The sequence below is a fragment of the Pseudoalteromonas sp. NEC-BIFX-2020_002 genome, assembly GCF_013002825.1.
Lineage (GTDB): Bacteria > Pseudomonadota > Gammaproteobacteria > Enterobacterales > Alteromonadaceae > Pseudoalteromonas > Pseudoalteromonas neustonica.
On sequence record NZ_JABEPJ010000001.1, the window covers coordinates 461,371 to 519,041 of the forward strand.

General features: G+C 39.4%; 49 protein-coding genes (2 of these 49 only partly in view). 32 read left to right on the plus strand and 17 right to left on the minus strand.

From position 1 onward, the window contains the following. The 4 genes in view from HJP15_RS01870 to HJP15_RS01885 are tightly spaced (each overlapping or abutting the next) and all read left to right on the plus strand, a layout consistent with a single transcriptional unit that may run on beyond the window. Nucleotides 1–156: the final stretch of a DNA cytosine methyltransferase gene (locus tag HJP15_RS01870; protein ID WP_170172936.1), read on the plus strand. It extends 1,101 nt beyond the left edge of the window; 156 of the gene's 1,257 nt are visible here — the last part of the coding sequence; its start codon lies off the left edge, out of view; the stop codon is at nt 154–156. Then, on the plus strand, nt 153–2,552 hold the full coding sequence (locus HJP15_RS01875; RefSeq protein WP_170172937.1) for a sensor histidine kinase: 2,400 nt from the start codon (nt 153–155) through the stop codon (nt 2,550–2,552). Before HJP15_RS01870 ends, HJP15_RS01875 begins: the two co-directional genes overlap by 4 nt. After that, nucleotides 2,549–3,241 carry a response regulator gene (locus HJP15_RS01880; protein ID WP_170172938.1) on the plus strand — a complete coding sequence of 231 codons (693 nt, stop codon included), beginning with the start codon at nt 2,549–2,551 and terminating at the stop codon, nt 3,239–3,241. The genes HJP15_RS01875 and HJP15_RS01880 overlap by 4 nt, the downstream gene beginning before the upstream one ends. Further along, nucleotides 3,241–3,879, plus strand: coding sequence for a hypothetical protein (locus HJP15_RS01885; protein WP_170172939.1), 639 nt, complete (start codon nt 3,241–3,243; stop codon nt 3,877–3,879). Before HJP15_RS01880 ends, HJP15_RS01885 begins: the two co-directional genes overlap by 1 nt. A 67-nt stretch (nt 3,880–3,946) precedes the next feature. Here HJP15_RS01885 and HJP15_RS01890 read toward each other — a convergent pair whose 3' ends face one another. The 3 genes from HJP15_RS01890 to HJP15_RS01900 form a co-directional block, all read right to left on the minus strand. After that, nucleotides 3,947–4,108 (minus strand): hypothetical protein, encoded by a 162-nt coding sequence (locus tag HJP15_RS01890; protein ID WP_170172773.1) that lies wholly within the window; start codon nt 4,106–4,108, stop codon nt 3,947–3,949. Nucleotides 4,109–4,776: 668 nt separating this feature from the next. Next, the gene (locus tag HJP15_RS01895; protein ID WP_170172940.1) at nt 4,777–5,787 is read right to left on the minus strand and encodes a nuclease-related domain-containing protein; all 1,011 of its coding nucleotides are present in this window, start codon (nt 5,785–5,787) and stop codon (nt 4,777–4,779) included. Nucleotides 5,788–6,526: 739 nt separating this feature from the next. Continuing rightward, on the minus strand, nt 6,527–7,666 hold the full coding sequence (locus HJP15_RS01900; RefSeq protein ID WP_349304604.1) for an acyltransferase family protein: 1,140 nt from the start codon (nt 7,664–7,666) through the stop codon (nt 6,527–6,529). 159 nt (nt 7,667–7,825) lie between these two features. Between HJP15_RS01900 and HJP15_RS01905 the strand changes: the two genes are divergently transcribed. The 3 genes from HJP15_RS01905 to HJP15_RS01915 all read left to right on the plus strand — a co-directional run bounded on the left by HJP15_RS01905 (nt 7,826) and on the right by HJP15_RS01915 (nt 11,093). Continuing rightward, entirely contained in the window at nt 7,826–8,950 is a 1,125-nt protein-coding gene (locus HJP15_RS01905) for a sensor histidine kinase (protein WP_054204019.1), read from the plus strand. Next, nucleotides 8,950–9,564, plus strand: coding sequence for a response regulator (locus tag HJP15_RS01910; protein ID WP_054204020.1), 615 nt, complete (start codon nt 8,950–8,952; stop codon nt 9,562–9,564). Before HJP15_RS01905 ends, HJP15_RS01910 begins: the two co-directional genes overlap by 1 nt. A gap of 437 nt (nt 9,565–10,001) precedes the next feature. Continuing rightward, complete coding sequence (locus HJP15_RS01915) at nt 10,002–11,093, plus strand: hypothetical protein (protein WP_170172942.1); 1,092 nt, start codon at nt 10,002–10,004, stop codon at nt 11,091–11,093. Nucleotides 11,094–11,110: 17 nt separating this feature from the next. On the opposite strand, the gene HJP15_RS01920 is transcribed toward HJP15_RS01915, so the two are convergent. Further along, nucleotides 11,111–11,941 carry a substrate-binding periplasmic protein gene (locus HJP15_RS01920; RefSeq protein ID WP_170172943.1) on the minus strand — a complete coding sequence of 277 codons (831 nt, stop codon included), beginning with the start codon at nt 11,939–11,941 and terminating at the stop codon, nt 11,111–11,113. Nucleotides 11,942–12,131: 190 nt separating this feature from the next. Here HJP15_RS01920 and HJP15_RS01925 point away from each other — a divergent pair, with 190 nt between their 5' ends. Then, nucleotides 12,132–13,265, plus strand: coding sequence for a DUF1570 domain-containing protein (locus HJP15_RS01925; protein ID WP_170172944.1), 1,134 nt, complete (start codon nt 12,132–12,134; stop codon nt 13,263–13,265). A 35-nt stretch (nt 13,266–13,300) separates the two neighbouring features. Here the strand turns inward: HJP15_RS01925 and HJP15_RS01930 are convergent, their stop codons facing one another. The 3 genes from HJP15_RS01930 to HJP15_RS01940 all read right to left on the minus strand — a co-directional run bounded on the left by HJP15_RS01930 (nt 13,301) and on the right by HJP15_RS01940 (nt 14,805). Beyond that, on the minus strand, nt 13,301–13,669 hold the full coding sequence (locus tag HJP15_RS01930) for a response regulator (protein ID WP_054204024.1): 369 nt from the start codon (nt 13,667–13,669) through the stop codon (nt 13,301–13,303). A 150-nt stretch (nt 13,670–13,819) separates the two neighbouring features. After that, the gene (locus tag HJP15_RS01935; RefSeq protein ID WP_054204025.1) at nt 13,820–14,356 is read right to left on the minus strand and encodes a DUF6942 family protein; all 537 of its coding nucleotides are present in this window, start codon (nt 14,354–14,356) and stop codon (nt 13,820–13,822) included. Beyond that, nucleotides 14,356–14,805 carry a YaiI/YqxD family protein gene (locus HJP15_RS01940; protein ID WP_054204026.1) on the minus strand — a complete coding sequence of 150 codons (450 nt, stop codon included), beginning with the start codon at nt 14,803–14,805 and terminating at the stop codon, nt 14,356–14,358. The genes HJP15_RS01935 and HJP15_RS01940 overlap by 1 nt, the downstream gene beginning before the upstream one ends. Nucleotides 14,806–14,924: 119 nt before the next feature. Here HJP15_RS01940 and HJP15_RS01945 point away from each other — a divergent pair, with 119 nt between their 5' ends. Continuing rightward, complete coding sequence (locus HJP15_RS01945) at nt 14,925–15,458, plus strand: lipocalin family protein (protein WP_170172945.1); 534 nt, start codon at nt 14,925–14,927, stop codon at nt 15,456–15,458. A gap of 64 nt (nt 15,459–15,522) precedes the next feature. Here the strand turns inward: HJP15_RS01945 and HJP15_RS01950 are convergent, their stop codons facing one another. After that, complete coding sequence (locus HJP15_RS01950; protein WP_054204028.1) at nt 15,523–16,221, minus strand: NUDIX hydrolase; 699 nt, start codon at nt 16,219–16,221, stop codon at nt 15,523–15,525. Between the two features lie 249 nt (nt 16,222–16,470). Between HJP15_RS01950 and prs the strand changes: the two genes are divergently transcribed. The 4 genes from prs (at nt 16,471) to HJP15_RS01970 (ending at nt 22,719) form a co-directional block, all read left to right on the plus strand. Next, on the plus strand, nt 16,471–17,325 hold the full coding sequence (prs, locus tag HJP15_RS01955; protein ID WP_170172946.1) for a ribose-phosphate diphosphokinase: 855 nt from the start codon (nt 16,471–16,473) through the stop codon (nt 17,323–17,325). A gap of 10 nt (nt 17,326–17,335) precedes the next feature. After that, nucleotides 17,336–18,931 carry a nicotinate phosphoribosyltransferase gene (locus HJP15_RS01960; protein WP_169327519.1) on the plus strand — a complete coding sequence of 532 codons (1,596 nt, stop codon included), beginning with the start codon at nt 17,336–17,338 and terminating at the stop codon, nt 18,929–18,931. Nucleotides 18,932–19,133: 202 nt separating this feature from the next. Continuing rightward, nucleotides 19,134–21,008 (plus strand): alkaline phosphatase PhoX, encoded by a 1,875-nt coding sequence (locus HJP15_RS01965; RefSeq protein ID WP_054204031.1) that lies wholly within the window; start codon nt 19,134–19,136, stop codon nt 21,006–21,008. Nucleotides 21,009–21,066: 58 nt separating this feature from the next. Continuing rightward, nucleotides 21,067–22,719, plus strand: coding sequence for an Aq_1262 family (lipo)protein (locus HJP15_RS01970; protein WP_054452393.1), 1,653 nt, complete (start codon nt 21,067–21,069; stop codon nt 22,717–22,719). Nucleotides 22,720–22,793: 74 nt separating this feature from the next. Here the strand turns inward: HJP15_RS01970 and HJP15_RS01975 are convergent, their stop codons facing one another. The 3 genes from HJP15_RS01975 to HJP15_RS01985 are packed head-to-tail and all read right to left on the minus strand — an operon-like array spanning nt 22,794 to nt 25,077. Next, the gene (locus tag HJP15_RS01975; RefSeq protein WP_054204033.1) at nt 22,794–23,129 is read right to left on the minus strand and encodes a DUF3325 domain-containing protein; all 336 of its coding nucleotides are present in this window, start codon (nt 23,127–23,129) and stop codon (nt 22,794–22,796) included. Next, entirely contained in the window at nt 23,126–24,736 is a 1,611-nt protein-coding gene (locus HJP15_RS01980; protein ID WP_170172947.1) for a PepSY-associated TM helix domain-containing protein, read from the minus strand. The genes HJP15_RS01975 and HJP15_RS01980 overlap by 4 nt, the downstream gene beginning before the upstream one ends. Beyond that, nucleotides 24,733–25,077 carry a hypothetical protein gene (locus tag HJP15_RS01985; protein ID WP_054204035.1) on the minus strand — a complete coding sequence of 115 codons (345 nt, stop codon included), beginning with the start codon at nt 25,075–25,077 and terminating at the stop codon, nt 24,733–24,735. The genes HJP15_RS01980 and HJP15_RS01985 overlap by 4 nt, the downstream gene beginning before the upstream one ends. 377 nt (nt 25,078–25,454) lie before the next feature. Between HJP15_RS01985 and HJP15_RS01990 the strand changes: the two genes are divergently transcribed. The 4 genes from HJP15_RS01990 (at nt 25,455) to HJP15_RS02005 (ending at nt 27,726) form a co-directional block, all read left to right on the plus strand. Beyond that, nucleotides 25,455–25,811, plus strand: a complete 357-nt coding sequence (locus HJP15_RS01990; RefSeq protein WP_054204036.1) for a VOC family protein — start codon at nt 25,455–25,457, stop codon at nt 25,809–25,811. 201 nt (nt 25,812–26,012) lie between these two features. After that, complete coding sequence (locus HJP15_RS01995; RefSeq protein ID WP_054204037.1) at nt 26,013–26,387, plus strand: VOC family protein; 375 nt, start codon at nt 26,013–26,015, stop codon at nt 26,385–26,387. Continuing rightward, the gene (locus tag HJP15_RS02000; protein WP_170172948.1) at nt 26,377–26,967 is read left to right on the plus strand and encodes a uracil-DNA glycosylase family protein; all 591 of its coding nucleotides are present in this window, start codon (nt 26,377–26,379) and stop codon (nt 26,965–26,967) included. The genes HJP15_RS01995 and HJP15_RS02000 overlap by 11 nt, the downstream gene beginning before the upstream one ends. A 3-nt stretch (nt 26,968–26,970) precedes the next feature. Continuing rightward, nucleotides 26,971–27,726: a phytanoyl-CoA dioxygenase family protein gene (locus tag HJP15_RS02005; protein ID WP_082355577.1), complete on the plus strand. Its 756-nt coding sequence runs from the start codon at nt 26,971–26,973 to the stop codon at nt 27,724–27,726. An 8-nt stretch (nt 27,727–27,734) separates the two neighbouring features. On the opposite strand, the gene HJP15_RS02010 is transcribed toward HJP15_RS02005, so the two are convergent. Further along, the gene (locus HJP15_RS02010; RefSeq protein ID WP_170172949.1) at nt 27,735–31,796 is read right to left on the minus strand and encodes an SNF2-related protein; all 4,062 of its coding nucleotides are present in this window, start codon (nt 31,794–31,796) and stop codon (nt 27,735–27,737) included. 105 nt (nt 31,797–31,901) lie between these two features. Continuing rightward, nucleotides 31,902–32,468 (minus strand): hypothetical protein, encoded by a 567-nt coding sequence (locus HJP15_RS02015; protein WP_054204041.1) that lies wholly within the window; start codon nt 32,466–32,468, stop codon nt 31,902–31,904. Between the two features lie 113 nt (nt 32,469–32,581). Between HJP15_RS02015 and arfB the strand changes: the two genes are divergently transcribed. Further along, on the plus strand, nt 32,582–32,995 hold the full coding sequence (gene arfB / locus HJP15_RS02020; RefSeq protein WP_054204042.1) for an alternative ribosome rescue aminoacyl-tRNA hydrolase ArfB: 414 nt from the start codon (nt 32,582–32,584) through the stop codon (nt 32,993–32,995). Here the strand turns inward: arfB and hemH are convergent. Together hemH and nosR are read right to left on the minus strand one after the other, a co-directional pair. Next, entirely contained in the window at nt 32,990–34,009 is a 1,020-nt protein-coding gene (gene hemH / locus HJP15_RS02025; RefSeq protein WP_170172950.1) for a ferrochelatase, read from the minus strand. The genes arfB and hemH overlap by 6 nt on opposite strands. Nucleotides 34,010–34,096: 87 nt before the next feature. Continuing rightward, nucleotides 34,097–35,419 (minus strand): response regulator c-di-GMP phosphodiesterase, NosR family, encoded by a 1,323-nt coding sequence (gene nosR / locus HJP15_RS02030; RefSeq protein ID WP_054452383.1) that lies wholly within the window; start codon nt 35,417–35,419, stop codon nt 34,097–34,099. A 123-nt stretch (nt 35,420–35,542) separates the two neighbouring features. On the opposite strand from nosR, the gene HJP15_RS02035 reads away from it, so the two are divergent. The 11 genes from HJP15_RS02035 (at nt 35,543) to HJP15_RS02085 (ending at nt 51,829) form a co-directional block, all read left to right on the plus strand. Beyond that, nucleotides 35,543–36,652, plus strand: a complete 1,110-nt coding sequence (locus HJP15_RS02035) for an HDOD domain-containing protein (RefSeq protein WP_349304605.1) — start codon at nt 35,543–35,545, stop codon at nt 36,650–36,652. After that, nucleotides 36,649–37,197 (plus strand): heme NO-binding domain-containing protein, encoded by a 549-nt coding sequence (locus HJP15_RS02040; protein ID WP_054204046.1) that lies wholly within the window; start codon nt 36,649–36,651, stop codon nt 37,195–37,197. Before HJP15_RS02035 ends, HJP15_RS02040 begins: the two co-directional genes overlap by 4 nt. Next, nucleotides 37,198–38,154, plus strand: coding sequence for a sensor histidine kinase (locus HJP15_RS02045; RefSeq protein ID WP_054204047.1), 957 nt, complete (start codon nt 37,198–37,200; stop codon nt 38,152–38,154). Between the two features lie 58 nt (nt 38,155–38,212). Beyond that, nucleotides 38,213–38,863, plus strand: a complete 651-nt coding sequence (locus tag HJP15_RS02050; protein ID WP_170172951.1) for a UPF0149 family protein — start codon at nt 38,213–38,215, stop codon at nt 38,861–38,863. Nucleotides 38,864–39,165: 302 nt separating this feature from the next. Then, nucleotides 39,166–41,703: a TonB-dependent receptor plug domain-containing protein gene (locus HJP15_RS02055; RefSeq protein ID WP_170172952.1), complete on the plus strand. Its 2,538-nt coding sequence runs from the start codon at nt 39,166–39,168 to the stop codon at nt 41,701–41,703. A 165-nt stretch (nt 41,704–41,868) separates the two neighbouring features. Continuing rightward, entirely contained in the window at nt 41,869–42,309 is a 441-nt protein-coding gene (gene azu / locus HJP15_RS02060; protein WP_054452374.1) for an azurin, read from the plus strand. A gap of 390 nt (nt 42,310–42,699) precedes the next feature. Continuing rightward, nucleotides 42,700–42,900 (plus strand): alternative ribosome rescue factor ArfA, encoded by a 201-nt coding sequence (gene arfA, locus HJP15_RS02065; RefSeq protein ID WP_054204051.1) that lies wholly within the window; start codon nt 42,700–42,702, stop codon nt 42,898–42,900. A 448-nt stretch (nt 42,901–43,348) separates the two neighbouring features. Next, nucleotides 43,349–46,528: a glycosyl hydrolase family 18 protein gene (locus HJP15_RS02070; protein ID WP_170172953.1), complete on the plus strand. Its 3,180-nt coding sequence runs from the start codon at nt 43,349–43,351 to the stop codon at nt 46,526–46,528. 68 nt (nt 46,529–46,596) lie between these two features. Further along, complete coding sequence (locus tag HJP15_RS02075; protein WP_170172954.1) at nt 46,597–48,210, plus strand: lytic polysaccharide monooxygenase; 1,614 nt, start codon at nt 46,597–46,599, stop codon at nt 48,208–48,210. A 66-nt stretch (nt 48,211–48,276) separates the two neighbouring features. Continuing rightward, nucleotides 48,277–50,916: a glycosyl hydrolase family 18 protein gene (locus HJP15_RS02080; protein ID WP_054204053.1), complete on the plus strand. Its 2,640-nt coding sequence runs from the start codon at nt 48,277–48,279 to the stop codon at nt 50,914–50,916. Nucleotides 50,917–51,046: 130 nt separating this feature from the next. Then, nucleotides 51,047–51,829, plus strand: coding sequence for a substrate-binding periplasmic protein (locus tag HJP15_RS02085; RefSeq protein WP_054204054.1), 783 nt, complete (start codon nt 51,047–51,049; stop codon nt 51,827–51,829). Here the strand turns inward: HJP15_RS02085 and HJP15_RS02090 are convergent. Then, nucleotides 51,821–53,326, minus strand: a complete 1,506-nt coding sequence (locus HJP15_RS02090; protein WP_170172955.1) for a phospholipase effector Tle1 domain-containing protein — start codon at nt 53,324–53,326, stop codon at nt 51,821–51,823. The two genes, HJP15_RS02085 and HJP15_RS02090, sit on opposite strands and share 9 nt — an antisense overlap. A gap of 279 nt (nt 53,327–53,605) precedes the next feature. Beyond that, nucleotides 53,606–54,910 carry an NAD(P)/FAD-dependent oxidoreductase gene (locus HJP15_RS02095; RefSeq protein WP_054204056.1) on the minus strand — a complete coding sequence of 435 codons (1,305 nt, stop codon included), beginning with the start codon at nt 54,908–54,910 and terminating at the stop codon, nt 53,606–53,608. Nucleotides 54,911–55,120: 210 nt separating this feature from the next. Here HJP15_RS02095 and HJP15_RS02100 point away from each other — a divergent pair, with 210 nt between their 5' ends. The 3 genes in view from HJP15_RS02100 to HJP15_RS02110 are tightly spaced (at most 47 nt apart) and all read left to right on the plus strand, a layout consistent with a single transcriptional unit that may run on beyond the window. Then, nucleotides 55,121–57,058 (plus strand): RecQ family ATP-dependent DNA helicase, encoded by a 1,938-nt coding sequence (locus tag HJP15_RS02100; protein ID WP_170172956.1) that lies wholly within the window; start codon nt 55,121–55,123, stop codon nt 57,056–57,058. Nucleotides 57,059–57,105: 47 nt separating this feature from the next. Continuing rightward, on the plus strand, nt 57,106–57,423 hold the full coding sequence (locus HJP15_RS02105; protein ID WP_054452364.1) for a YkgJ family cysteine cluster protein: 318 nt from the start codon (nt 57,106–57,108) through the stop codon (nt 57,421–57,423). Nucleotides 57,424–57,459: 36 nt separating this feature from the next. Further along, on the plus strand, nt 57,460–57,671 hold the 5' portion of the coding sequence (locus HJP15_RS02110) for a VanZ family protein (RefSeq protein ID WP_054204059.1). The gene runs 193 nt beyond the window's last position; the window shows 212 of its 405 coding nt (coding positions 1–212); the start codon lies at nt 57,460–57,462; the stop codon falls past the right edge of the window.

Consider the following 57,671-nt stretch of genomic DNA (forward strand, 5'->3'; position numbering starts at 1 on the left):
TTCCCTGATTGGTTTGATATTCTAGGTAAATATACAACAGGGGGGAATCGAAGAACTCAAGAGTGCCCCAGGTATACACAAGTAGGAAATGCTGTACCTCCTTTGGTTGGAGAGATAATTGGACTAACTTTAAAAGGAATTAATAAAATAAAATGATATTAAATACATTTGATGCAAATTTTATTGCAAATGCTGGTGTAAAAGACATTGTAGGGCGAGGGCTAATATACAACGATAATGTAGCTATAATTGAACTTGTAAAAAATTCTAAGGATGCAAATTCAAAAAGAGTGATTTTAGAGTTTAATAACCCTGTTACTAAGTCTGAAGACCTTGGTGGTTTGCTGGAAGGAAGTGATTTAGCACCTGAGATTATTATAAAAGATTTTGGCTCAGGAATGAGTAAGGATGATTTGAAAACAAAATGGCTAAATATTGCTTATTCGGAGAAAAAAGCTCTTAAAGATAAGGTGTATGCAGGTAATAAGGGGGTAGGTAGATTTAGTTGTGATCGACTAGGTAAACACTTAGAACTGTATACTAGAACAAAAGGTGGGGAGTGCCTTAGACTCAAGATTAAATGGGAGCTATTTGAAGATAAAGACAAACAGGATGAAATCTCTAAAATCCCATTAGTTATTGAAGTTCTGACCGAAGATGAGCTATTTTTAAACATAGGTGAGAGTAAGTTCGAATCAGGTACCGTTCTTAAAATTCAAGGATTAAGAAGTATATGGTCTGAGCAGAAGTTTAAAAAATTAATTTCTGATTTAGAGAAATTTACCCCTGAGTTAGATTCAACTTTTGAAATACATTTAAATTCTAACGGTGTATTTAAAGATAAAGAACTCGCAAAAAAGTTTAACACTAAAGTTTCTAATAATATTTTAGAAAAGCTAGCTTTCAAAACCATTTTCATAAAGTCAACTATAAGCGCTAATGGTAGCACTATTGAAACTACCTTATATTATCAAAATCAACAGGTTTATAAATATAAGTCCGAAAATCCCTATAGAAGTCTAAAAAATATATCTATAGAGGTTCACTATTTAGATTCGATAACAAAATCTTATTTCACTAGGAATGTAGGGGTTCAATCTAATAGTTATGGCTCGGTATTTTTGTTTTATAATTCATTTAGAATATCTCCATATGGCAACGAAAAAAATGATTGGCTAGGGTTAGATCAAAGAAAATCACAAGGTACAGCTCGCTATTTTGGTACAAGGGATATTGTTGGTCGTATTAATGTATTAGATTTGGATAACTCTTTTTCAGTAATTACTAGTAGGGAAGGATTAGCGCACAATAACGCATACTTGGATTTAGTTGCTCATGATTCTGAAGAAAAAACTATATTAAAAAGTGGTAAAGAAGAGTATGGATATGCAATAACAATTATTCGACAGTTAGAGAACTTTGTTGTAAAGGGACTAGATTGGAATAGGTTGTTAGACACTTCTGAAAAGCTAAAGAGTGTCTCTTCAGAAGATTTATTAAAAGATCCTGATAGGTTTAAATCAAAAAAACTTTCTTCCGAATTAGTTCAAGAGGTGTGTTCAAAAATAATACAGTCAAATGTTGATATAACTGAGTTTGAAATTAACAATGGTTTGATTGAAGAAATAGAAAATATAAATAAAGTAAAACATGAGTCTTTTTTAAATGATTTTTTGAGTAAGGCTAAAGATAAAACGATAAAAGAGTTAACTAAGCATCAGCAATTTACAGTAAAAAAAATAGTTGAAGAACAGAATAAAAAAATAGAAAAAGCGGAAGAGCAAAAAGAACAAGCCGAGAAAAAAGCAAGTAAGGTGACTCAGGAGCTGCAGGTAGAAAAAAAACAAAATGCTTACCTTATGGCGACTCGACGAACCTTAAGCCCTGATGCTGATGGGCTTATTCACACTATAAAAATAAACAATATTGAAATAAATGAAGGAATTGAAACTTTAATTGAAGGGATCTCTTATGATGAGTATAGTAAGGAAGATATCATCTCTAAATTATCGAGTCTGAAACTATATTCATTAAAATCACTAAAAATGACAGAACTTGCTACTCGCTCAGGTTTTGATAATGACATTGATGTTAGAAACGTTGAAGTAATAAAGTATATTGATGAATACCTAGGTATTTATAAGTCTACATTTGGTTCTAATGGATTAACTATTTCTGTTGGAGCTATTGGAAAACCATTCATTAAAAGTTTAAGCCTTCTCAATTTTTCAGTTGTTTTAGATAACTTATTATCAAACTCTTCAAAATGGGGAGCTAGTGAGTTTAAATACTCTTCAAGCTGCGAGGGTAACGAGTTGAATATACTATTCTCAGACAATGGAGAAGGTCTATCTGATATATTTTTGAATGATCCCGAGCAAATTTTTAAATTAGGAGTTCGTGATGAGCCACCTGAAGAGTGTGGTGGTTCAGGAATTGGCCTTCATTATACTCGTAAACTATTGACTGAAATGGGTGCCGAAATAACCTTCGTTGGTAATGGGGTTGATTTAAAGGGAGCTACTTTTAAAGTTGTTTTTAAAAATATATGAAAAACAAAAAAATATTAATAATTGATGATGGTGATGTGGAACAAATAGTACAAAGAATTACCACGAAACTAAGACGCAAAGGGATAGAGCTACAGGCAGATATCCTTAATGTAAATGAAGTTCAATTTAAGAAGAATGATGGTGAAGGACAAATAATAGATTTTGGAAAAATAAAGCAAGAGATTAAGAGGGTATATTTTCCTAAACGTTATGATATTGTTTTATGTGATTTTAGTTATGGTCATGATCCATTAAATGGGTATGAAGTCATTAAGTGGCTGATCAATGAAGCTAAGAATCAGAAAGCTAAATTAAGACATTCTATATTTATTAGTTATTCATCAGAAGAAGATAAATTTAAAAAAGAGATATTTGATAATCAAAGTTTAATTAAACTAATAAGATTAGATATTCATGACTTTTATGACAGGGACAAACTGACAGATAATATTCCGCGGCTGATAGTTAAGCAAGATAAAGCTCTAAATTATAAACTGCACTTTATTTCTATGCTTGAACATAATCCTGATTTTGTTTTAAAAAATGGTTTTCCGCCATTCTGTGGGAAAAAACTTAAAGATGTAGCAAAAGAGATCGAAATGGAAAGTGAACAGGGGCAAGAATTTCAAAGAGAGTTATTTCAATTGACATATGCTCATATTGTGGAATTAAATGAGGATTATCAATAGTGTATTTAATATTTCCAAATGACCCTTCAACTGATTTTTTAAAAGAAGTAATAAATCATTCGATAGAGTTGTTTCCTGAAATCAACCTGGTTGAATGTGAAGCTAGCGATGATTCTTACACCGCTACCAAGGATTTTCTAGCGACAATCCCTGAAGGGCGGACTATATTTTTTGTCGGTCATGGTTCATTAGATTCACTATACGGTGGAGCATCACATGAAGTTGAAAAAAGGCCATTAATAACACTAAAAAATATAAATTTATTTAAGAATTCAAAGCTTATATTAATGGCTTGTAACTCAACTGGATTTCTAGAAAGTTCACGAAAAATGAGAAATTTTTCTGATGGATTAGGTTTTGGTTTGCTACCTTCTGAAATGAGAGAACTTCAAGTAAATCGAAAAATAAGGGAGATAGGACTAGCCGAGGATGATTTAGATAAATTTAAAGAAATCTTGATTGCTCTTTTTAAAAAGATAATATCTAAAGTTGCAAGAGGAGAACACTGTATAGAAAGTTTAGCTACATTCGTATCAACCTATATTAGTAAATTAATTAATGAATTAGTTACAGATAAAAATATGGTAAAGGTTGCTAAATTACTCTTTTATGTGAAAAAAGATCTTATTTCAGGCTAGGACTTGGAGTTTAAGCTTAAATTTATATTTAGAATTATTTTTGTTATTTATATAGTAACTCAAGCTATCACCGTTTATATTTTTCAATAAGCTTGCCTAAAAAGAGCGATAGCCAAGTAGCAGCTTCAGCTGACTCAAGCTGACGTTCACCGACATAAAACTGGTCGCGATTTAAATTTTGCTCAATTACTTGGGTAATTAACTGCTCGTAAATACCAATTTTTTCCATTAAACCGCTCCCTGTTGCGAGGGTTTAGTGTACTAAAAAAACCAATGTAAACAAGCATTAACTCAAGATTGAATTAAAGGCCGCTGTTAAGATCATTCCCCGTGATCACACCCGAAATTAAATTAATGATGAGTAATAACAGCGCATGGATGCGCGTTAAGCTGTGACTTCGCCATGGACGGCGAATACACAGCATTTACGTTCATATCATTAATTTAAATTGAGGAAGCTGTTTGATCCTCGGGGCGCCGTGGGGTTCCAAGGGGCGGTCGGCGCTTTCATTTGGTAGAAAATGCTCTTTGGTTGCAGTCGCCAACGCGACATAACTAAAAATTTGCAATTAAAAACCAAAGCGCGAGATAAATTCCCGCCTACGGGTTTGGTTTATTGTTCATCAACTAGCTCTATAAACAATCACAGCTAAAGCGGGTTCCTACGATATGGGTTGATGGTAGGAGTGAGCTTTAGCTGCGATGATTGCTTCAGCATTTATTGTTATTGTCGCGCTAAAGCACGACTTACAAAATCGCGAGTTAAGCTCCCGCCTACGGGTGAAGGAGCTAGGTTCTGGGGAATTACTAGGGGCTAGGATGTTTGCTTTAGCATTTATTGTCGCGCTAAAGCACGACCTACAAAATCGCGAGGTAAACTCCCGCCTACATTGACTATCAAACTTTAATAGGCGCTGTACTTTCACATTCCCCACAGACTAATGAGTAAGACTCTTTGCGTTTGCTCACTTTGGTATTGGTGCTGCTACATTTAGGGCAGGGCGTTTTCATTGGTGTGTTTGTTTTGCAATTGCCGCAGGTGGCAAAGTATCCGTATCGGCCTGAGCGGGGTTGAAGATCTGTTTTATTGCCACATTTTTTACAGGCCAAATCTATTTGGTTAATTGTACACGATTGCTCCGCGGGGATTGGCGGAGTAAACGTTGGTTCAATCTGTATGGGTTTTTCTTGATAAATTGGGGTTGGTTCGTTGAGCTCTTCTGCCAATATTTTAGGCTCTACGTGTGCGGGGGATAATATGTTTTGGTCTAAAATAAATTGGCAAATTCTGGCTAAGCTTTCTTCACTAAACCATGGACGTGTATTTTTTGAAAAAAGGTGTAAAGCATTAGGTATTGATGCTGGCAGTTTCATTATCTCAAGCAATTTATCGGCAATAAACTCTGATTTTACAAGCCGAGTAGCAATATCTTGTGGGGCTTTGTTGCGTTGGATAATTGCATTACTAGATATGGCACAAATGCTATGCCATTCGCGACCACCAAAGTTTTGCTGTATTTTGCCAAATATTTTTGGGAGCAGTTGTGGGGCATTGTCTCTCATCAGGCCTTTTAATAACGCTTGCTGTAACTCAACTTGTTTGATTGGCGATGGCATGCCTTGCCATTGACCACGGTAACTACGACTCCATTCTTGATGTTCATTAATAGAGACTTCCCCGGTGATGCTTTTAGATTCAATAAGAATAAAACCATAGGTGTAAGAGATTAAGTGGTCTACTTGTGCGGTTTCACCATTATGTTTGAATTTTACATCGTTAAATACAAAAACTTGTGGATGATCTTTAAACGCGCGACGCAGATAAAATGCTACATCGAGCTCTTGTTTTTGGCCAGCTTGTATTTTGGGTGAAGTAGAAGTTATGAGGGTTTTATCTTTTAAAATCATGAGGAGTCCTTTTCAATCATGTATTTGCATAGAATAACATTGAAGTACCTAATAAAAATACTGGTCTGATTGATTTGCTTCAAAATATGTCAGCATATTTAAGGGTAAGCGCAAACATTGTCGCGCTAAAGCACGACCTACAAAATCGCGGGGTAAACCCGCTGCTACGGGTGTTTAAATTTTGTAGGCGGGGCTTTACGCCGCGCAAATTTAAATGTCATAAAACGCAAACCTGCGCGAGGTAAATTCCCGCCTACGGGTTTGGTTTATTGTTCATCAACTAGCTCTACAAAAATCACAGCTAAAGCTGGTTCCTACGATATTTGGTTAGTTCATGGGTTTGTTGGTAGGATCGAGTTTTAGCTGCGATGATTGCTTTAGCATTTATTGTCGCGCTAAAGCACGACCTACAAAGCCGAGGTGAACTATCAGCTATGGGTATTTATATTTGTCGTAGGCGGGGCTTTATGCCGTGCAAATTAAAGCACCATAAAATGCAAACAGCGCGAGGTAAATTCCCGCCTACGGGTTTGGTTTATTGTTCATCAACTAGCTCTACAAAAATCACAGCTAAAGCGGGTTCCTACTATATAGGTTGATGGTAGGAGTGAGCTTTAGCTGCGATGATTGCTTTAGCATTTATTGTTATTGTCGCGCTAAAGCACGACCTACAAAAGCGTGGGGCTTTATGCCGCGCAAATAAAGCTAATGCACAACTTATAAACTGGGTAGCTTTCCTTTAATGCTTTTTGCCATTGAGTAATAAGCCAAGCCATGTTCTTTTTACTAATAGCAAGTAACTGACTTGGCCAATCAATAAGGTTAAGAATACGGAAATAATAAATTTACTCAGTGCGGGGAGTGCGGTGTTGATCAGTGGCATTTGAATATAAATAAGTACTGGTACGTGGATTAAATAAACCCAATACGAAGCATCGGAAATGGCGCGACTTACGCGATTTGCATTATTTAAAAAGCGGTGGCCGAGTAAAATAGACACTGCGGTCAACGATAAAATACAGCTCGTTTGTACCATTACATGCAAAAAGTGTTGATGGCCTGTTGGGGTGAATTCTCCGGCGGAGGCGGCGGTTATAACCATTTCAAGTGTAGGCGCTGCTGGAAGTAGATAAAAATAAGCCGCAATAGATATTGTGGCTATTCCTGATAGAGGCCATATATAGTTTTGATACGTTGAAAGTAGGTTTTGCTTTTTAAAAAGGCTTGCACCGACCAAGTAAAGGCTGCCGTAAAAGCCATATGACCAAAGCTGAGGCGTGAGTTTATCGGGGGCTGGGAATGGTATCGGCTGTGCAATTAATGAGACTGTTAATAAAATGGGTAGCATACAATATAAAAATACGGGGTGAGTTATGAAGTTATCGAGCTTATTGCTTACTAACTTACTCTTATTTAGTAGCCAAAAGATGACGCAAAACTGAAATAGATTCCACAAAAACCATAAATGCATTGTGCTGATTACAGGCTCTTTAATGACCTGAAAAACAGCAAAAATGGGCGGCGTTGGTTTAGCAATACTCGCACCAAAGCTAAGGGCATGATAGTAAACGGCAAAGCTTAAAGGCAAAAAGATCATAAAGGGCAGCAGTATGTGTTTAGCTCGATGACGTAAAAATTGATTAGTATTAGATTTATCTATAAGTAGGGCGCTGCAAAACCCTGCAATAATAAAAAAGAGTGGCATACGAAATAAGTGTAATGCATGCGATATATAATCAAAGATGAAATGTGTATTTGGATCGGCTGTGAACCAAAGATTACTAAAAAAGGGGCTGTATGCCAGCGCTGCGTGAAATACAATACCTAGTAATAGCGCTAGGCTACGTAAATTATCAATGTAATGTAGTCTATTATTCATATTCATTTTAAGTGCTCGGGTGGTGTAGTTCGTATTAAAAGCATACGTGATTGTATCTTGAGCCCTCTAGTCACAAACCTCATAGCTTGGGCTATGACATATGTCACTGTTCTTAACTTTTTGATTCTGTAATAATTAGTAAAAAATGTGGGTTATTCAATGGTTCCAAATATACGGCATACAACAGATTGGCGTTTTTCAACGTTGGCCTCTTGGTTGGGGGTAACCTCAGCCTGCGCATATTATGCTAACTCTGAACTTGCTTTGTTGCTACAAGGTGGTGTGAGTGGTGCTATTTTGGCACTGCTATTTTATGTTTTAAAGCAGCCAAATAAACACGTTTATATAATTGCGTTAACTTATTTTTTGCTGACCTTGGGACTCATGCAACTTACTTCGACTTCGCTCGTGTTTTTGCATTTAGTGATGTTTACGGCAACTTTCAGTCCTCACTTTTCATTACCTAAAATACTGTGTGCGGTGGTGAGCGCCATGGTTGTATATGGCGCAACACATTATACGCGCTGGGAAACGAGTGTGCCCTGGGTGACGTTTGTAGTATGGTTTTTCTTTTGTGTGATGAATTGGTTTGTAAGTAGGCGTATTGTGGAGAGTCTTAATATGCATTATCAATCGCGACAAAACTATAAAGAACTCAAAGCTACGCAACAAATGATGGGAGCGATGAGTGCTGCGCAGGAACGTCAGAACATTTCACGAGAATTACATGACTCTTTGGGTCATAAGCTCACTGCGCTGAGTATTAACTTAGATTTTGCTAAACGAACAGCCAACCCTGAAACTGTCGAAACGTTGACTCGTTGTCATCAATTAAGCCAAGAAGTACTAGAAGAGGTACGAGAAATCGTATCGACCCAACGTAATAATAAAACCATATTAAAAAATGCGCTCGAAGCCCTCTGTGCGCTAACCCCTAACTTACAATGTGATTTACAGCTTGATACACAAACAGAACAATTACCCCAAGATTATGGCTTATGTGTGCTACGCTTTTGCCAAGAAATGATCAGTAATACGCTTAAGCATACACAAGCAAACCATATAACATTGAGTGCAAAGGTCACTCATATTGATCAACAAACACAGCTTATCGCACAGGCATACAACAACCAACCAGAAACAGAGTTACCAAAACAAGGTAATGGTTTAGCTGGATTAAAGGAGCGCATGGCGCAATATAATGGCGATTTTACCCAGTATATTGAGCAAGGTGTGCTTATAAATACTATTGCTTTGCCACTGATTTTTAATAGAGACGAATAATGATTAAGTGCCTACTAGTAGAAGATCAGACTTTAGTTCGCCTTGGTTTAGCTAATTTACTTAATTTAGATGAGGATATATTTATTGATGGCCATGCTGAGGATGGTTTACAGGCTATTACTCAATTAACGCAGCGTAGCTTTGATATTGTGCTGTTAGATATGCGAATGCCAAACCTTGATGGACTCGGTGTTCTTGAGAAAATGCGTGAAAGCTTAAACAACACGCCGGTACTAATAATTACTACCTTTGAGGATTGTGACGTATTAGTTAAAGCTATAAATTTGGGCGCGCGTGGTTATGTTCTTAAAAATATAGAGCTTGAAGAATTAATAGATGCGATTAAACGTGTTATTGCGGGTAAACGTGTGCTGCAAAGTGCAGTGACTGATTATTTATTACAACAACAGTTAACACCCCAACAATGTTTAACGGCAAAAGAGCAAGTTGTGCTGCAGTGTATGTCTTTGGGAATGTCGAATAAAGTGATTGCTAATAGGTTGGATAACTCTGAAGGAACAATTCGTAACCATGTGTCGCAAGTTCTAGCCAAGCTTAATGTAAAAGATAGAACCCAAGCGGTAATAAAAGCGATTAATCAAAATTTAATTTAAAGACCATTAATTTGTTGTGGGCGGGGCTTTACGCCGCGCAAATAAAGCACCATAAAATGTAAATAGCGCGAGGTAAACTCCCGCCTACGGGTTTGGTTTATTGTTCATCAACTAGCTCTACAAAAATCACAGCTAAAGCGGGTTCCTACGATATTTGGTTAGTTCATGGGTTTGTTGGTAGGAGCGAGCTTTAGCTGCGATTATTGCTTTGTGTATTTATTGTCGCGCTAAAGCACGACCTACAAAATCGCGGGGCTTTATGCCACGCAAATAAAGCACCATAAAATGTAAAACAGCGCGAGGTAAACTCCCGCCTACGGGTTTTGTTTTCACTCGTTAACAACCCCAATTCGATGCCTAGTAACTGATTAGACCTCTTTTGAGTACTTTATTGTATTTAAACTCGCTACACTGTTTTTATTTTCAGAGATTTGGTGATGCAAAAAAAGCCTTCGTCGTTCCCTACAAGTATTGTTTTAATCGTGTTGTTAGGATTTTTTTGTTTTCATTTAGGCTGGGTTAATGTGGTTATGCAGTGGTTTGCACCTGCTGAACCCGTCGCGCAGGTGTCTAGCAAAGTTACGACCTCACAATATACCCAGACTTTAAATGATAAGGCTATGCAACTAGCTGTATCACGCACTACTGAGCCTGCACAAAAAACGCCGCTAAATAAGCCTGTTATTGAGAGTCAGTGCCACATGAATTGGCATAGTGATGAAGCTGTTGCTGATGCAAAAGAGCGGTTGTCTTTATTGGATGACAACCTTGAATTTGAAAAGTCGCAATTTAGGTTAAGTAATTATGCTGTTGTGAATTTGATCACGCCAAAATTAGCGGATGATTACCATCAAGCGTTAAAAAAACGTCTGCGTAGAGCTTATTCAAGTTACCGCGCATTTTTTCAGGTTAGCTCAAAGCAGGCTTATACGGTTAATTTAGTGGTTTTACCACCACGTTATTATGATGATTACATCTCGCTGTTTGGTGAAATACCGACCACTAATATTGGTATGTATTTTGGGGCGAGTAATACGGCGTTTGTAAAATATAAACACAGTAATCCTGAGCAGAGCTTAAAAACAGCGGTGCATGAGGCATTGCATGTTTTTAACTATCGGTTAATAGGTCACATGCCAAAGTGGCTAAATGAAGGGTTGGCAGAAGTGTTTGAAAACATACTTAATTACAATAGCCCTAAGGAGGTTAACTTACCTAGCCGATATTTTCAGGAGCGCTTATTTATGTTGTCAGTATTGAGTGAATCAGAAGAGAGTTGGTATGGTGCAGACACGTTACTTATGTATAAAAATTCAGCTGTGTGGGTTGGCTTTTTAATGCAAAGCACTCGGGGAAAACGTGTGCTGAGGGCTTTGTTACAGCACGAAGCAAAAAATGCGTGTGACGTGTTAACTACAGAGCAAGTAATTCATACGTTAATTGATTATTACCCAAGGTACGAAGAAGATTTTAATAGCTGGATTAAAAAATGGTCTACAACACAAAGTAAATTTGTGCCAATTATTTAAGTAGGTAGCGCATGTACTTATTCAATAGCTGTTTTTACTTGATAGTCGCCTTTGCCTAAGCCTTCAAAATAAGCTTGATAACGCCCCGTTTGTTTAAACTGTAATAAATGATGATTAAATATGGCTAATAGCTCTTTGCTATAAACGGAGTTCTTTGGGAATAATAAAAAGCTTTTATTTATTAATAATGGTTTAGGGTGATGACTAATAACATTAGCAAGCTCAGGTAGTTGGTTGTTGAGTGCATAGTAGCCAACACTTTGTTCCTCAGCAAAGGCATCGATTCGGCCCATGGCTAAACGGCGAAAGTTTTGCTCTGTACTGCCAACGCGTGACATTTCAAAAAGCTCTTTTTCTAGTGCGTTATCAAACTCAGTGCCGTAGCTATAGCCAAGCCCGCCACCAAGTAAAAGGCCTTTTAAATCAGCTATATTTTTCCAGTCAAAATGGTGTTGTTTTTGGTAAAAAAACACAAATTTTTCACTGAGTACAGGCTCGCTATATAAATAAATTTTCGCTCTTGCTTCACTTAACATCCATACTGCGGTTGCCGCATACTTACCATTTACAGTATCGTGATATGCCCGTGACCAAGGTAAAAATGTAAAACTAACTTTAATGCCTGCTTGGGCAAAAATATCACTGATCAAATGAGCAACAACACCTTGATGAGGAAGTGATTCGCTCATAAAGGGCGGCCACTCACCAGCGCTTAGCTCTAATGTGGTTAGATCTGAATTCAAATTAGGGTTTAATACGGCGGGATCAGCGTTAGCGTTGTAGCTTATAAACAGCAGTAGCAACAGGGAAGTGGAGTATACATTGCGTATAAATTTAGTTGTAAACATACTGCCTTCCTTGTTGATTATTTACCCGCTTAAGATACTACCGCAGTGATTAAACAAAAGCGAATAGTAATCAAATGGGAGTGTGATAAGTTTGAAAGCGTCTGTTGTTATTTGAGTGTCAATCTCCTATATTTACTTTTAATTTAAAATATCAGTTAGTTACGCAGAGTAATTAGCTCAAGGATTGAGTGTGTTTAAAACCAAGCTACGGAATGTTTTGCTGTTTATTGCCATGTTAATTACATCGGCTTTACTGGCTCAGTATTTATCAGGTCGGCAATTGAGTTATAAAGGGTTGGTAGGCAGTGCAAATGAATTATACGTTGATTTAGTGACGTACATTTATCATGACGATACAGTTAAAAACGCTCAGACGAACGAGGTTGTTGTTAAGCCCATCTCTCTTCAAATACTTAAACAACATCATAGGCCGCAAATTGATACAACCCGCTGTGTTGATGTATCACTCGGTGAGGTTAAATATACCCAACAAGGCGATATTTATAGCTGGACAGATAGTGAGGGTATTGCACATTTTAGTGATAAAAAACCAAGTCTTAACGCAACGCCTTACAATACAGGTTTTGTAGATACCCTCGATTACTTTGAGCTGACTTTAAGTACACCTAATTTACCAGCGTCATTTAAGCAAGCATTACGGGTTAAGCTCAATGCTGTGTTTAAAGTATATGGCCAAATTATCGGTGTTGATTCGCTGAGGAAAGTAAAATTAGATCTTAGGGTTTTAGCCACACAAACTGACTATGAAAATGCGGTAAGGCGACGTGGTGGAGATCCAACCAATACGCAGGGTATTTATTTTAATTCCAGTAACACGGCTTTTATAAATTATAACAACGAGCAAAGTGCAATGCGCACGGCAGTGCATGAAGCGGTGCATGCAATTAATAAAGCTGTATTAGGAAGTACGCCCCGCTGGTTAGACGAAGGGTTGGCTGAGTATTTTGAGCATACAAACAATACCATGCAAACTGTCAGCGTAGAGCCAAGCACGACATGGCTAAAAAACCACACATTATCGACAAGCATATTGACGTTAAATGAGTTATTAAACCAACAGGATAATTGGCAGCGAGGTGAGAGTACAAAACTTTATGCCAGTAGCTGGGCTGGCGTTTACTTTTTAATGGATTCTAAACAAGGTAAAGGTTTTTTAAAGAGTATTATGCTAGAACAGCAAAAGTCACTCTGTGTGCAATTAACGCCGTTGCAGTTGCAAAGCGCATTGGCTACGCATTTTCCTGATCTTAATAATGATTATATGCAATGGTTAAAAACCCCTTTTAGGGCGCATCATTTTTAGGGCTGTTAGTAATATAAGCTATAAAAATTAAAGAGCTAAACAAGCTCAGCAATTTTTTTTAATTGTTTGGCTAAAATATTTAAACTAAAGGGCTTAATAATAAAGCCAGATACTTTAGCGGCGATAATTTCTTTTATTTCGGTGGCATTGTCTTCGCAGGTGACCATTAGCACAGGGGTGTTTTGTAGCTGCTGATCATCACGAATGCGATTTAGTAAGCTTTTACCATCCATTTTTGGCATGTGTAAATCGGTTATCACTAAATCAAAAGTGTGTTGATGCAATAATTGTAAAGCCTGTACGCCATCCGTTGCTTCAATTAAATCTTTAAACTCCAGTTTTCGCAGCATGTTGATTAAAACATGGCGCATTAGTGGCATATCATCTACTACAAGTATTTTCATAACCGTTAAAGCCTCCGTGGCAAGTGCTATACCCAAGCTGCCTCAAAACTAATTTAACAATAGAGCCGCTATTATTTGCAATCAATGCTTTGTTTTTAATTTCAACTGAAATAGGCGGCTTGAGGTGACTTGACTATAAAAGCCTTAAGGTTAGTTAATAAATTGAATACTCGCTACTAATTCACTTAGTCGGGCTATTTTTATATTGCTTAATTGGCGGTAATCAAAGTAGGGGCAAACAATAACCTTGTTTGTTTTGTCTATGGCAAATTCGTCATCAAGCCAATCGAGTTGCGCAGTTAATTGCCCTTGATTGATCAGTGTTTTAGCATACGTGCGCCCGGCAATAATATGCAAAGTATTATTGCTCGTTAATATAGGTGGGCTAAATAGTAGCGCTGTATGGCTATTTTTTTGCAGCAGCTGCGTATCACGGTAGTGTTGCCAAGTGGGGGCTAATTTAGCAAAGTGATAATATTCACTAGGCAATGCAAACAGTACTTTAGCGTAAACATTAAATACCTTGCGCCAACCGTTGCCACAGGCTTGATTTATTGTATCTATTTGCCCATCTATCATCGCTTGTAACGAGCTAATTTCACTGTACTGCGGCATGTTAGGAATATTGGCAATATACACTGCGACGTTAAAGGATTGATCGCCAAAACCAATAGGTTGCTGATGCATTATTTATTTTGCGCGAGTATGCGGTCAAGGTTATTGGCAAAGTTTTGTCTATCACTTTGGCTCAATGGAGGCGGGCCGCCATTCATTTCAACACCACTTGAGCGCATGGTATCCATAAAGTCACGTACATTTAACAACGAGCGAATATTTTCAGTGGTATACAACTCACCGCGAGGGTTAAGAGCTTGGCCGCCGTTATCAATTACTTCTGAGGCCAGCGGAATATCACCGGTGATCACTAAATCGTTTGCTTCAATACGTTTTACAATTTCGTCATCGGCTACGTCAAAACCAGACGATACTTGCACACGGCTAATATATTTTGAAGGCGGAATGCGCATTGCATGATTGGCGACTAGAATTGTCTGTGTGTGTGTACGTTCAGCGGCGCGAAATAAAATCTCTTTGATCACCACAGGGCAAGCATCTGCATCAACCCATATCTTCATTATTAGCTCGAATAGTTAGTAAAAAATGATCCTAACCTAAGCTTTTTATAACAACCAGTGTTTAGTGAACTTTTTTGATGTTTGTTGCGTATTAAGAAAAAAATATAGAAGGATTTGATATGAAAAATACAATTTTTGTTGTGCTTATACTCATTTTTACCAGTGCGTTGATTGGTTGCACAGGAATGCCAGATAAAGTTAACCCCGTAAGCCCATTTTCAGTTGAGCGATATCAAGGAAAGTGGTACGAAATTGCCCGATTAGATCATTCGTTCGAGCGTGGCTTGCAAAATGTCACCGCTGATTACTCTTTGAACAATGACGGGAGCATAAAAGTTTTAAACCGTGGGTTTGATCAAGGAGAACAAGCATGGAGTGATGCTGAGGGCAAAGCTAAATTTGTAGACGATAAAAATACAGGGCATTTAAAAGTGTCGTTTTTTGGCCCTTTTTATAGCTCTTATGTGGTGTTTGGGCTTGATCAAAAAAATTATAATTACGCTTATGTGTCTGGTTACAATAATGAATATTTATGGTTACTGTCGCGTACACCAACAATTACGAATGAACGCAAAGTAGATTTTATTAATGCTGCAAAAACACGTGGCTTTGATACTGATTCGTTAATTTGGGTAACACAAACACCTTTGTAGCTGCTGTAAAGGGGCTTTATAGCTTAATATGTCAGGCCATCGCGAGATGGCCTGACATATTAAGCTATGCGCTCAGGTTTCGTTCAAAATTAACAATATCAACCCCTGACTTTAGCGTGTACAAATGTGCTAAACGACCACCAGAACTTACTTTTTCATCACTCTTTTCTACAATATTTGTTGATTCAAGTCGTCTTATTAAACTTTTACGCTGAATTGTTTTTCCTAGGATTATTTCGATAACAGACTTTAACTGCCCTACGGTAAAATATTCTGGCAAACAATATATTGGCACCATTGAATACAGCGTTTTTTGTTGCAGCCGCTGTTTGGCATGTTCAATAAGGTGTTTATGATCAAAGGCAATAGATAAATCTTGAATAGTGTTGATGTCTACCCACTGTACATCATCAATAGATTTTATGTGAGTACTGACATTTTGTGCAGCAATAAGCGCAAAATATACCAATGTAACACTGAAGCCTCTTGGATCACGGTGCACGCCAGAGAAGGTTTGCAATTGTTCTAAGTAAGGTGGCTCTACATTGGTTTTTTCTTTTAATTTGCGCAGCGCGGTGATGTCTGTGGTGCTATCTGAGTCAATATCCACGAACCCGCCAGGCAGTCCCCAACTTCCTTCAAAAGGTGAATTTGCGCGTTTGACTAAAAGTACTTTTAAAGCACCATCGGTGATCGTAAAAAGCACACTGTCTACGGTAAAAAGTGGGTGTTTGTATTCATTAATATTGTAAGAGTCGGTCATTTAATTAGTGTCAGATAAACTTAATGTCTTAACGACACGTTAAAGCAGTTTTACATTTATATCAATATTTAAGCAAATCAAGGTTACTTATATTCGTTGGGTAACGTTATTATAAACGGCTAAGAATGGTTCGTTTTGCTCAGGTATATAAATAGTGTCCTTTTGACACAAAGTGCTTGAGTTATTGATTGGTCTTTGCTAAATTTGATTGTGTCCTAGGGACATTAATTGTAAATAAGGAAGAATGAAATGGAAATATTTAGTCATACCAGTACGGGCCATAAAACGTTACTCAATTTTGATTGCTTTACATTTTCTGGTGGTGAAGAACATATTCGATTTAATGCCAGTGATTTTGCAGAGACTACAAAAATCGAAGTATTTGAACGCCTGACTGATTCATCAAAATTAATACGATTAATGCTCGCTGTTGATGCATTAAAGCGATTAACGTACGGTGCTATACCTATTGAATTAACGATTCCATACTTTCCATACGCACGACAAGATCGTGTATGCGTTGAGGGGGAAGCACTTGGCGCTGCGGTAATGGCTCAGTTTATTAATAATATGGGTTTATCAAAAGTGACCATATGGGATGCGCACAGTGATGTTTCACCCGCGCTAATTAACAATGTTGTCAATGTACCGCAAATGGCATTACTTGCCCGTTGTGAGGAGTTGAGTACGCGTTTAGCGAAAGGTGAGTTAACGTTGATTTCACCCGATGCTGGCGCGAGTAAAAAAACCTTAAAAATAGCTGAAACATTTAACAGTGAGCTTGACGTTATTCAAGCGCAAAAGGTCAGAGATTTAAAAACAGGCAACATCATCGAAACGCAAATCTTGGGTGATGTGAAAGGTAAAAGTGTGCTGATAGCGGATGATATTTGCGATGGGGGCCGTACGTTTATTGAACTTGCAAAAGTATTAAAAAGCCAAGGGGCCGCAGAAATATCATTATTTATAACGCATGGTATTTTTTCTAAGGGGTTGGCGGTGTTTGAAGGGCTGATAGATGCTATTTACACTACGGATTCATTTAGGCCTGTTAACGAGTTTAAGCCAAGTACCACTATAAAATTACAAATAATTGAAATGTAAGGAAACGATAATGACTATTACCGCAGCAAGTATGCAAAAAGACGTTTATAAAGAGTTTCATAGCCGCGCTTATCACCCTGATGTATCTCAGGTGTACGCTAATTTTACATCACGAAGTGGCAAGTTAAGCAATGTCGAAAATAACAATAAAGTAGCGTTTGTAGGTCTACAATATTTTATAAAAAGTTATTTAGAACAAGAATGGGGCGCATTTTTTAGTGCAGATAAAGCCTCGGCTGTTGGCGAGCATAAGCGTATTTTAAGCGCGATGCTTGGGTACGTAGTCGATGTTAAATATCTCGAAGATTTGCATGATTTAGGCTACTTACCGCTAAGAATAAAGGCATTGCCAGAGGGAACACTCGTGCCTTATTTAGTCCCTTCGATCACCATTGTAAATACAAAAGAAGGCTTTCAGTGGTTAACCAATATGATTGAAACAGTATTAAGCTGCGAAAATTGGCCAATCCAAACGAGCGCCACAACATCCGTTGCATATTTGAAGGTCTTTAAAGAATTTGCACTTAAAACTGGGTTGCCTTTAGAGTTTGTGCCTTTTCAAGGTCATGATTTTAGTTTTAGAGGGATGTTTGGTAAACATGCGGCTGCAATGAGTGGTTTTGGTCATTTGGCATCTGGCTTGGTTGGTACAGATACAATTACGGCAGTCCTTTTTGCTGAAAAATATTATGGCGCTAATGTAGATAAGGAATTGGTTGGTTGCTCTGTGGATGCAACTGAGCACTCAGTAACATGTTCTTGGATTATGGAAGGTGAGATTGAGTTTTTTAAGTATTTAATGAAAGAACAATCGCCAACGGGTGTGTTAAGTGTTGTATCTGATACATGGGATTTTTGGACTTTAGTAACGGATTATTTACCCCAGTTAAAAAATGAGATAATGGCGCGAGATGGTACGTTAGTTATTCGTCCGGACTCTGGGGATCCTGTTAAAATTTTAACGGGTTATAAGGTGTCTCCTGTTGCTGATCATGCTGCACTTTTTGAAACTCAGCAAGAAGCAGAGCAGCAGGTAATTCAACAAGGCTACGAAGCGTATTGCTTTAATGGTCAGTACTTTGGTTTTGAAGGCGAGCGCACAATCACGCTGATGGCTTGCGAAATCAAAGGGTTAATTGAATGCTTGTGGGATATTTTTGGCGGCACAATGACAGATAAAGGCTTTAAGTTGCTTGATGAACATATTGGCGCGATTTATGGTGATGCAATTACCTTAGTTCGCCAACGCGAAATTTTACAACGTTTGCTTGATAAAGGGTTTGCCTCAAAGGTGGTATTGGGGATTGGCTCTTACAGTTATCAATATGTGACACGTGATACACACGGATCAGCTGTCAAAGCAACGAGTGTGGTTAAAAATGGCGAGCGAGTAGCGATTTTTAAAGATCCTAAAACGGATAGTAAGAAAAAATCAGCAAAAGGCTTATTAAAAGTTGAACGTGTAGATGGAGAGTTAGTGCTCTTTGATGATGTAACACAAGCAGAGGAAGCAACGGGCTTATTGGAAGTGGTTTTTGAGGACGGTAAACTTATTAAAGAAGTAAGCTTGGCGACAATCAGAGCCACGATAGATAATCAAATTTAATCCCCTTCATGTTAAAGCTCAGAAGCATATTATAATGCTTCTGGGTGACACCGCCTCTTATTTTATATGATCTTATCGCTTTAATACCCTCCTAAATCATTGACTCTAAATAATAATATATCTGTAAGGCAATTGTCATAGTTACACCTCAGACTATGCTGCGCGTTAACCTAACAATAAAATATTTTTACTGGAGTTTATAATGAAGCGTGTAGCATTTTCTTTAATCGCTGGAGCCGTCACTTTAGCATTAACAGCCTGTAATGGTGATGATGGTAAGCAAGGCGTAGCCGGAGCACAAGGTTCAGTTGGTCAAAATGGCGTTGATGGAACGAATGGTCAAAATGGCGTTGATGGTAGTAACGGCCAAAATGGCGCTGATGGTGCATCAGGTCAAAATGGTGGCAGTGGCTTAACACGCTTGGCAACTGTGCCTGCCGGTGCTGAGGTAACGGGTATATTTTTAAGTGATGGTGGTGATTTGTTCTTCAACGTTCAGCATCCATCAGATACCAATACAGCGCAAGATTCAATTAATGGTAAAGTAATTAATCGCGGTACTGTTGGTGTGTTGCGCGGTGTTAATTTTAATAACTTACCTCGTAATGTTGTGAACTCGCCGGTTCCTGAAAGTGAGTTTGAACGCCAAACGGTTGTTGCAGCTTTGGGCGAATACCAAATACTGGGTCAAACAGGCGATACATTTGCTGATTTAGGCGAGAAAGGTTTAGCGGGTGGTTTAGGTGTTCATTATAGTATTAGCACAAATGAACATATTCTAGATAATGATAACCCTGACTTTAATGGCTTTATTGCTTCAGGTGATAACGAAGGTTATTTATTTACTAACTGGGAGTCCTACCCAGGTGGTGTAAGTCGTTTAAAAATGACTAAAAATACCGAAGGCGCATGGTCAGTGACAGATGCGATGATGATTAATTTTGATGGTGTAAAAGGCACGGCGGCTAACTGCTTTGGCTCGGTATCACCTTGGGGCACACCGTTAACATCTGAAGAGTGGATAGTGCGTTCAACGGTTGATTCAACAACAGATGCATCATGGAATGATCCGGCAAATACCAGCACAGACAACCTTGAAGCGCTAGTAGCCCCCGATTTCCCTAATCCTTACCGCTATGGCTACATTGCTGAAATTCAAAACCCAATGACAGATACACCAGATGTTGTTAAACATTACACGATTGGTCGTTATGAGCATGAAAACTCAGTCGTTATGCCAGACAAGCGCACTGTGTATTCATCACAAGATGATACCGGTGGTGTGTTGTTTAAGTTTATTGCTGATCAACCAGAAGATTTATCGTCGGGTACTTTATACGGTGCCAAACTAACTCAAGATGCAGGCTTAAGCGAACCAACGGTTACTGGCTTTGATGTTGATTGGGTTGAAATTGCAAGTGGTACAAATGCAAACATCGAAACGTGGATCAGTGAGTACGATGGTATTGATACCAGCGATTATGTTGCAGGTAAAACCAGTTACATGACACTGGCTGACGTACAAGCATGGGCAGATGGTAAAGCAACATACCCTACAGAAGCCGAAGGCGGTAGCCCGGTTACAGCGGGTAAAGCTATGGATGATCGCGCTGCATTTTTAGAGTCACGTCAAGCGGCCAAAATGAAAGGTGCAACAGCTGAATGGCGCAAGCTTGAAGGTATTAGCATCAATCACGACCGTGTTCTTGAAGCAATTACTGGCCAAGATATGATTGCAGATGAAGTGGTTACTAAAGCGTATATGTACATAGGTATTGCAGATTTAGATAACACGATGATTGATGACGAAGGTGATATTCAGTTATCACGTAGAGTTAAAGATTGTGGCGGTGTTTACCGTGCTCATATCGATACAAGCTACAGCTTAACGCGTATTGAACCTGTTGTGATGGGCGGTACTTACCGTTCAAGCTTAAACGGTGCAGAGCGCTGTGATGTTGAGCAATTATCGCAGCCAGATAACGTTATTGTTATGCGCGATGGCCGTATCATTATCGGTGAAGATGGTTTCCAAGAGAACAATACTTTATGGATGTATGATCCTAAAACTAAGTAATATTTAGGGCAAGCAATACGCTTGCCCATTTTTTTGCAAAAAAACCAGAGTCATAAAAATGAAGTATTTTATTCCCTTATTCCTGTTAGTTAACTTTGCACTAATAGGTGGCTGCTTTGATTCGGCCACAAAAAGTCTAGTAAGCGAAGATATTGAGCTGTTAGTAGAGTCTCCCCCTTACAAGGTTGGGGATGATATTCCTGCACTTGCCTATATGCAACATGATGAAGAATACAATCCTGAATCAGTTATTCCGCCGCAATGTTATACAAAAACAGAGGGCACAAATAACCCGTGTTATGCGTGTCATCAAACCGATAAGAAAAACAAAAATAGACCTAATGCCATGAACGATGGCCACTTACAGGGAGTGTATGAATTCTCTGATTTAGGGCTTAAAAATCATTGGAAAAATTTATTTATCGATCGCACTGCGCTGATTGAACAAATTTCAGATGATCAAATTAGCAGCTGGGTAAACCAAGATAATTACAGCCACTTTATTAAAAAGCTCAAAGCGAATCCAGATTGGCAAGGCGAAGTTGCTGAAGTGAAAAATCTAGCTTACCCGGCACAGGCATTTGATGCACAGGGTTTTGCAAAAGATGGCAGCCATTGGGTCGCGTTCAATTATAAGCCTTTTCCAAGTACGTTTTGGCCAACAAATGGTTCTACGGGGGATGTGATGATCCGCTTAGGTGATAATTTCCGTCAGCTTGAAGGGCAGTACAATCAAGATGTTTACATTGCTAACTTAAGCTTGGTTGAAATGGCCGTAAAAGATTTAGATAAAATTACAACGCCCGATATATCGGAACAAAAAATCGGCCAAGATTTAGATGGTGATGGCAAACTCAGTGCTGTTATTAGCCAAATAACTAAGCAAGCAAATTATGTGGGTGATGCGAAAAACACCCAGTTAAGCTATCAGTTATACCCGCAAGATACTGAGTTTTTGCACACTGTGCGCTACATTGGCGTAGATGAGAATGGAGAAATCTATAATGCACCTCGTATGAAAGAAGTGCGTTATATGAAAAAGCATGCGTTTAAATCTAAGCAGCTTTTAGCATCATCTTATTACAGTGAGGCAAAAGAAAAACACTTTGAAAACTTACCGCAAACACGATACCTCGGTGATGAAGGGATCAACAACATGTTTGGTTGGACTATCAATGGCTACATCGAAGATAGTGAGGGTGATCTTAGGCCGCAACATAAACAAGAATTGGCTTTTTGTAATGGGTGTCATAAAACGGTGGGCTCAACATATGACCAAAGTTTTTCATTCCCACGTAAGGTAGAAGGCCGGGAAGGCTGGGGTTACATTGACTTACGAGCAATGCAAGATGTGCCAAATAAAGGCGAGCAACAAGGTGAGTTTTTAACGTATTTTGAACGTGTTGGCGGGGGAGATGAGTTTCGTCAAAATCAAGAAATGCTAATGCGTTGGTTTAATCAAGATGGTACGGTTAATAAACAAAAAGTGCGCAGTGCTAAGAACTTGTATGAATTAATTACGCCATCTAAAGCGCGTGCTCAGCAATTAAATAAAGCGTATTTAACCATTGTAAAAGAGCAAAGTTATTTATTTGGCCGAGATGCAACGTTGATCAAAGCTAAAAATGTGCTTGAGGTTGTTGATGAGTCACAAGCTCCGCTACAAGAAGAAAAGCGGTATGTATGGGATATGCAGTTAGAGTGGAATTAACCTTAAAAGGCAAGCTTCATGAGCTTGCCTTTTTTATTACATTTTATTTGAGATCACATTTTTACTAACTTGGACTAAAAAACACTTAAAAATAGCCCGCTAAGCATTAATACCGTGATATTTACTGCACTCATTATTTTTACCCATGATGCCTTGAAACTATAAAAAATCATTAAAATTAAAAGGCTTAGCGCCATATACCCACAAAAAAGCAAAGCACCATAGCCGTTATTTTGAGCGACACTGAGCACTAAACTTAGTAAAATACTGATCCAAGCGGCGATGATAAAGCGCTGACTTTGCTTTTGTGTTGGGCGATTTTTAAACACATCGCGGTAATGGTTAAATTTTGCTAATGCAAAACAGTTAAATGCCAGTAAACAGAGGCTAAATTGCAGTAATTCGTTCATGCTTTTTGCTCCTCAAGCTGTTTTTTAGGAGAACGGCTTGAACGTTTTACTGGTGCTGTTTTACTTGTTGCAGTACGTAATTTTTTGACCTGAACAATAAATAAAGCTGCGCATACTAAACAGATCAAATCAAAACTAAACAATGCCCATTGGCCGTTGATTAGATAGCTAATTAGGTTACCTTCGGTTGTTATAGCGTTAATGAATGGCACACTAAAGCAGGCTGCGCAGTTGAGCCATGCTAATTGAATCCATTGGCGCTTACCACGTTTAAACAATGCAAATAATGCCACAGCTAACCAGGCTAGAAAAAAGGCCAAAATCTCTTTGTCTGCACGCTCAGCTGTTGTAATAGGAAGTAATCTATTAGCGATAAAAAAAGCGCATGTCGCCAGTGGTAAGCCCATTAAGGTGGCTAGGTTTAGCCCTTCTACCAACTTTAAGCCAAATGAGGCTGTTTGTTGTTTTTTCATTCGTTCACGAATACGTTTAGCCCACATAATACAGCCGCTGGCAATCATGACGCAGCCAGCAATACCACATAAAAAGTATAGCCAGCGCAGTAATGGGTTTGCTAAGCGACCCGTATGTAGGGCAGTCATTGAATCGAAGACTGTTTCACTGGCGCTGAACTCTTGATTAGTTTTCGCTATTAAGCTGCCATCAACACCATTAAAAAGCATCGTGGGGCTTTGATCTTGAACCAGTGAACCAGTGTTTGCTCTTACAGTGATAGTTGCAGACGCTTTATTTGGGTCAAGAATTGTTACTTGTGTTAAATCAGCATCTGGCCAGTTGGTATAAACTTGATCTAAAACATGTTCAATAGGGGCTAACGATGCTTTTTCAGGGTTGCTTTTAGTGCGAACATTGGTTGGCTGTACATCATCAAATAAGCCACGAACACCATTATCATACGCTGTCATCGCAGGGTAGGGAAATAACATAAATATCAGCGTGATCAGACCTGTATAAGTTATCATAATATGAAATGGCAAGGCTAAAACCGACGATACATTATGTCCGTCAAGCCAGCTTCGGCTGCCTTTATTACTACGAAAACTAAACATATCTTTAAATATGCGCTTATGAATAACGACACCAGATATTAATGCAACCAGCATAAATAAACTGGCTAAGCATACAATCCAGCGTGCGGTACGTGTATCGAGGTAATGCAAGTCAAAATGTAGGCGGTAAAAGAAATTTCCTCCTTGAGTTTCTCTTGGTTGATCAAGCTCTTGGCCTGTTACTGGGTTTATATAATGGTCTTGCCAGCCACCAAAGCGTTTACCTTCTGGGCGAGGTTTTTCGTAAGCATAATTAAGCTGCGGCTCTCGTTCTGAAGGTAAATAAACCCCCCAACGGTTAGAGTCAGGCGCCGTGTTTTTAAGATAATCGTAGCCGGCAACGATTTGTTCTCGTTGTATTTGTATGCGATTTGACGGCGTGGCTATTTGGTGTAATGCAGGTTGGTTCCAAAGCGTTACTTCATCACGGAAGAAGCTAATAGTGCCTGCAAAAAAGATTAAATAAAGCAGCCAACAGACCAATAATCCGACCCAAGTATGCATCCAGGTCATTGAACGGAAAAAACTCTCTTTCATAGCCAGTCCTTAAGTATTGCAATACACAATGCACACGCAGTAGTTGTTAGTAAAATAGTGATCCAAATTCTTTTGAGAGACTTAATAGCAAATACCCAAATAAATACACAGCTGTATACCAAAATAGTTAACGAGATACTCAGCAACACGGCATCAGATTTTTTTAGCGGTAAAATGATACTCAATAATGAAGTAAATACAGCCGTAAAAACGTAGCCACCTAAAATGGCAGCCAAAAAGCGAGAGAAAACAGCAAAACGGTATTTATGCGTTTGATAAAATTGACTTAACTTAGCCCGTTCCATGAGTGGTTGGCTATTTTCTATAGGTTGAGTATGCATAGATAGTCCCTTAAAACCCCTGCAAAGGGAGTGAATAAAAGGCTATTATATATTTTAGGTTCTGAAAAGATAGTGATTCGTATTTAAATGTTTAAATGCGAATGTTTTATGATTGATTTATAGGCGGTCGTTCGAAAGGAGGGTTACCTGATTATAGCTGGGTTTTATTATAATCTTAAAAGCTAACCCGTTATACTTAGTAAAATAGTGATCCATACCCAAACCACCTAAAGATGCAGACTTCATCTTGAGGTGGTTTGGGTATGCAAGCTGGTGATGACTGTTTTTAATAGAAAAGTTCGCAAATTTTTCAACTGCTTGTATGCTTAATTAAGCAAGATGAATGATTGTTATAGGCATTATTAAAAGGAGACGTTATGGCAGTACATGAACAACTTAATTATGTTGAATTTGCAGCAAATGATTTACAGGCAACAAAAGCATTTTTTAGTCAGGTATTTGACTGGCAATTTACTGATTATGGCCCTGAATATACGGCTTTTAGCGCAGATAAAGCAGGCCTTGATGGTGGTTTTTATAAAGCACCGCTTAACGCATTAACAGCAAATGGTTCAGCTCTGCTGGTATTTTATAGCGCTGATATCCAGCAAACACTGGCAAAGGTAGAGCAACACGGTGGATTAGTGATTAAGCCGCTATTTGATTTTCCAGGTGGCTGTCGGTTTCATTTTACAGAGCCTAGCGGTAATGAGTTTGCGGTGTGGTCAGAGTAAAGTGCATATACCTAAGTCACCTCAAAATGTCAGCGTCGTTGGAATTAAAAGCGATTTAGGCAAGGATTAATTGCAAACACTGTTTACTCCTTTATAAAAATTAATAACGCAGTATAAATTGCTTTAAAATCAGCTAAATTCTGCACCTAGAGGTGACTTGGATATAGATCATTATTTTACTAACTAAAGGAAATGATTATAGTGGCAAATTTAGCCTGCGAAGAGATTAAAGCATTCGTCCCAGCAAAGGATTTTATAGTTAGCAACCATTTTTATAAAGACATGGGGTTTGAAATTGCATGGGAAAGCCCTGAAATGGCTTACTTTTATCATGGTGATTGCAGTTTTTTATTACAAAATTTTTATAATGCGGAGCACGCTAATAATTTTATGATGCATCTATTGGTACAGGATGTATATGCATGGCATGCACAGCTTAAAAGCGCTGGTTTGATAGAAAAATATGACGTTAAGATGAGCGAACCACGCTTACAGGTATGGAATATGATTGATTTTGTGCTCTACGATCCAAGTGGTGTGTTATGGCGAATTAGTCAAAATAATAATGAAAGCTGATTTGTTACTGAACCAAGTTAGTAAATGTGTGATCTGTGAACCTGAGCTCCCTTTAGGTGCGCGTCCTGTGGTGCAGTTTAATCCGCTAGCGCGAATATTAATTGCAGGGCAAGCGCCGGGAATTAAAGTACACGAAAGTGGTGTGCCGTTTGATGATGCCAGCGGCCAGCGATTACGTCAATGGCTAGGCTTATCTGAAGCGGTATTTTATGACGCGTCTAAAATTGCGATTTTACCCATGGGGTTTTGTTACCCAGGTAAAGGTAAGTCGGGCGATTTACCGCCACGTAAAGAGTGCGCGCCAGCTTGGCGTGAACAACTTTTAAGGGCGCTGCCAAATATTAAGCTTACAATTGTACTGGGAAAGCATGCGCAAACGTATCACTTACCAGAGACTAAGTATTTACCGCTTACTGAGTTGGTAAAATCGTGGCGTGACTATTGGCCATCTACTTTACCGTTACCACATCCCAGCCCGCGTAATAATATTTGGTTGAGTAAAAACCCATGGTTTGAACAAGACGTTCTGCCGCATTTAGCACAACGAGTAGCCACTATATTAGAGTGTCAGGGTGATTAAGTGATGATAAATACGCAATTTGAGCAACATGGCTTTTTTCATGTGAAAAAGTTTTATACAGAAGGTGAACTTGCACAAGTGCGGGAAGTAATCCATTGCTTTCATGAACAATGGATTAAAGATAATCATAATTTTTATCACACCAAAGCTGTTAATAGCGCTTACTTAACTGCCAATACGTACTTAAATGATGCGCAGCGTTTGGTGTTATTTAAGTTTATTGCAAGGCATAAACTGATGGCACAAGTTGACTCCGTGCTTAATACTTCGGCATTTATGAATACTCAGCTATTTTTTAATCCTGTTAACCCTGAGCAGGAAAATTATTGGCATCGGGATATGCAGTACCATTTAGACTTAGAAGAGCAACAAGCAGCACTAGGCGGGCCTGAAGTTATACATTGTCGTGTGGCACTAGAGGATGAGCCTGGTATTGAACTTGTGCCAGGGACTCATAGGCGCTGGGATACGCCGACTGAGTTAGCTAAACGTTTGGCTACTGAGCATAATAACCCAAGCGATGATTTAGACAGTGGGCACGTAATAGAAATGCGGGCTGGCGACTTATTAATTTTTTCGGCGAATATGATTCACCGCGGCCTATACGGAAAAGATAGGCTCGCATTAGATATTTTATTTGGTGAACCACAGCCCGATGTACTGCATTTTGTGCAAGATATTTGCCTGCCGACACCGCCAATGCTTGAGGCATTAGAAGACGGCAGTGCATTTTTGGTTACTTTGGCGCACCAAGAGTAACCATCACATCACAGCTCAGTATTACTTAATAACGCCAGTAGTTGATCTTTAGACATTTGCCCAGCATCACCGGTGCCAGAAAGTACTTTATCGGCAAGGGCTTGTTTATGTTCATGCAATTTCAAGATTTTCTCTTCAATGGTGTTTTGCGCAATTAATCTGTAGACCGTCACTGGGCGCGTTTGCCCCAAGCGGTGTGCTCTATCTGAGGCTTGTTGTTCAACCGCGGGGTTCCACCAAGGGTCTAAATGCAACACATAATCTGCGGCTGTTAAATTCAGTCCTGTGCCACCGGCTTTAAGGCTAATTAAAAACAGTGGTGCGTCGCCGGCTTGAAATTTATCAACTTGTTGTTTGCGTTTATTGCTGCTCATACTGCCATCGAGGTAGCAATAGTTTATGCCTCTTTTTTGCAATCGCTGCTCGACCAGTTTTAAAACATCCACAAATTGACTAAAGATAAGCGCTTGGTGATTGTTCTGTAGTAGTTCCTCAATAATCGCTTCTGCGGTGTCGAGTTTACTCGAGGGCAGCTTACTGTTAGCAAGTAATAATTGCGGTGCAATACACGCGCGGCGTAGTTTAGTAAGTGATGCCAAAATTGTAATGTATTGGCTGTCTTCCTGGTTTGCTTGCTCTAATGCATTTAAGCGGGTTGCTTCGTATAAGGCTTGTTCTTTCTCACTCAGTGCAAAGGTAAGGTTGATCTCGGTTTTTTCAGGTAATTCAGTGAGCACCGTTTGTTTTGTTCTGCGCAGAATAAAGGGTGATACCAAGGTTTTTAGGGTATCAGCTTGTTGTTGGTTTTTATCTGCGTTGCCAAAGCGTTTTTTAAATACTGGTAGTGTGTGTAAAAAGCCGGGCATTAAAAAGTTAAATAAGCTCCACAGTTCGCCTAAATGATTTTCGATAGGCGTGCCAGACAACGCGATTTTAAAATGGCCATTTAATGCAAACGCGGCTTTGGCTCGCAAGCTGAGTGGATTTTTAATTGCTTGTGCTTCATCAAACACTATATTTGCAAATTCATGTGTTGCCAGTTGTTCACCAATTAGCGGTAATAGCCCGTAACTTACCACCACGATATCACCTGCTGCGGCGTTTGCGAGTACCTGCTCACATGTGCTGGCATTATCTATGGTTTTTATATTGAGTGCTGGTGCAAAACGATCTGCTTCAACACGCCAGTTATGACACACTGATTTAGGTGCTACAACTAAGCTTGCGCCAAGGCTGCTACGCATTTGTAATACGGTAAGCGTTTGTAAAGTCTTTCCTAGTCCCATGTCATCAGCTAAACACGCATTTAGGCCCCAATTAGCCAATTGCATTAGCCAGTTTACTCCCACTACTTGATAATCACGCAGAATGTTTACAAGGTGAACGGGGAGGATTGGTTCTATTGTGTGATTGAATTTAGCTAATCGTGTTTGCCAACTCTCACCAAAAGTAACATCACCTAAATCAGCGACGCTTTGATACAGTGGCAGAGCGCGTGCATTAGCGATACGAAGTTGGTCATCAGGGGCATTTTTATCGTCAATTTGCATGCCTTCAAGGCGGTTTAATAAGTTAGTTAAACGTTGATCCAATAAAAGTGAGTTATCTTCATCAAACTTAATAATACTGCCTCTACGCGGGGCTTTGAGTAGTGTTTGCAATGCGTAAACATCGCCACTTGGTAATGAAACATTACCACTGAGGCTCAACCAATCATTATCATCATTTAAGTTAAGTGATAAATGCTGACTTTTAGCCACTTTCATGCCTTGCGTGTTTTCGTCCCAGCTTAATGTGAGGGCGTTGTCTTTTTTTGCATTTTCAAGTATTTCGATTGCTTGGCTTATATCGGGTGGCACAAAGAATTGATGATGATCGCTGTGCTGTTGATATTCTTTATTTATAAAAACACCGCTCAATGCTTTAAGTAGCTTTTTAAATGCGCGTTTTTCTGCTTTCAGGTCACGTTTAATTACAATGCTGTTGTTTTGCGTGTCGTCGTTGTGTGCCAAGGTTGTTGCGCCTTGTGCGGGGGCAAGCCAAGGGCCGTCGAGACCAAATGGCATGACATAAAAATTAACGTCAATTCCCATCATCGTTAGTTTTATCACTGCACTGAAATCACACAGCCCTTGGCGAACATTATTCACTTGTGCAAACTCTGTACGTTGGCTACTGATATGGTGATCTGCGGCTAATGCAGTAAGCGCTGCATTGAGTTGAGGGAGTTTTTCTTGTGTTAAATTATTTGGTTGCTCACAAAGTAGCGCATCAAGTTTACGTTGTTTGTCATCAAAAATAAAAACTTGATAGCAATTAGAGTGACTATGGATGAGTATAAAGTCATCATTTTCGTCGATGATCTCTGGTTGTAAAATTAACCGATAGCATTCGTTTTTATCTTGAGCAATCTCAATAATAAATTCACCTTTGATAAGCGAAAGCGGCTCGCCGTGGTGATCTTCTAAACCTACAAATCCAACTAATGCCTGTAAAACGGCGCCAGTGGCTTGTATTTCTTTATAGCCAAATCCTGCATGGTTGTAGATAACTTGAATTAAACTGCGATCAGCTTCTGATAGCGCAGGCAGGTATTGCGCGTTATCAAGATCGTGAACATTAACTTTGCGCCCTTTAGTCCATTCGTCTTTATTATTAAGTTGTTGCACTTTGGGTTGAATAATCGGCAAATCTAAATGTGTTAAGTCGAGTTGCCAAACAACTCGCTGGTTTTGTTTTGGTGGCTCAATTTGACTCACTTCATCCAACCAGCGTTGCCACTGAGGCACACGTTTAAAGTGTTGAAGTAGGCCTTGATCAGGCAGTGGCGTGTCGTCACGTAACCAATTAGCGAGTGTTAAGCATTGCTCGCCTAGCCAGTGTGATTGCTGCTGGGCGTAACTGACAAGTTTTGTAAGTAGCGCAGTGTTGCCTCTTAGCTCGTTTATTTGTTCGTCTTTACTGTGTTTAACGAGCGCAAGTAATAAACTAAAAAGTGCCGGTAACGCGTTTGGGTTAGCTAATAAATACTCAAGTGTGCTGCTAATGCGATAATCTTTAAAGTGCACTATTGGGTCACTGTCGAGTAAGTAATCACTTGCTTGGCTGATATAGCTAAGTTCGCCGAAGTGCTTGTGATACCACTTTTTAATTGTGAGTAACTGTTTAAGATCGGTTGCAGTACCGCTGGCAAATAAGCAGGTGATATACAGTAAACCGGTGATTTCCCCTGGATAGACACCTTTACCGTGTTGTTTTCTAAAAACAGTGAGTGCGCTTTTATATTGAGCTATTGTCACATCTAATTGATTGCCATTAATTGCATTGATATTTGGCTCAATAAAGGTGGCTAAAAGTTGATCTGATTTATCAATGAGTAATTCATCATAATCGTTTTTTTGCAGTAAAACGGCCATGCTTTCATTGAGATAAATACGCTGCTTTCGCTCACACGCTAACGTGGGATTTGAAAGCAATGACGGCCAGCTCTGACTTTCATGTAAATTAAAAAATTGACCACGAATAAAATGCACTAAGCAAGCCTGTTGCCACTGCTCTGGAAGCACTTCCCACAACTGTTTACTAAATCGAGATTGGCCTAATAAGTTCACAAAATGAGGGTCTAAGTCTCGCTCAATATTAATTAAAGCGGTTTTTCTGTTGTTATTTTTATCATCAAAATAATGCAGGAGTACCACTAAAAAATTTAATGCTTTGTCTTGTTGATAGTAATTTTGGCATGCTTCAACAAGAAAAGGACGTATCAGTGTTGGTTGCTGCTTGAGAATATTCACACAGATGTATGCGACCGCATTTATCGATATTTTATAATGCGGGCCGTAGGGGAGTTTCCATATAAGTTCTTGCTGTTCTAATTGCTTAGCGTATTTAGTGACTTGCGCGTTTGAAAAAGAATAGCCTTTTTTAACATGGCTAAAAAGGCGCTGCGAGAATTGTTGAATTGAGTTTTGGTAACCATATGATGATGCGCCTAATAATACAGCGAGCAAGACACATAATTGTTTTTGTTCATCTTCGGTTTGAACGCGAGGCAAGTTAGTCAAAGACATAAAATAACTAAAGTAATTAAAACAATACAATGAGTATAAAGATCACACTATAACAAGCAATAAAAAAGCGACTTAATGCCGCTTTTTTATTGTGTTTTATAGTTTTTATTGCACCATAGAAAACAGCTTTTGTAGCTGTGGCATGTATTGCTTTACTAAGTTTAAATTGCTGTCACTTACTACAGGGGCTTCTGCTTGTGTTTGCGCTGCATTAGCAGAATGACCCATTGTACCCATCATTGCGCTTGCACCTTTATCTTTCGTGCTACTCATTGACTGTAAGCCACCCATTAGCTGGTTTACTTTAGCTTTATTCTCAGGAGATAAATCGCCTTTGATATTTTCTAAGTAGGCCATTGATACCTCTGAACCGACAGATACAAGTTGTTCAGGTGTAAAACCGTATTCGTTAGTAAGGGCTGCAAAGTCTTTATAAAGATCGTTGTCTTTGATCATACCTAATGCACTTAATGCCAGTGCGCTCGTGCCGCCTTCGGAGCCACCGAGCATACTCCCAAAGTCCATGCTTTGCAGTGAGTCTTGGTTTTGTGACCAGTCCACTACAGCAGGGAGTGCTTTCATGTAGCTTTGTAATTCATTTTCAGTAATATCTTTAGCAAAACTTGAGAAGCTGATTGCTAATAAACTAAGTGAGATAAGTATGTTTTTCATAGAGTGGTCTCTTTTTTATATGGCTATTTGGATTAAAGTCTAAAAATCAGTATCGCGCTATTTAAAATTCTAATAATGATATACTGTATTTTTACCAAAACGAGCTGAACGTCATGTTAATTATTTCAAATACCGTAACAATCGATGAGTGGGAGCTTGAGTTGACAGCTATTCGCTCTCAAGGTGCGGGGGGTCAGAATGTTAATAAAGTGGCTAGCGCCATTCATCTACGTTTTGATATTAAGCGCTCGAAGTTACCTGAATTTTACAAAGAGCGTTTACTTGCACTAAATGATAGTCGCGTTACAAAAGATGGCGTTATTGTGCTCAAGGCGCAAAGTCATCGCACACAAGAATTAAACAGGGAAGATGCATTAAAACGTTTAAAACAGTTAATAGTATCGGCTACCAAGGTAGAACGAGCAAGAAGAGCAACAAAACCAACACGAAATTCGCAGCGCAGGCGTATGGATAAAAAAACCAAACACGGCAACACCAAAGCGCTGCGCGGCAGTGTAAAATTATAAATTAGGTTTGAGTACTTCGAATAATGCTTCGATATGATCATCGCGGTCATTTAATGCGGCAATATAACGGTATTTTTCGCCGCCAGCATGCTCAAAAATCTCACGGTTTTCGCCTTCAATTTCTTCAAGAGTTTCTAGGCAATCTGCACTAAAAGCTGGGCTGATAATTGCTATATCTTTGATGCCTTGCTCAGGAAAACTCTCAAGTGTGGCGTCGGTATAGGGTTTAAGCCATTCAGCTTTACCAAAGCGGCTTTGAAAAGTAGAAATAACATTATCTTTATCAAGCCCGAGTTTTTCGACCACTAAACGCGTGGTTTGTAGGCATAAGCAATGGTATGGGTCGCCATTATCTAAAAATTGTTTTGGCATGCCATGGTATGAAAATACGAGCTTTTGCGGCATACCATGAGCTTGTAAGTCTTCGCTTATACTGTTAGCTAAAGATTCAATATACGTACTGTTTTTGTGATAGCCATTAATAAAGTGTAGCTCTGGCACCCAGCGCCACTTACGTAGTACATTTGAGACAGCATCAAATGTGGACCCTGTAGTAGGGCTTGAGTATTGTGGGTACAAAGGCAAAATAACAATACGCGTCAAGCCTTTCTCTCTTAGTTGTTCAAGGCCCGCTTCAATTGATGGGTTACCATAGCGCATTGCCATCACTACTTCAGTATTAGTATATCCTTGGGCTTTGATATAAGCGTCAAGTTTATCGCGTTGCAAGCGTGTAATGTGCGTTAAAGGTGAACCATTTTCAGTCCAAATACTTTCGTATAGTTTAGCTGAACGCTTTGGTCTAATACGTAAAATAATACCATGTAGTATTATCATCCACACGATACGTGGAATTTCTACTATCCGAGGGTCTGATAAAAACTCTCTTAAATATATCCGTAGTGCTTTAGCTGTCGGTGCATCAGGGCTGCCTAAGTTAGTAAGCAGAATACCTGTTTTTTGATTAAAACGACTATCATGGGGATTATCGGTTACGGCTGAAAATCGCGACACGCAAAGCTCCTTGTTGAGCAAATAAAATTGTGAATGGGTACTTTAATGGGTATTGTAACGAACCCACGGTGATTTGTGATCACTTTCTCACGTAGATTTGATCATGATCCTAAAAGGGCTCGGTTTTTTAGATTCGAGTTGCTGTAGTTTTTCGATTGATTTGATACTAAATACATGGCCTTTTGGTAATAACATAATACCTGCATGGCTATGTATAGCATGGCCGAGAATCATGTTTTGTTTTAGTGCTTGAGCATTAATTATTTGCATCGAGCCGACTTGCGACTGTTGTTTGAAATTAGCGATTCCTGATGCATCTAACGCTTTAACTAATTTGGGATGATAGAAATTACCGCTATACATTTTTACTGTATCTAATGCATGTTGATGACGCTGTTCTGCTGTCGCATTACTTTGCTCATAGGCTTCCCAATAATCACGCGCCAGTGCTAATATTAATGCACTTAATGGAATATCATTACCGCGTAATCCTTTTGGTAATCCGTTACCTTTAAAGCGTTCGTACTGATGATAGATTGCATCAGACACATCATGTAGATGTGTGGCAGGCATTAACATTAACTGTGCTGTACTTGGGTGAGTATAAAAAATTTTACGTTGTTGTTCGGTTAGTTGATGGACCGGTTTTTTATATAGCTCAGGATCCATAGCAAGTAAGCCAATTTGCGCTAAATATCCTGCCATAGAGGCCATTTCTACGTTTTTATCAGGAAGTTGTAGCTGTTTAGCAATCAAGGTACAGGTATTAGCAATATTTTGTGCTTTATTACTATCTAAATAGGGGTTGGCATTAATAAAATTATAAAGTAACTCAACAGTCGATCTGTGTTCATTTATTTCGTGGGCATTGGCGGTTTCTAACTGCTTTAATACTTGTTTGATTTGTTTTGTACGTTTTTCGACTCTTTGCTCTAAAGAGTTATTGAGTTCTTTAAGTGCGGTATTGTGTTTATTTACTTGCTCTTGTAGTAGCTTGTTTTGCTTTTTGAGTTGGTATTTTTCAATGCTTCCAACAATACTTCTAAGTAGCAGGTCATTTTGCCATGGCTTTTGTATATAGCCATGAATCTGCCCTTGATTAACGGCGGCTAGAGTGGTTTCTATATCGGCATAGCCAGTTAACAAGATGCGTTGAGTGTCAGGTGCAAGTTTTTGTGCTTGTTCTAAAAACTCCGCGCCAGTCATTTTTGGCATACGCATGTCGCAGATAATTACGTCAAACTCATATTGCGTTAATAGCTTTAATGCATTATCTGGTGAGTCACACGTGATGGCTGAAAGTTGATTATTCTTTGCCAGTCTTGATAATGAGCGTAAGACAATCTCATCATCATCAACACATAGCACTTGAACTGTTTGTAATTCATTTTTTTTTGATAGTTGATCCACTTAATGCCTCATTGCATTCTTTTCTGTAAGCATAGTTGGTTGATGTGGGTTTTTCTAATATAAACATACGATAGAAATTAATTGTGCTAATTTTAAGTAATGGCAAGATTATTTGAGATAGGTATGCAAATAGCTATTCATGTGCTGATTATTGACGATGAGCCTTTAATCTTGAGGGCCCTAACAAAAGCGCTTGTAAGAGCAGGATCGCACATTGTTGTGACTGCCTTAACTGATGCTGATAAATGTATCGAGATAATTAATACTCAAAGTATAGAAATTGTTTTATGTGGAGTAGGGATGAGTAGTCGTGTCACTCAAGAAACACTTATCTGTTTTCAGCAGCATAGTCCTGCAACAATTCGCTGCATATTAAAAGGTACTAGCTTTGATGACTTACCATGGCAAGCTGATGAAATGGCACATTTTTGTTTGGCAAAACCTTTCACTTATACGCAGCTGCGTCATGTTATGCAATGCACGCAACGTTTGCTTAATTTAGCAATAGCACCAGAGCTAAAAAATTTGTTAGGGAAAATGAAAGGGCTGCCAGTAATACGCCAACAAGTTATACAAATCACGAATGCACTTTTGCAAAAACCAGTTAATTTTGAAGTACTCATAGGGTTAATTTCACATGAACCACTTTTAAGTAGTAAGCTGATTCAAGCAGCTAATTCAGCTTTATTAGGCTTTGCAAGTGAAACAACCAATTTGCAGCAAGCTTTAATACGTGTGGGTACAAGTTTATGTAGGGCACTTGTGGTAAACAGTGAGGTACAGAGTCATTATCAAAAAATACTATCAAATAAGCTGCTAGCGACTATTTCAGATCATGCATTTGCACGAGCAACGCAAGCCAAAGTATTTGCAAAAAAAGCGCATCTTTCCTCTCAATCACAAGATATTGTTTTTCTTTTAGGTTTATTAAGCGGTGTTGGCTCTATGGCGCTTTATGTATTAGTAAAAGAATTGAATGAAGGTGAGCAGACGTTGCTCTCTGAAGAGCTTATATCTGTATACATATTAAATTTGTGGGGTTTTTCAGAGCAAATTACCCAGGCAATGTTGCTGCCAAAAACGTTATCCCAAATAACGGATCCCATAATAGCAATACATTTTTTAGCGCGAGAAGTGGTTCAAACACCTGAATTTGAATTAACAGAAGGTGATATTCAGGCGCTAGAAAATCTCGATTTAGTTGTTTTAATACAGGAGTTAGTAACTATATGAAAGGTGTTATTTTTCAGTCGCTTGAAGGGTTGGTGTTAACTCATAGAGACATGGCTTGTTGGAATCAATTACTCGCTAAAAATGCACCGAAAGATCGTGCCTATGTATCAGTTAATAATTACCCTGATCAAGAACTAAATGCTCTGGTCAGTGATATTTGTATTGAGTTACAGCTTAGCAGGGCTAAGGTGTTGAATCAATTTGGTCGCTATTTGTTTAATTATTTTATGAAGCATTATAGTGTTGTTGTAGGTCATTATTCGCATTTTGAAGCACTAATATTAAATATTGATAGTGTTATTCATAAAGAGGTGAGCAAGCTTTATCAAAATACAAATTTACCTACTATGGATTGTATGATGGTCTGTCCTGGGCATATCGTGATGCATTACCAATCACCACGGCAATTATGTTTTTTGGCTGAAGGATTAATTTATGGCGCTGGTGAGTATTTTTTAATGGATGTAACGATTGAGCATGAGCAATGTTTACTTCGAGAGGATGAACGCTGCACTTTGAATATTTATTACCAGCCGGCTAAATAAATGACAATGGATATAGACTATAAACAAGCTTATCTACGTGAACAGTCAGCACGCTTGCAAGCGGAGCAACTGATTGAAGATAAAAGCCGTGTATTGTTTGCATTAAATGAAGAGTTAGAAAAGAAAGTAGCTGCTTTGGAGCATCAGCAAGCACTGCTTGTTCATGCGGAAAAAATGGCCACTTTAGGGACATTATCTGCGGGTGTTGCACATGAAATCAATAACCCTTTAGCCTATGCGATGAGTAATTTAGAAAGCCTTCAGTACATTAACCAGTCAGTGTTTAAGTTACTTGAGCTAAGCCAAAAGTTGGCTCAGGGAGAGGTGAGTGAGCGAGAGTTTCGAGAATTCCTAGTAAAGATGAATGAAATACATGCTTTTGACGTTATTAATCAAGATATTGTCGAGCTGATTGATGATAGTGTTGAAGGTTTGCGAAGGATAAATCAAATTGTCCGCAATTTACTTAATTTTGCACGCCCGTCAGATAATGAAAAAATTTTAGTAGATATGACCGATGGTGTAAATAATGCGCTTAAATTATTAAAGAGTCAGCTCAAGGGGGTTGAGGTGATAACTAAATTTCAGCCAATCCCGTTAACGTATTGCAACTTATCAGCTATTAATCAAATAGTTGTTAATTTACTGATTAATGCGAAACATGCATGCGAAAATTTAATGCAGAAGAAAGGTCGAATCTATATTGAAGTTAAGTTTTCTGATCCGCACATTATCATAGGTGTTGAAGATAATGGTTGTGGGATGAGCGAGGAAGTTAAAGGGCGTATTTTTGATCCGTTTTTCACTACAAAATCGGTGGGAAAAGGAACTGGCATGGGGATGCCTTTAGTGTATTCAATGGTGAGCGATCACCAAGGCGCAATTGATATTAGTAGTCATGCAAATCAAGGGACGAATGTACGGTGTTTATTTCCAGTGATTAATAATTGCTTTTAAATTGCTCAATAGTTAGCTAGTGTAATTGTAAACTTAAATAATAATCTCAGGGTGACTTATGCTTAATGAAAAAAGTACCATCATATTTAGCGACTATCTTAGTCAACATGCTGAATTTAAAGTAACAGACATTGATAGTGTGCTTGGTTTTATTTGTGGATTACTTGCTTGCTCAGAATTTTATGGGGAGTCAGAAATAGTGGGTTATATCGCGGATAAAAATGATCCGGCTTATGCAACTATGATGACGGAGTCACAAGAACGAGATGCAATGATTACCTTGCTCGACAATATTACGCAGGCACAGGTTGAACAGAGACATTTTTTAGCTGAAACTTACCCACATTCAGACTCAGATACAATGCCAAGTGCGCGATTGCAGCATTGGTGCAAGGGTTATCTGGCAGGTTATGAAGTAAATCAAGCTGTGTGGGAGCAAGATTTTAGCTTTTTGGTCAGTGCAGATAAGCAACAAGTTACGAATCAAGCTGATGGGCAATTATTCATTGATAATTTTGAAGCTACGTTGAATTTATTGGCAACGTTTTCTGCATGGGAGAATACATTAACGCAGCAGCCCGAACCAGACAAACTTAGTGCTAACTTCCCGTTGCTATATAAAAGCTTGGATGAAAGTTTAACGGCAATTGCATCAATGGCTTTGATGCTTGAAGATGAAAAGTTATCTCAGTTTGAAGAAGAAGGTTAGAACTTTTATACCCTAAAAAGAATGATTCGAGAAGCATGATTTGAATAATCATGCTTTTTTTTGTCCAAAATTCAATCAAAAATAGTTATGAAGATAAATAATAGCTAAATATTGCATATTTCGACCATAGTAGTAGCTAAATATGTTTCTTTTTGTTGATAGATGTTGCTAGGATGTTTGGGAGGACGTCATTATGTAAATGACGAGCTATTAAATTAATAATTCTAATAATCTTTATATGAACTCAACTGTTATTTAAGGCGAGCTTAAAAGCAGAAATGAGTCAACAGGGTCGAACACACATGACAACACTTCGTTTAAATACACTGGCTATTGCAGTGGGACTGGCTTTTAGTGCCTCTTCGGTTATTGCAGAAGAAGCACAAGTCCAAGCAGAAAAAAACATTGAACAAATTTCAGTTTTGGGATCTAGAGTATCAAACCGAACTGTAACGGAATCTTCTTCTCCGATAGATTTAATTGATGCTGATACACTTAACAAAGGTGGCTTCACAGAACTTGGTCAAAGCTTACAAGCAACGGCACCTTCTTTTAATTTCTCGCGTACGCAAGTATCAGATGGTTCAGATTTATTTCGTCCGGCAACACTGCGTGGCTTACAGCCAGATCAGACGTTAGTGTTGGTAAATGGTAAGCGTCGTCATAATCAATCTATTTTCGGCTTAGTTGGCACCGTTGGTGCTGGTGCTGCCGGTACTGATATGAATGCGATTCCTTTATCTGCACTTAAAGGGGTTGAAGTGTTACGTGATGGCGCAGCTGCGCAATATGGCTCGGATGCAATCGCAGGTGTTATTAACTTATCATTGAATGATTCAACAGGTATTACAACAGGTTATTTTCAAGCTGGCAGTACGGGTGAGGGCGATGGTGATACCATATCGCTTGGTTTAAACCGTGGTTTTGATTTAGGCGATCAAGGCGGTTTTATAAACGTCTCTGCTGAGTATCGTGATGCTGACGGAACTAACCGTGCTGAACGTGATACCGGTGGCTCTGCAGCGGTATCTGCAGGTACATTATCTGATACCGTACGTTGGGGGCAAGGGAATTCAGAAAGTGAGTTTACGTCTTTATTTTATAATATGTCGTTACCACTTGATGATGCAGAATTATATTCGTTTGGTGGTTACTCTGAACGTACAGCGTTAGGCAATGGTTTTTATCGTAATTTTGATGCGGCCTCTAAAAATGTAACTCAAGTATACAGCGATGGCTTTTTACCACGTATTTATAATGAGGCGCAGGATATTTCGTTAGCGTTGGGCATCAAAGGCGACATTAATACCGACTGGGGGTACGATGTGTCAGCCGTGTACGGTGAAAATCAATATGATTTTACTTCACGTAATACACTAAATGCATCGTATGCAGCCGAGTATGTTTTAAATAATCCTAATGCGACTGATGCTGATATCGCAGCAAATTCAGGCCCAAATGGGGGATATTCGGGTGGTTTTCGTTTTGATCAAACAACCGTTAATGCCGATATAAATGGGATTATAGATATTGGTCGAAGTGAGCCTATATACCTATCCTTTGGTGCAGAATACCGTAAAGAAAACTATCAAATTGTGCCTGGTGATGAAGCATCATATGCATGTGGTTTAGCGAATCAGAATATTGTTTACCCTTCAGCAAATGATCCAAGTACCTCGGCTGAGTGTGGTTTCCAAGCTTACAATGGTTTACGCCCTGAGGCATCAAATAGCCAAAGTCGTAATAGCCATGCACTTTATGTTAATGCAGAGACGATGATTACGGATGCGTGGAATATCAGTACCGCACTTCGTTATGAAGACTTCTCAGACGCGGGTGATGATATTATTGGTAAGCTTGCATCTCGTTACGAATTGAATGATGATTTTGCTGTGCGTGGTGCGATTTCTAGTGGTTTTAGAGCACCTTCATTACAACAAAGTGCATATACAGCTTTTACAACAAACTTAGGTGATGGTGGTGTACTGGAACAATCATTTATTGCTAAAGCAGGATCAGATCTTCCTGTTGCTTTAGGCGTTGAAAGTTTAGAACTAGAAAGCTCTAAAAATGTTAGTTTTGGTTTTGTTTATGATGTAAGTAGCGAGTTGTCATTAACCGTTGATTTTTACCATACAGCAATAAAAGATCGTATTACTTTGGGTAACTTTATGAAGGCCGAAGATCTTGCGTTTAGCCCTGCGGCTGTTGCTGCACTTAATGCTACGGGAGCAGATCAAGCCGCTTATTTCTCAAATTCAGTCGATTCAACAACCAAGGGTGTTGATGTCATTCTTTCTTATCGCACAGATTTATACGATGGTGACTTTTCTGCAGCATTTGCGGGTAATATTAATCGCACATACATTGATAAAGTAAACGCCCCCACAGGCGTCCCTAAAGAGATAGCTTTAGATGATACTCAACGCAGCTTTTTAACAAATGGACAGCCAGGTGAGCGTGGTACGTTAACGTTTGATTATGAGCGTGATGCAATGAGTGCAATGGTACGTTTTAATTATTTTGGAGAAACCGACGTTAAGTACTTTGGTAATGATCATATCGGTTTACCTGACTTCTTATCGCCAACAGGTGAATTTAAAGACACCAGTGTTGTTGAATCTGCGGTATTAGTTGATATTAATTTTGGGTATGAACTGAGTGAATCACTGACTTTTAACTTAGGTATTGATAATGTGTTTGATGTAACACCTGATGAATTAGGGAAAGATGAGGCCCTTGATTTTATTACAAATGGTGCATTTAAATATCCAGTTAGAGCATTGCCATATGGGTTTGATGGTATGACGTATTATGCAAAAGTAAGCTTTAGCTTCTGATGCACACCGAAGTGCCTTAAAAAGCGAATTTTGCTTCTTTAGGTACTTCGGATATAAGTACTTAGAATATATGCGAAGTACTCACTGCGCACATAAAAATATTTATTGAATGAGAATTAATATCAATATATAGTATTGATAATTATTCTCATTATAGGTGTTGTTATGTTCAAGCCACTTTTTCTTTTAGCCTCCCTTGTTTTATCTACAGGTGTTTTTGCAAAATGCGAAGTCACTATTTCTGCTAATGATGCTATGGCATTTTCCACTAAACAGCTTGAAGTTGATAAAAGCTGTAAAACTGTAACATTAACACTTAATCATACCGGTAAATTACCCGCCAATGTTATGGGACATAATTGGGTGCTTAGTGTGGCTGCTGATGTTAAAGAGCTGGCGATGGCAGGTATGCAAGCAGGGCTTGAGAATCGTTACCTTCCAAAAGATGACCCTCGAGTGCTGGCCTCTACAGAGGTTATTGGTGGTGGGGAGACTACGTCTATCGAGTTTTCAACAGAGAATTTGAATGCAGGCACTGTTTATAAATTCTTTTGTTCCTTTCCAGGGCATTTTGCAATTATGCAGGGGGATTTTAAGCTAATTTAAAGGCTAGAGCGTGTTGACCTTTCGAGATTGATTTTGCAACAGTATGTTTGGTATTTAGGCAAGGCAGAGCCTATGGTGTGTGGTTGCTCCCCATAAATAGGCGATAACACAGTATAAATGCCAAACATGCGCTGCCCAAAGGGTTCTCTAGGGGCGATTAACTCGTTGTAGTTCGGTTTTTACTTAGCCCGCTAGGTTACAAATCTCTCGCCGCGATTAAATCGCCCCTAGATTGAACAAATTTGAATCCACAAAGGTCAACAGGCCCTAGAATATATCTTTAAAATAGTATTAAAAACACTTGCTAATTAGCTAGTAAGTCCTACAATCCGCAGCAAGTACCATGGTACTTGCTGCTTAATTTATTCACTTTATGAACTGGAAATATTAATGAAAAAACATAAAAAAGGTCAAAAATCTCACAATAACAGTGTTGATACTGGTCGAGGGGTTATTCGTGATAATGCGTTGGCAGCTTTAGTCACATCTAAAATATTTAAACCACAAATTGTATCAGCTAAAAAAGGCAAAGGGTCTTTTAAGCGCAACAAAAAACATGCTGGACAAGAGTCCTATTTAATCGCTGCATAATATAGTTGTGATCAAATAGGGCTTTTGCTGTTTTCGTTTAACAACTTTCACCTACTGAATAAAAATATAAACCCCGCTTAGATAATTTTTTTCTAAGCGGGGTTTTGTGGTTATATAGCTGTAATTATATTTCTGACGTCTTCATTCCATCACTTTACGTGCCCGTAAAGGGCAATAAAAAGCTCTGTAAACACTGATTATGCTGGTTAACTTTAGGTTAACCTTGCGTTCATGTTTAATGCGTAAAATTCCCCAAACTTTATACGGGTATACAATTTTCAATTATAACCTATATAAAAACTAGACTTTATCATTACTTTTTGTTACTAATTTACCTATTATATGTACGTGTCTTTTTTAAATTAAGTTGACGTGCGTGTAAACTATGATAGCTTTAATGACGATTTGTAAATTAAATGTTATTTTTAACCCCTGGGCGGAGGAGCATATGAGCTCATCAATGATAATAAAAAATGCTTTTAAGCTAAGTGCTTTGTCACTTAGTTTTATTGGCTTAAGTGCGCAAGCTGCAGTTGATTGCAGTGCGTTAACACAATGGCAAGCTGGTCAAACACATACTGGTGGAAGCCAAGTTCAAGCGCAAAATAATGCGTATGAAGCGAAGTGGTGGACGCAATCTAATCCAGCAGAGAATTCTGGCCAATGGCAAGAATGGAAAAAATTGGGCTTGTGTGACAGCGCTGTCACAGAGAACTTAATACCAACTGTGACAGCTTTAGTACCGGCAAATAATTCTCAATTTGACGAAAAAGACAGCGTTGTCATAAGTGCGCAAGCATCTGATGCTGATGGCACAGTTACTAAAGTTGAGTTTTTTGTAGATGGTGCTCTTGTCGCAACTGATAGCAGTGCACCATTTAGTACAAATTGGCAAGCCATCGTTGGTTCACATCAAGTTAGTGCTGTTGCTACAGATGATAAAGGTGCACAGTCGAGCGAAGTCATTAGTATGATTAGCGTGCAAGGCAGCGTAGTTGACCCAGTTAACCAGGCACCTGTAGCATCTATTTCATTCAGTACATTACCTGAGCAGCTTATCGTTGGTTCACAAGTTGTATTTGCACTTTCTGGCACAGATAGCGATGGTCAAGTAACGTCGTTGAGTTTTGCTGCTAATGGCGCAGATGTTCATCAAGCAAATTCAGCTGCAAGTAGCTATGCATGGCAAGCGACTGCACTTGGACAAGTCACATTTACCTTGACCGCAACAGATAATGAAGGCGCTACGTCACAAACAACAAAAGTACTTAATGTTGTTGAAGCGGGCACCCCTCCTGGTACGGGCACTGATTGTCGTCCTCAGGGTTTATACCAAACACCTGGTGTAAATACGCCTTATTGTACCGTATATGATGCCGATGGTCGTGAGATCATGGGTGCAGATCATCCTCGTCGTGTAATTGGTTACTTTACTAGCTGGAGAAATGGCGCAAATGGTCAGCCTAGTTATTTAGTAAACGATATTCCGTGGGACAAAATCACTCATATTAACTATGCGTTCGCACATGTTGATGCAAACAATAAGGTATCAATTGGCGATCCAAATTCAGCAGGTAACCCTGCAACGAATATGGAATGGCCTGGTGTGAGTGGCGCTGAGATGGACCCTAGCTTTGCTTATAAAGGTCATTTTAACCTTCTAAATAAATACAAAAAACAGCACCCACATGTAAAAACATTAGTGTCTGTTGGTGGTTGGGCTGAAACAGGCGGTTACTTCGATGAAACTGGTCGTGTTGCAAGTGGTGGTTTTTACACCATGACAACAAATGCAGATGGATCAGTTAACCATGCAGGTATTGATGCATTTGCACAAAGCTCAGTTGAGTTTATTGAGAAATATGGTTTTGACGGGGTTGATATCGATTACGAATACCCTTCATCAATGAAAGACTCTGGTCATCCAGATGATTTCCCTATTTCAAATGCACGTCGTGGTGGTTTAAACGCGTCTTATAAAGTACTGATGAAAAAAGTACGTGAAGCATTAGATCGCGCGGGTGAAAAAGCAGGTAAACATTATCTGTTAACTATCGCATCTCCATCTTCAGGTTATTTACTACGTGGTATGGAAACATTCCAAACTGTTAAGTACCTAGATTATGTAAATATTATGTCTTATGACTTGCACGGTGCATGGAATTCACACGTTGGTCATAACGCTGCATTATTCGATACAGGGCTAGACTCTGAACTTGCACAGTGGAATGTATACGGTACTAAAGAGTTTGAAGGTATTGGTTATTTAAACACTGATTGGGCTGTGCGTTACTTCCGTGGTGCTATGTCAGCTGGTCGTATTAATATCGGTATTCCATATTACACGCGTGGTTTTAAAGATGTAAGTGGCGGTACAAATGGTCTTTGGGGTCAAGCTGCACTTCCTAATCAAGCTGATTGTGCTAAAGGTACAGGCGTTGGTGAGAAGAATAAATGTGGTAACGGTGCATTAGGTATTGATAACCTTTGGCATGACAAGAACGACGCAGGTCAAGAAATGCCTGCAGGGTCTAATCCACTTTGGCATGTTAAAAACTTAGAAAACGGTATTGTTGGTTCGTATTTAGGTGTTTATGGTTTAACGCCAGAGACAGATCCTAACGATCAACTAACAGGTACTTATACTCGCCATTATGACAACGTTGCCGTAGCACCTTGGTTATGGAACGCAGAGAAAAAAGTATTCCTTTCAATTGAAGATGAAGAGTCTATGGCGACTAAAGTTGATTATGTAATCAACAATGGCCTAGGCGGTATCATGTTCTGGGAACTTGCTGGTGACTTTGATTACGATGCAGCTAAAGGCGAGTACTTCATGGGTTCAACACTTACTTCATTAGCGTATGACAAGTTTAATCAAAGTGGTGTTGCGTATGATGTACATGGCGGTAACCCAAGTTTCACAGTACCAACTGAAGCTGTTGATGTAACGTTTGAAGCAAAAGACTTCCCAATTGGTGATGATAACTACCCAATTAGCCCAACATTTGCGTTTACTAATAATTCAAATATTGATCTAAGCGGTGCGAAAATCTCATTTGATGTACCTGTATCAACATCGGCTATTTTTAAATCTAACTGGAATGCACAAGAAAAACTGGGCATGGCAGTAGAAGTAAATGGTTCTAATGCAGCAGGTAATAATATTGGTGGTTATGAAAATGAATTCCACCGTTTTTCAATCACGCTTAATAATGAATGGGGCGGTCAGCCTAAGGACTTCAGTGCAGGTAAAACTGTAAATGCACAAGTGATGTACTACATGCCAATCACAGGTCCAAGTAACTTTACTATTGAAAAGGATGGCAAAGTATACGCATTCAAATTTGAGTATCCAAAACTTCCAGATGGAACAACAGGCGGTAATCCTGGCGAGCCAGGTAATCCAGGTAACGGCGGTGGTGACACATCTGGTACATGTGAAGGTGTCGCTATTACAGCAATCCCTGTTTATCCAAATTTTGCTCAAAAAGACTGGGCAGGCAATCCAAGTCACGCTACAGGCGGTGATCTAATGGTTCACAATAACGCAGTTTATAAAGCGAAGTGGTGGACAAGTTCAGCACCTGGTTCGACGGCTGATTGGACTAAGAGCTGTAGCCTGTAAGTAATAATAAAACAATAAGGGGTAGGTAATTACTTGCCCCAATATTGAGTCTTTTAAAGGACAGAGCAATGACATCAATTAAATTTAAAACATTATCACTAAGTGCAATAGCAAGTGGTTTATTACTTACATTAATGCCAGCACAGGTGAGTGCGCATGGGTATATGGATACCCCTAAAGCTCGCCAAGCATTTTGTCAGGCAGATGCAGGTTATTGGTGGCCAACAGATGGTAGCAATATTCCAAATCTAGCGTGTCGTGCTGCCTTTTTAGAATCAGGTACAGTGCAGTTCGTTCAAGATATTGAATTTTCTGTAAATACGCCTGATTACCTAAATCAAGCAGCCGTAGAAGCTAAGGTACCAAATGGGTTGCTATGTGCCGGTGGTGATAATGCAAAACGCGGTATGGATTTACCATCGCCTCATTGGCAGCGCAGTGATGTGGTGCCAAATGCTAATGGTGAAATCCAAATTCGTTACCTTGCTGCAACGCCCCACAATCCGAGTTTTTGGCAATTTTATTTAACTAAACCAAGCTTTAATGCAGCAACTGATGTATTGACATGGGCTGATTTAGAGCTAGTGCAAGAGCACGCTAATATTGATTTTGTTAAAGATCCAGATGGTAAGCGTTATTACGAAATGAACGTTGCGATCCCGCAAGATCGTAGCGGTGATGCGATTTTGTATAGCCGTTGGCAGCGTAATGATGTAGTTGGCGAAGGTTTTTATAACTGTAGCGATATCAATATAGTAAATGACGCAACTCCAACAGATCCAAGTGTATGGACCAGCGTTGGTTACTTTGTTCGTCAAGGGCAAAACGCAATCGCGGGTGATACCGTATGGGCACGTTTATTTGATGAAAATGGCCAAGAGGTTATTAATCAACAACTAAAAGTGACTATGCAAAACCAATCAAATTGGCAACAAGCACTTGCAACACAGCTAAATCTTGATTATGCACATTTAGTACAAATCGGTGTGCAAAACCAAGCTGGCGATGTTGTATTTAATGACGCCGACACTTTGATTAACCAAGTTTATAGCAGCAATGCTAATTATACCTACGCGCTAAGTGTGCAAGGTGCACCAGCTAATACAGCGCCTATTGTTCATACACCTGCTGATTTAGTCGTTGACGAAAACACCACAACAAAAGTGCACTTACACGCATTTGATGATGAGCAAAGTGTGTTGACTTATAACTGGTCAGTACCTGCACCGCTGAGCTTTACAGGTGGCGATGCAAATATTGAACTTAGTGCACCAGAAGTAACAGCTAATACCGATTATACGGTATCAGTGTCTGTATCGGATGGTGAACTTACTACACAAACTCGGTTTAAAGTGACAGTTAACGACATAACAGTTGTTGATCCTGTCGACCCAGTTGATCCAACAGTACCAGCTTGGGATAGCTCAGCGACATATCAAGCTGGCGATAAGGCGTCCTTCCAAGGCGTTGTGTATACAGCTAAATGGTGGAATCAAGGGCAACAGCCAGATAGTTCAAATGCGTGGAAGGCAGCATCTAATCCGGGCACAAGTACAGATTGGAATGCAGGAAAAGCCTATCAAGGTGGCGCAGAAGTAACGTATCAAGGACAGCGCTATAGCGCTAAATGGTGGACTCGAGGTGATACTCCTGGACAAGCCAGTGTATGGAAAAAACTATAACTTTATTACTAAGTTTTGTAGTTCAAACTTATTACCCAATAATTAAAACATGGATAAGAGAGAAATATGAATATTAAACATTTAACAGCAGCCATTGGTGTTGCATTATTCGCAGGTACGGCTACAGCTGCGCCATCAACACCTAGCTTAAATTGGGAACCTCAACAGTATTCTTTTGTTGAAGTAGACCTTGAAAGTAATGGCTCTTATAAGCAACTGGTCAAGCGTGTTGACACTGTTAACATCAACTTACAGTGGAATGCATGGAGTGGTACTGGTGGCGATAGCTATAAAGTGTACTTTGATGACATGCTTGTAAATGAGGGCGCTTTACCTGCAGGCACAAAAAGCGGCACTATTAGCTTCCCGTATGATAAATCTGGTCGTCATACGCTTTATATTGAATTATGTGAAGCTGGCGCAACATGTGCACGCAGCGCAGGTAAACCAATTGTAATTGCTGATACAGACGGTGGCCATTTAGCACCACTACCTATGGATGTTAACCCTAACAACCGTAACATCGGTACTAAACAAGGTTTAGTGACGGGTGCTTACTTTGTTGAGTGGGGTATTTATGGTCGTGATTACGATGTATCAAATATTCCAGCGCAAAATTTATCGCATTTATTGTACGGTTTCATTCCAATTTGTGGCCCTAATGAATCATTAAAAGAAATCGAAAACGGTAACAGCTGGCGTGCACTAGAAAAAGCATGTGCGGGTTCTAGCGACTTTGAAGTCGTTATCCATGATCCATGGGCAGCAGTACAAAAAGCACTTCCAGGTGTTGATGCAAAAGATCCAATTCGTGGTACTTATTCACAGTTAATGGCACTTAAGCAACGTTACCCTGATCTTAAAATCTTACCATCAGTAGGCGGCTGGACATTATCTGACCCGTTTTTCTCGTTTACTGAAAAAGCAAACCGTGACACGTTTGTAGCATCTATGGAAGAGTTTTTAAGAACATGGAAATTCTATGATGGTATTGATATTGACTGGGAATTCCCAGGTGGTGATGGCCCGAATCCAAATCTAGGTGACCCTGTAAAAGATGGTCCTGCTTATGTTGCGTTAATGAAAGAATTACGTGAGATGCTAGATAGGCTAGAAGCTGAAACAGGTCGTACTTATGAGCTAAGCTCTGCAATTGGTACCGGCTATGACAAAATACAAGACGTTGATTACCAAGCAGCAAGTCAGTATATGGATTACATCTTTGCGATGACTTATGACTTCTTTGGTGGTTGGAATAATGTAACAGGTCATCAAACAGGTATTTACTGTGGTGAGCACATCAGTGCTGGCGAATGTAATGGCACAGGTGTTGATGAAAATGGCGAACCACGTAAAGGCCCTGCTTATACAATTGATAACGCAGTGCAGCTATTACTTGCGCAAAATGTACCATCTAAGAAAATCGTTGTAGGTACTGCAATGTATGGCCGTGGTTGGGAAGGTGTAACACCGGGTAACGCTACAATTGCAAATAACCCAATGACAGCGCCAGGTAATGGCAAGCTTACCGGCACTAAAGCACAAGGTGTGTGGGAAGCAGGCGTTATTGATTATAAAGGCATTCAAGCATATATGGTTGGCGCATCAGGTAATGGTGTAAATGGCTTTGAAGTTGGTTATGACGAACAAGCTGAGGCGGCATATGTATGGAACCGCTCAACGGGTAAACTAATCACTTATGATAGCCCTCGTTCAGTGATTGCTAAAGGTCAATATGTAAACCAATATAACCTAGGTGGCCTATTTGCATGGGAAATTGATGCAGATAACGGCGATATTCTTAATGCAATGCATGATGGCTTAGGTGGTGTTGTTGCACCAATTAACAAAAAACCTGTGCTATCTGTAACAAACGCTGTAACAGTCAATGCGGGTGAGTCAGTATCTGTTAGCGCAACAGCAACCGATGCAGATAACGATACACTTACATACTCTTGGGTTGCTTCTGCTGAACTTACTGTAACAGGTACTTCAACAAGCACACTTGCAATCACTGCACCAAACGTAACGCAAGATAGCCAGTTTACTGCAACTGTAAGCGTATCAGATGGTAAAGCTACAGTAAGTAAAGATGTAGTTGTTAACGTTATAGCACCAGTAACGGGTGGCGACAACACCGCTCCTGTTGTAGATGCAATTGCCAACATTACAGTTGAAGAAGGTGCTTCTGCAGCAGTAGCTGTTGTAGCAACGGATGCACAAAATGATGCACTTACTTATGACTGGAATGTACCTGCTGGTTTAACACTTGTAGGTAATGGCGCAAATGTAAGCCTTACAGCTGGTGCAGTTGACGCCGACACAAACTTAACTGTTTCAGTTTCAGTAAGTGATGGCCAAGTTGCAACAACACGCAGCTTTACCGTAACAGTGACTAACAAAGACACCACAACTCCTCCAGGTGACACGTGGGATGCGAGTAAAGTATACACAGGTGGTGATACTGTTGTATTTAACGGCGTAACATACAAAGCTAAATGGTGGACTCAAGGTAACCGTCCTGATTTAGGTGGCGTTTGGGAAGCGACTACAAAACCAGTTGATGGTGGCGGTAATGTAATTTGGCAATCATCAGCTGTTTATAACAGTGGTGACCAAGTTTCTCACAATGGTGGTAAATACCAAGCTAAGTGGTGGACTCAAGGACAAGAGCCAGGCAAAGCAAACGTATGGAAATCACTTTAATTAATACTTCACCCAAGCCTACTCTTGGGTGATTAATTAATGTGTAAAACACCTTTTAAAGCAGCTTCTGAGCTGCTTTTTTTTGTGTTTTCATTCTAATACTCCATACTAATAGTTAACGAGTTTTAAAATGAGTATGCCACCTATCAAATATATTTTTATTCTGTTCGCTTTGATTGCGCAAGTCAGTATTGCATGTGAAAGAACTATGAAAATAGGGTTAGGGCAACCTTGGCCGCCATTTTACTTTGAAGGAGAGCAAACGTTATCAGGAATAGATATTGAAGTAACTCGTCTTATATTAAATAAAGCGGGGTTTTGCAGTGAATTCGTAGTTCTACCCTCTTCAATTCGAGGGTTGGTAGAATTGAAAAAAGGGCATGTCGATTTAGTACCTGCAGCAAGCTTTAGTCATCAAAGGGCGCAATATAGTTATTTTTCTATTCCTTATAGGCGTGAAAGGATGCGTCTTTTTTGGTATGAAGACGCTAAGTTATTTAATCACAACCTACAGAGCTTAATGAGTTTACGACAAACCTTCGTGGTAAACAACGGAGGGTATTACGGGAAAGAGTTTGAATCACTCAGCAGTCAGGAGCAGTTTAAAGAGTTGATAGTGCGCGTGCCAATGATTAAACAACGCCTTTATATGCTCAAAGCAAAAAGAGTTGATTTTATGATTGATGATGAGACCTCTGGTCTGTATTTAATTAAACAAGAGAAAATAGCGGGTGTGACACTTCACCCTCATGTTGTGCATGATAATCCCATACATTTTATGTTAAGTCGTAAAAGCCTGTCTCATCTTGAGCTAAAAAAAATAAATATTGCTATCAGCAATAACCAAGCAGCAATAAAGCAAATTATCGAGAGTTATACCCAATCAAGACCATTTTTGGGTAACTCAACCTAAGCGCGTCACATTAAGCCTAATATGCCCCGCATTAGCACCATAAAAGCGCATTAAATCATTTGCAAATGGCGTGAACTCGCCTGATTTAGTCATTTTAAATTCGCCGCCTGCGGATATTTCAAACACATCATCATCTGTATAATTAATCGCGCCAATTAATGCAAACCATTGTGCACTCGCTAAGCGACGAAATGGTTCTAATATCGCCATCGATATTTCTTTTACACCTAATCTAACACCATCTCGATGCCAGCCTTGGGGGCCACACTTAATGCCGTCGTCATACCATTGTTGCTCAGGGTAGGCTTGAAAACGATAGGTTGCACCTTGTTCGAGCATTAGCCCTGTGGCGTTATATTGCTCTGCGGCATAAATCATCACATCAAGGTGTTGACCAATTTGTAGTACCGTCATATTTTGATTAACCAGTGCAATATGATCCCTGAAACCAATAAAGTTAAGTGAGCGTTGATCTGCATATAGCAATTGATACGGTAAGCTTTTGAGTGACTCAGGGCGATAGCTAGTTAAATGATGAATTCGTTTAGCAACACTATGATGAACATGAGGTAATAATTCACTTTTTTCATCATTTACCAGCACTATGCATTCACGATCAACTAATTTAAAGAAGGGGTTAAACCAAAAGTAATTTTGCTGGTGGCTTAATGCAAAAGGGTCTGGGGTAACAGTCATGTCATCTTGTGCAATTAAAGCATGTTGACCTTGGGCAAATAATGATTGGTAGTCAATAGCTTGGCTGGTTAAAAAATGCAATGAAAGGGGTTGTTCTAAGAGCCACTCTATCGCAAAGCGCAAACAAATATCAGCCAATCCATCACGATAATAGCCGCCGCCAATATCAGAATGCGCACCTGCAAACCACACTTCTTGTACGTTTTGCTGATAATTGATTAAAGTGGGCTCAAAAGCACGACGTTTCTCGTCCAGCGCAACACAATGCAGTGCTTGCGTAATATTATTTGCTAAGGTGTGGTTTTCAAAAATAACGTGTTCAGCACCTCGTGTTGCTTTGGTGACTTTAGATAACCCAATGGAAGCAACAGTATCAAATACACATAAATAAACATGATGTGTGATCAAAGCTTCTAAGCATTTAGCAAAGCGCCGAGCTAAGGCGGCGCCACGACTAAAACCAGTTAATAAAACGGTGTCACCGCCAACATAATATTTTTTAAAATCGCTTATCGCATGATTTAAAATACTGGCTACATCGTCATCTCGCGGGGCAAATGTTTGGTTTAGAACGCGCTTTAGCCTGCTGCCTTTAGTGCCAATGCCTTGATAGTAAAAACTATGTTGTGATTCGAATTTCACCGCTTTTTCAGTGTTTAGCGTACCGCCTAACAATAAATGCAGTTTGAGGATATTAGAAATGCTGGCATCTTCTTTAAAGTGATCAGAGCTAAATTGCTCTGCATCACGAGGCTCACTTCCCGTGCCATCAAAATTGAAAATCAGCGTTTTGGGCGCCATAGCATCATTCCTTTATGTGGTTTATCTTACTTTACACAGCAAATATTAAAAATTGAAGACAGTTATTGCTAAATTATTTTGTCTAACAACTTTAGCTAAAGACACCGCTTGTAATAACAAGGCGCTTTCGCAGATATGCAAAATAAAAAATCACGATCGAAAGTATACAGTGATACCAATCCGCGTAGATATGGGGTCAATTTAATTCGTTAAATTGTTCAAATATTTATGCAGATTAGTATGATAACCCGGTGAACATTAAAGTTCACCGGGTTAACTTTAGTGCAACTTCATTTTTGGACGAACAACTCTCAGCACTTTTTCGCTTATCCACAGTGCAAATGTTTTCGCGCTGCCATGAATCGCGCGTTGGTGCATTCGGTACAGTGAAATATACATAAAACGGGCTATTTTACCTTCGATAAAAAAGCTGTTACTGGTGAGATTACCCATTAAACTGCCTACTGTGCTGTAGCGAGATAGGTTAACCAACGAGCCATGATCGCTGTATTTAAAACTATTTAATGGCTGCTGGCGCAAAGTTGCAATAAGGTTTTTTTCAATACATTGCGCCATTTGATGAGCAGATTGCGCACGTGGTGGGACTAAGCTCCCATCAGGTTGTGTAAATGCACAACAGTCACCTAACACATAGATAAATTCATCATTGTTACTTTGTAGATAATCGTTCACTTTAATTTGATTATTGCGGGTGAGCTCAAAAATGTCGATCTCTTTAACAAAGTCAGGTGCTTTTACACCTGCGGCCCAGAGCATGATATCAGCATTAATCTGTTCATCATCTTGGGTAATAAAACCATGCTCAATTGCTTGCTTAACTTGCGTATTTTCGCGCACAGTTACACCGAGCTTTAATAGCTCTCGCTTAGCCGCGCTGGCAATACGCTCGGATAATGCGGGCAGAATACGTGGTCCCGCTTCAATTAAATGAATATGCAAACGTTTAGCCGACATATTCGTCAAGCCATAGATTTTTAATAAATCAGAGACATGGTAAAGCTCAGCACTTAACTCAACCCCCGTAGCACCACCACCAACAATGGCAATATTTAAAGCATGTTGTGGGTCGTCGTCTTGGTGTAAGCGAGTAAAGTTATCCAGTAATGCATGTTGAAAGCGTTCAGCTTGTTGGTTTGAATCAAGATAAAAGCAGTGCTCTTTAATACCTGGCGTGTTGAAGTCGTTACTTACGCTGCCAATGGCGATCACTAGGTAGTCATAATGCACTATGCGCTGGGGAAGTATTTGATGACCAAGCTCATCATTTAATGGGCTCAGAGTGATAGTTTTTTGCGTATTATCGAGGTTGCAAAAGGTACCAAGTTGAAAATTGTAGTGGTGTTTAGCTGCATGCGCTGAGTAAACAACGCCGTCTAAATCGGCATCAATAGAGCCTGTTGCTACTTCGTGAAGTAACGGCTTCCAAATATGAGTGCGGTTTTTATCAATGAGTAAAATATCTGCGTGTTTTCTCTTTCCTAATTTATGCCCTAATTGTGTTGCCAGTTCTAAGCCACCTGCGCCGCCACCGATGATCACTATTTTAGGATGTGTGGTTATCATTACGTTGCCCTCAAAAGAATTATACTTAAATAGTCTGGGTAAACTACTTAGGTATGGCTATACCTTGGCAACAGGCTAATTGTGCGCCTTTTAAATATATTTGTCAGTAAAAAAGGCAAAGAAATCAAGCCACAAAAAAGGTAACATGGCAGTTTGTTAAATTTACGGCTATTATTTCCTTTATTAGGGAATTTACTACAAAGGAATAACATGACGGCTTCGCTAATTACTTCGCTTGAGCAACATTTTGGTTTTAATCAGTTTCGCTCAGGACAGCAGCAAACGATTGAGCAACTCCTCAATCAGCAATCTTCACTGGCTATTTTTCCAACAGGTTCTGGTAAGTCGTTGTGCTATCAATTAACCGCATTACATTTACCCAATCTCACTTTGGTTGTGTCGCCATTATTGGCCTTGATGAAAGATCAAATTAGTTTTTTAAACAGTAAAGGTATTTATGCAGCAAGCTTAGATTCCAGCCAAACCAGTGAGCAAAGCCACACCGTGATGAGTGATGTACGCGCGGGTAAAGTTAAAATACTGATGGTGTCTGTAGAGCGTTTTAAGAATGAGCGTTTTAGGGAATTTATTAATCAAGTTGCTATTTCAATGTTGGTTGTTGATGAGGCTCACTGCATCTCTGAATGGGGCCATAACTTCAGGCCTGATTATTTAAAACTACCACGTTACCGTGAAGAGCTGAATATTCCTTTAGTGCTATTGTTAACAGCAACGGCCACTAAAAAAGTAAAACGCGATATGAGCGAACGTTTTGCAATAGCCCCAGAATGCATTGTGCAAACGGGGTTTTATCGCGCTAATTTAGATTTATCGGTACTGAGTGTTAAAACGGCTGATAAAGCCAGTACACTTGCTAATATTGTCCGCGATCAACAAGGCCCAGGTATTGTTTATGTGACGCTACAACACAGCGCTGAGCAAGTTGCTGCAGAGCTTAGCCGCCAAGGCTTACACGCTGTCGCTTATCATGCAGGGCTTGAAGATACGCTACGTTATGGTATTCAAGATGATTTTATGGCCGGTAAAATCAATGTCGTTGTTGCCACTATTGCTTTTGGTATGGGCATTGATAAATCAGACATTCGTTTTGTTATTCACTATGATTTACCAAAGTCGATAGAAAACTACAGCCAAGAAATAGGCCGGGCAGGGCGTGATGGACAACCATCGCAGTGCTTTACGCTGGCTAATTTAGATGGTTTAAACACGGTTGAAAACTTTGTTTATGGCGATACGCCAGAGCTTAGTGGTATAGAGCATGTTATTAATGATATTCGCCAACATTTAGATCAGCAACAGCGTTGGGAAATGCAAGAATATAGCCTATCTAGCGACAGTAATATTCGTCAACTTGCACTTAAAACACTGCTCGTTCAACTTGAAATGCAAGGTGCTATTACGCCACTTTACGCATATTACGCCGATTTTAAATATAAATTTTTGGTTGATAAAGCGCAGCTACTTGGTCACTTTGATGCGACACGACAAGCATTTTTAAACTTAATATTCAGCCATACCCAGTTTAAGAAAGTCTGGGGCGCACTTAATTTTGATACGCTCACTCAAGCCGCTCAAGTTGATAGAAAACGGGTGGTTGCGGCGCTTGATTATTTAGCAGAGGAAAACTTAATCGCGCTTGAAACCAAACGCATTACTCAGGTGTATCAAGTGCATACAGAGGTAATTAATAATCCTGAGCTTGCTCAGCAATTGCATAATTACTTTGTTGATAAGGAGCAAGCAGAGATCAAGCGTATAGCGGCACTTATTCGCTTTTTTGAGCTAAAAAGCTGCTTAAGTTATAACTTGGCTCGCTATTTTGATGACAACAAAGCGCCAGAGCAATGCGGGCATTGCTCGGTGTGTCGTGGGCAAGCAGTCACGCTTGAATACTCTATTACGCCTACCAATGTTGCAGATGATGTGATTTATCAAAGAACGGATGAATTATTGAGCCACTTGGCCGCAAAAGGTTTTAACAATATCGGTATAGAAACCCAATGTCGTTTTTTAGCGGGTATGAGCGTGCCATTATTTGCCCGTAATAAAGTACGGCAACTGAGTGGTTTTGGATTGTGCGAGCAGCAACGCTACAGTGAAATAAAAGCGAAACTACTGGCACGTTAGTTTTGCTCGTGTATCCTAAGCGGCTAACGTTATTTTAGTAAGCCGCTATGCCTCAAACCGTCATCCCTATTACCCCAATCGAAACAGTTACTAACACACCAGAGCCTGTTACATGCGCTAATTGCCAAGCATGTTGTTGTCAGTTAGAGGTACGTATAGTGACCGACACCGGTGTGCCATTTCATTATATTGAATATGATAAATGGGGCAGCGAAGTGATGAAACGCGCCGATGATGGCTGGTGCCAAGCTCTCGATCGCAACACCTTAATGTGCTCAATCTATGAAAACCGACCACTGGTGTGTCGTGAGTTTGAAATGGCCTCTGGCGAATGTATTACCGAACGCGAGTTAGCGGGTATATAATAAGCTAACGTGTTAATAAAAATAGTCACTCGATTTATGCATAAGTTAATCTCTAGTTTGTCAGTTGCCTTTCTCGGGTTTATTGCGTGGGTAATATATTTAGCCAACACAGGACAAAATAGCATTTTTTTTGAACTTGTCAGAAGCATTCCCTACGGCGATAAAGTCGGACATTTTTGTCTATTTGGTCTGCTCACCTTAGGCATTAACTTTGTCTTTAAACTAAAGTCATATTCACTCATTTCATG

Excerpts from the sequence above, each read along its gene's own strand:
- HJP15_RS02095 (WP_054204056.1), bottom strand. The coding sequence starts at position 54,910 with ATGATAACCACACATCCTAAAATAGTGATCATCGGTGGCGGCGCAGGT.
- HJP15_RS01940 (WP_054204026.1), bottom strand. The coding sequence starts at position 14,805 with ATGAAGATATGGGTTGATGCAGATGCTTGCCCTGTGGTGATCAAAGAG.
- HJP15_RS01985 (WP_054204035.1), bottom strand. The coding sequence starts at position 25,077 with ATGCATACTCAACCTATAGAAAATAGCCAACCACTCATGGAACGGGCT.
- HJP15_RS01895 (WP_170172940.1), bottom strand. The coding sequence starts at position 5,787 with ATGATTTTAAAAGATAAAACCCTCATAACTTCTACTTCACCCAAAATA.
- HJP15_RS01970 (WP_054452393.1), top strand. The coding sequence starts at position 21,067 with ATGAAGTATTTTATTCCCTTATTCCTGTTAGTTAACTTTGCACTAATA.
- HJP15_RS01930 (WP_054204024.1), bottom strand. The coding sequence starts at position 13,669 with ATGAAAATACTTGTAGTAGATGATATGCCACTAATGCGCCATGTTTTA.
- azu (WP_054452374.1), top strand. The coding sequence starts at position 41,869 with ATGTTCAAGCCACTTTTTCTTTTAGCCTCCCTTGTTTTATCTACAGGT.
- HJP15_RS01960 (WP_169327519.1), top strand. The coding sequence starts at position 17,336 with ATGACTATTACCGCAGCAAGTATGCAAAAAGACGTTTATAAAGAGTTT.
- HJP15_RS01910 (WP_054204020.1), top strand. The coding sequence starts at position 8,950 with ATGATTAAGTGCCTACTAGTAGAAGATCAGACTTTAGTTCGCCTTGGT.
- HJP15_RS02015 (WP_054204041.1), bottom strand. The coding sequence starts at position 32,468 with ATGAAAAACATACTTATCTCACTTAGTTTATTAGCAATCAGCTTCTCA.
- HJP15_RS01975 (WP_054204033.1), bottom strand. The coding sequence starts at position 23,129 with ATGAACGAATTACTGCAATTTAGCCTCTGTTTACTGGCATTTAACTGT.
- HJP15_RS02050 (WP_170172951.1), top strand. The coding sequence starts at position 38,213 with ATGCTTAATGAAAAAAGTACCATCATATTTAGCGACTATCTTAGTCAA.
- arfB (WP_054204042.1), top strand. The coding sequence starts at position 32,582 with ATGTTAATTATTTCAAATACCGTAACAATCGATGAGTGGGAGCTTGAG.
- HJP15_RS01915 (WP_170172942.1), top strand. The coding sequence starts at position 10,002 with ATGCAAAAAAAGCCTTCGTCGTTCCCTACAAGTATTGTTTTAATCGTG.
- HJP15_RS01920 (WP_170172943.1), bottom strand. The coding sequence starts at position 11,941 with ATGTTTACAACTAAATTTATACGCAATGTATACTCCACTTCCCTGTTG.
- HJP15_RS02005 (WP_082355577.1), top strand. The coding sequence starts at position 26,971 with ATGATAAATACGCAATTTGAGCAACATGGCTTTTTTCATGTGAAAAAG.
- HJP15_RS01945 (WP_170172945.1), top strand. The coding sequence starts at position 14,925 with ATGAAAAATACAATTTTTGTTGTGCTTATACTCATTTTTACCAGTGCG.
- HJP15_RS01880 (WP_170172938.1), top strand. The coding sequence starts at position 2,549 with ATGAAAAACAAAAAAATATTAATAATTGATGATGGTGATGTGGAACAA.
- arfA (WP_054204051.1), top strand. The coding sequence starts at position 42,700 with ATGAAAAAACATAAAAAAGGTCAAAAATCTCACAATAACAGTGTTGAT.
- HJP15_RS01890 (WP_170172773.1), bottom strand. The coding sequence starts at position 4,108 with ATGGAAAAAATTGGTATTTACGAGCAGTTAATTACCCAAGTAATTGAG.
- HJP15_RS01950 (WP_054204028.1), bottom strand. The coding sequence starts at position 16,221 with ATGACCGACTCTTACAATATTAATGAATACAAACACCCACTTTTTACC.
- HJP15_RS02000 (WP_170172948.1), top strand. The coding sequence starts at position 26,377 with ATGAAAGCTGATTTGTTACTGAACCAAGTTAGTAAATGTGTGATCTGT.
- HJP15_RS01935 (WP_054204025.1), bottom strand. The coding sequence starts at position 14,356 with ATGCATCAGCAACCTATTGGTTTTGGCGATCAATCCTTTAACGTCGCA.
- prs (WP_170172946.1), top strand. The coding sequence starts at position 16,471 with ATGGAAATATTTAGTCATACCAGTACGGGCCATAAAACGTTACTCAAT.
- HJP15_RS01990 (WP_054204036.1), top strand. The coding sequence starts at position 25,455 with ATGGCAGTACATGAACAACTTAATTATGTTGAATTTGCAGCAAATGAT.
- HJP15_RS02040 (WP_054204046.1), top strand. The coding sequence starts at position 36,649 with ATGAAAGGTGTTATTTTTCAGTCGCTTGAAGGGTTGGTGTTAACTCAT.
- HJP15_RS01875 (WP_170172937.1), top strand. The coding sequence starts at position 153 with ATGATATTAAATACATTTGATGCAAATTTTATTGCAAATGCTGGTGTA.
- HJP15_RS02075 (WP_170172954.1), top strand. The coding sequence starts at position 46,597 with ATGACATCAATTAAATTTAAAACATTATCACTAAGTGCAATAGCAAGT.
- HJP15_RS02035 (WP_349304605.1), top strand. The coding sequence starts at position 35,543 with ATGCAAATAGCTATTCATGTGCTGATTATTGACGATGAGCCTTTAATC.
- HJP15_RS02070 (WP_170172953.1), top strand. The coding sequence starts at position 43,349 with ATGAGCTCATCAATGATAATAAAAAATGCTTTTAAGCTAAGTGCTTTG.
- HJP15_RS02055 (WP_170172952.1), top strand. The coding sequence starts at position 39,166 with ATGACAACACTTCGTTTAAATACACTGGCTATTGCAGTGGGACTGGCT.
- HJP15_RS02010 (WP_170172949.1), bottom strand. The coding sequence starts at position 31,796 with ATGTCTTTGACTAACTTGCCTCGCGTTCAAACCGAAGATGAACAAAAA.
- HJP15_RS01900 (WP_349304604.1), bottom strand. The coding sequence starts at position 7,666 with ATGAATAATAGACTACATTACATTGATAATTTACGTAGCCTAGCGCTA.
- HJP15_RS01905 (WP_054204019.1), top strand. The coding sequence starts at position 7,826 with ATGGTTCCAAATATACGGCATACAACAGATTGGCGTTTTTCAACGTTG.
- HJP15_RS02045 (WP_054204047.1), top strand. The coding sequence starts at position 37,198 with ATGACAATGGATATAGACTATAAACAAGCTTATCTACGTGAACAGTCA.
- HJP15_RS02090 (WP_170172955.1), bottom strand. The coding sequence starts at position 53,326 with ATGGCGCCCAAAACGCTGATTTTCAATTTTGATGGCACGGGAAGTGAG.
- HJP15_RS02100 (WP_170172956.1), top strand. The coding sequence starts at position 55,121 with ATGACGGCTTCGCTAATTACTTCGCTTGAGCAACATTTTGGTTTTAAT.
- HJP15_RS02085 (WP_054204054.1), top strand. The coding sequence starts at position 51,047 with ATGAGTATGCCACCTATCAAATATATTTTTATTCTGTTCGCTTTGATT.
- HJP15_RS01965 (WP_054204031.1), top strand. The coding sequence starts at position 19,134 with ATGAAGCGTGTAGCATTTTCTTTAATCGCTGGAGCCGTCACTTTAGCA.
- HJP15_RS02105 (WP_054452364.1), top strand. The coding sequence starts at position 57,106 with ATGCCTCAAACCGTCATCCCTATTACCCCAATCGAAACAGTTACTAAC.
- HJP15_RS02080 (WP_054204053.1), top strand. The coding sequence starts at position 48,277 with ATGAATATTAAACATTTAACAGCAGCCATTGGTGTTGCATTATTCGCA.
- HJP15_RS01980 (WP_170172947.1), bottom strand. The coding sequence starts at position 24,736 with ATGAAAGAGAGTTTTTTCCGTTCAATGACCTGGATGCATACTTGGGTC.